Source organism: Burkholderia sp. GW821-FHT14F03 (genome assembly GCF_058803765.1).
In genome coordinates, this window is record NZ_JBXAPG010000016.1 from 1 (window position 1) to 55,750 (window position 55,750).

The following is a 55,750-nucleotide window of genomic DNA, read 5'->3' on the forward strand; positions in this document are numbered from 1 at the left end:
GACCTTCGACTGGAAATCCGCGATGAACCAGTTTGCTATTCTGTTCGGGGAGCGATTTACGCAAGCCCGCTGATCACTGGTTGTTCAACCGCCTCGCCCACAAAAATGCGGACAGGTCCCTCCCGGATTCCAGTCAAATAATTCGCATATCGACGCGATGACTGATTCAATCGAGCGAGTGGGGCCGCATAAGGACATGGAAGATCCGTAAGAATTCTGTTTTACTAGGTGCAATCAGATAAAAATCAACGAGGGCGTAAGTGGAGACGATACGGTCGACGGATCTAAAAACCATCCTGCATTCAAAACGCGCGAACCTCTACTACCTGGAACATTGCCGCGTACTCGTGAATGGCGGGCGCGTCGAATATGTGACGGATGCGGGCAAGAAGAATCTGTACTGGAATATTCCCATCGCCAACACCACCAGTATCCTGCTCGGTACCGGTACATCGATTACGCAGGCGGCGATGCGCGAGCTGGCCAAAGCAGGTGTGCTGGTGGGTTTTTGCGGCGGGGGCGGCACGCCGCTGTTCAGTGCCAACGAGGTCGATGTCGAGGTGGCTTGGATGTCTCCGCAAAGCGAATATCGACCAACAGAGTATTTGCAGGCATGGGTGCGTTTTTGGTTCGATGACACATTGCGCCTACATGCTGCCCGGCAACTACAGATAAGCCGCCTGAAACGATTGCAGCAGGTATGGGGCGCGCGAACGTTGCGTGAGGCGGGTTTTGCAGTTGACGTCGAGCGTGTGCAGAAGCTGGTGCAACAATTCAGCGGCCAGATAGCCGATGCGCAGGACGTGACGACGCTGCTGACCGACGAGGCGCGTCTGACCAAGGCGCTGTTCAAACTTGCCGTGGATGCGGTGGGTTACGGCGAATTCACTCGGGCGAAGCGTGGCGGCGGGACCGATGCTGCCAACCGATTTCTCGATCACGGCAACTATCTCGGCTACGGCCTGGGTGCCACGGCTACCTGGGTGCTGGGTTTGCCTCATGGATTGGCCGTCTTGCACGGCAAGACGCGACGCGGAGGTTTGGTATTCGACGCGGCTGATTTGGTCAAGGATGCGGTTATCTTGCCGCAGGCATTTCTATCAGCCATGCGCGGTGACGACGAGCAGCAATTCCGTCGCCAGTGCATCGAGGCTCTGACGCGCGACGAATCATTGGACTTCATTATCGACACGCTAAAGTCTATTGCGATGGACACGGCGCGCCTGGCTCACGCACCGGAGGCACAGCCGTGAACGTGTTGTTCGTCTCACAATGCACCAAGCGTGCCCTTACTGAAACCAGGCGTATTCTCGACCAATTTGCCGAACGGCGCGGCGAACGTACTTGGCAAACCCCGATTACTCAGGCGGGGCTCGATACGGTGCGCAAGCTGTTGCGGCAGAGTGCGCGAAAAAATACCGCGGTGGCGTGCCATTGGATCCGCGGCCGCGATCATAGCGAGTTGTTGTGGGTCGTCGGCGACGCCCGTCAATTCAACACCGAGGGGGCCGTGCCGACCAATACAACGGCAAGCGACGTGTTGCGTGTCGGAGATGAAAGCACGTGGCACCATCTTCCGTTGATGACGGCGATGACTGCATTGGCGGCGCTGTTGCACGATCTTGGCAAGGCCACGGCAGCATTTCAGGGCAGGTTGCGCAGGCCGGATCTGCGGGAGCGCAACCATTACCGTCACGAGTGGGTATCCGTGCGCTTGTTCCAGGCGTTTGTCGGCGATGCGCAGGATGATGCCGAGTGGCTTGATCGCCTGGCAGCCTGCTCGGATCCGGACGTGGATCGACAGGCTTTCGAAGCGCAATGGCTTGACCACCATGCAGGCCGCCTTTTGCGCGATGGGTTGGACGAACCGGCCGCGAGTCGGTTGCCGTTCGCAACGCTGCCCCCGTTGGCGCAGGCCGTGGCATGGTTGGTGTTGACGCATCACCGAATGCCTTGCAAGCCAGTCCGGAACAACGACGGCAGCACGGACGACGATATCGATCAGCAGGATTATCGTTGGCGGCGTTTCGGCGCCCACGTCGGCAGCGTCAACGCGCATGAACTGCTGGATCTGTTTCAGAACATCAATGCGGACTGGAACGAACCTCGTGAGAACGTGACGGGTTCCGTCTTGGCCGCCCATTGGCATTTCCCAGCCGGCCTGCCGGTTGTCACCGACCCTTGGCGCAAGCAAGCGGCGCGATACGCGCGCAAGCTGCGGGAACTGGCCCGACTCTCGGCTATTTCTTCGCCGCTGGACGATCCATTTGTGGCGCATGTGTCGCGACTCTGCCTGATGCTGGCTGATCACCATTACTCCAGTATCGAAGACGAGACTCGCCGCAAGCCTTATCGGAATCCAGGCTATCCGCTATACGCCAATACGCTGGGCAAACGGAGCATCGACCGGTTGCAACTGACGGGCGAAGGACCATTTTTCAATCAAACGCTCGACGAACACCTGCTTGGCGTACAGGCTCATTCTTCGCTGGTAGCGCGTTCGCTGCCGACGCTGGCGCGTAGTCTACCGACGCTACTGAATCACCGTGGCCTCAAGAAACGCAATACGAACGCGCGCTTCCAATGGCAGGACAAGGCTGCGGACCTGGCCGCGGGCGTGCGGGCGCGTGCGGCTGAGCAGGGCGCTTTTATCGTCAATATGGCGTCCACCGGCTGCGGCAAGACATTGGGCAACGCCCGCATCATGAATGCACTTGCGGATCCGCAGCACGGTATGCGCTGCGCGTTTGCGATCGGGTTGCGCACACTCACACTGCAAACCGGGCGTAGTTTTCAGCGCGATCTGGGACTGAACGACGATCAACTCGCAATCAAGGTAGGCGGCGCGGCCAGCCGTGCACTGTTCGAATACTGGGAAACCCAGGCTGAAGCTAGCGGTTCCGCATCGACGCAAGCATTGCTCGATGAAGGGGGGCAGGTATTGTTCGAAGGCAACGACCAACATCCTCTTCTGCAGCGATTGACTGACGATGCGCAGGTGCGTTCGTTGATCGCTGCGCCGCTACTGGTCTGCACGGTTGATCATCTGACACCGGCTACCGAAAGTTTGCGTGGCGGGCGCCAGATTGCACCCATGCTGAGGTTGATGACCAGCGATTTGGTTCTGGACGAACCCGACGACTTTGATATGGCCGATCTACCCGCCCTGACGCGGCTGGTGCATTGGGCCGGATTGCTGGGCTCGCGCGTGTTGCTGTCCTCCGCCACGCTGCCGCCGGCGCTCGTGGAAGGCCTGTATCGAGCCTATCTGGATGGTCGGCGTTACTACCAACGCAATCGCGGCGAGCGGCCGGAGGCATTGCCGTGTGTGGCGTGTCTGTGGGTAGACGAATTCGCGCAATTGCATGCGGATTGTGCCGATGGCAAACACTTTGCCGACATGCACGAGCGCTTCGTGCAAAAGCGTTGTGTGCAGCTGGCCGCGGCAGAGGTCCGGCGACGAGCGGAGTTGATGCCGTTTCCTGACGAGTGGGTGTCGATGGGGAAGGAGGCGCGCCGTCAGGCGTTCGCCGAAGCCGCATTGCAGCGGGCATGGACCCTGCATCAGGATGCGCAGAATCACAGCATTGATGTTGCGACCGGCAAGCGCGTGAGCTTTGGGTTGATTCGCATGGCCAATATCGACCCGCTGTTCGATGTTGCGCTGGCAATGTATCGGCACGGTGCGCCGGTGTCCAATGTCCGCGTTCATTTATGCGTGTATCACGCGCAGTTCCCGCTGCTGGCGCGCTCGCATATTGAAAAGCAGCTGGATGCCGCATTCGATCGCCGCAAGGAGAAGGGGGGCGATGATCAGGCCTTGTTGCGTCCTGAGGTGCGAGCGCTGCTCGATACGCATCCCGAACCTCACCAAATGTTCGTCGTGCTGGCGTCGCCGGTTTGCGAGGTCGGTCGGGATTGGGACGCCGACTGGGCGATTGCCGAACCTTCGTCGATACGCTCGCTAATTCAACTCGCCGGGCGGGTGCGGCGTCATAGGCCGGGATCCGTGGCTCGGACGAACATGGCGGTATTCGAGACGAACCTGCGATATTTCGAGCGAGGCGAAGCAGCCCAGCCGGTGTTCTGCAAACCTGGATTCGAAATGGCTCGCGTTCCTCCTCTTCCTCCGAATCGGGATAAATCGGAAAGACAGGATGCGTCGATTCATTTTTATCTGCGCTCGCATCGCTTGGCCGATTTGTTGAAACTGCCTGAGGGGGAAAAGACGTGGCCCGTCGATGCCCAGCCGCGTATCCATCAAGCGGCAAAGCTGCAGCCTAAGTCCAGCCTGATCGATTTGGAGCATGGCCGGATGCGCGACACGATGCTGCCGCGCGACGAGACCCATCCGCTCTATACGCCCGTGGCGCGTGACGCTACTCGACATTGGTACCAGCGTGACGCCGGTCGCGGCGGGCGGGTTTGGCTGACCGGCCTGTTGCCGCAGATCCAGCGCTTTCGTCATGACCGGCAAAGACGAGAGGAAGTCGTGCTGTTGCCTACGGAGGATGAGGACGCGTTGCGTTTGCACCGGGTTATCGGTCGGCGTGAGAGCGGGGGAACACCCTACGCGGATATTCGCGAATTGCTGGTGCCTGTACCTGATCGCAATTTGGACGGCCCGGGCATCGGACCTTGGTGCCACGTCGATCTGATGGATTTGCTGCATCAGTGGGCCGACGCGCAAGGGCAGAGCGTATATGCCAGCGCGGAAAGCGTTGCCACTGCCAGCTTGCCTGAACCGAGGGTGATGTCAGGCTGGGTGTTTCACTCGGTGTTGGGGTTCAACAAAGAATGAATGAGCCCTCTGCTCCTGGACACGCTTAAATCGTGGGCGGCCAGTCATTGAACTTGTCCAATCGGATTGTTTGGTCAAGCGGACTGGTGATGGCGCATGCTCGTAATTGAAGTCGAATTTCAAATTGAGAAATTAAAAATTAATTTCTAATTGGCAGAGACAATGATGAATTTATGAATAAAATGAACCGTTCCGTGTGAAATTGCTCGTTCTGTAATTAATTGAGTGGATATATTTATAAATTAAAACAATCGCGACTTCCGTGGCGAGACGTGTGGCAGTGAGCCTTTGTGTCCGGAAGCGTGTAGGACTGAGAAGTCGGTCAGTGTTATCCCGTTGGCGGGTATGCATTGACGGGGGGATTTTTCATTATCTTCGTTTCGAAGGAGACCGGATGTCCGATTCACTTGTAACGAGTGGCCGCTCCAGCTTCCGTGCGGCTATCGACGCATTCCTGCATGACCGCCTCCAAGCCAAGCTCGACAAACTCCAACCTGATGACCCGAAGCGATCGGAACTGATCGCAGAACATCAACGCGACCTGTGGCTGGAAAGTGCGGCCAAGCGCGTCAGGCAGATTCAGGCTGTCACGCATTCACTTAAGCCTATTCACCCGGACGCACGTGGCACCAATCTCTACGTCGCGCCCACTGATTTGCCCGCGCTCAACGAATTGGGCAGTCATGCGCTTGATCAGCGTTTTGTCACGGATGTGGTGGGCAACGCGGCAGCGCTCGACGTGTACAAACTGCTGAAACTCAACGTCGACGGCCGAAGCCTCTTGCAGGCTCTCCATGCCAACGATGCGGACGCTTTGCACGCACTCAGCGATGATCCGGCCGAAGCACGTACCTTGCGCGATGCACTGGTCAGTCTGACTGCGGAGCGGCAAGACCGCGTCAGTTCGCATGTGCGTGCCAAGCAGGTGTACTGGCTGGTCGGCGACGATGCCGACGATGATGCGCAGTACCACCTGCTTGCGCCGCTGTATGCCACTTCCTTGGCCCAGGCCGTTTTCGAGGACGTGCAGGACGTGCGCTTTGGCGAAGCCAATAAGTTGGCTCGCCAGGCGCGTCGAGAAGGCTTGCCGTACGACGGGGTCTATCGCGAATACCGCGACCTCGCGGTACAGAAGATGGGCGGCACGAAACCCCAGAATATTTCGCAGCTCAACAGCGAACGTGGCGGGAACAACTACTTGCTGGCTTCCCTGCCGCCGGTCTGGCAGGGGCAACGCAGCTATTTTCCGGTCAATGCGAGATCCATCTTCGAGCGCAGCTTTGGGGCGCGCGCTTCGGTGCGTGTCGCCGTACGCGAGTTTCAGGCGTTTCTGCTGAGCGATCCACCGGCAAACCTCCATACCAGAAATCGAGTCGAGGATCTGACGGAGAGGCTCGTCGACGAGTTGGTGATCTATGCCGGCGAGTTGTCGCATCGTCCCGCCGGCTGGACTCGCGACTCATCCTTTGACGAACTCGCCGACGAAGAGAAACTCTGGCTCGATCCATTGCGCGCGGAATTGCCGGAAGAGGGGGAGTTCGCTGCACGTTGGCTGTCGATGGACTGGCCTGTCCGGATAGGCGAACGCTTCGGCAAATGGCTGAATACGCAATTGCGGGACAAATTTCCAGACGTCGGCTATGCCCACTCCCGAGAGTGGAGCAAGGTATTGCTCGACGACGACAGCGCCTGGATGAACCAGCTGCGACAGATACGCGAGCGGGTCGATATGCCGGAGCGCACCCCATCACGCGACGGACAGGAAGAGTCGACGGCGCGACAGGAGGGGCGATGAATCACTCGACGCTGACTACCGTTGCCAAAGCGCTGCTTGTCCTGCCGCATCTTCGTGTGCAAAACGCCAATGCGATCTCAAGTCCGCTCACGCATGGCTTTCCATCCATCACTGCGTTAACGGGTTTGATGTGGGCATTGCAACGCCAGCTCGCAGCAGTTGGAATTCCGCTGAAGTTGCAACAAGTGGGCGTGATCTGTCATCAGCATGAGGAGCAGGTGGCCGACGGTTACGTCAAGACTTTCCGGCTGACACGCAATCCCGTGGACAAGGACGGCGGCACCGCCGCGATCGTCGAAGAGGGCCGGATTCATCTCGATGTCACCGTGGTGTTTCAGGTAACGCACGTGGTCGGGCAGGATGCCGGCTCTGCCCTGACGCCGGGCCATGACGTTCAACTGGACGAATGGGCCGCGCAGATCGGCGAGATTGTCGGGCGCATGCGGTTTGCCGGCGGGACGTTGCTGCCCGGGTCTCCGAGGCCGGGGCGGCGCACTCGCCCGTGGATGGCCGTGCTGCCGGAGGAGCATGGGGAGCAGGCGCGGGTCTTCGTTCGTTGGCGCCGCCAGTGGTTACCTGGCTACGTGCTGGTCGGCCGTGACGATTTGCTGGAGGCGCGACTCCGTGCTCTGCGCGTCGAATATCCGGACTCCACGTTGCTGGATGCGTGGCTTCATGCGGCGCGATTCAATCACCAGCCGGTGGGGGACGAGATGCCCGAGGGCGAGGCACGGCCTGGTTCCGCCAAGAGGCAGCGTTGGGCGGATCCCGCTAGGCAAAAGGGCGGTGGCTGGACCGTACCGATACCCGTGGGCTACGCGGCACTGACTAAACCGCTGCCCGCCGGCACTGTTGCCAATACGCGCGATGCATCCACGCCTTGTGTGTTTGTGGAGTCGGTCTACTCGTTCGGCCAATGGATCAGCCCGCATCGGCTGAATGACGTGCATGAACTGTTGTGGCGCCCTGAGTTCGATACCGCCACCGGCCTGTACCGCTGTCGTAGCGGCTACGTGCATACCAGTTCGGATTCCGCATGGGCCGATGACGATATACCCGATTTTGATTGAGCTGGCTGAGCCAACGCAGGCGACCCGTTCGAGGCTGCGCTGTTTGCCTTCATTCCATTTTTTTGCAGGATATTTACCATGCCCGAGAAACTGACTACTGCTTCCGTCCTCGCTTTCGAACGCAAATTGGATCCGTCTGACGCGGTTTTTCATTCAGGTCGATGGGACGAACGTACCGATCGTTCGACCTGGAATCCGATCCGTATTCGAGAGAAATCGGTACGAGGAACGATCTCCAACCGCCTAAAGACCAAGGATCAGGATCCGGCAAAACTGGATGCAGGTATCGTGAATCCCAACCTTCAGACCGTCGATGTCGCTACGTTGCCGGCCGATGCCGATACGCTCAGGGTGCAGTTTACGTTGCGCGTGCTGGCAGGCGCTGGGACGCCGTCAGCCTGCAACAGCGCAGGATATCGAGCCAGGCTGCAGGATGTGGTGAGTGACTATGTCGCGCGACAAGGCTTTAATGGATTGGCCAACCGATACGCGGCCAATCTGGCCAATGGACGCTTCCTGTGGCGTAACCGGATGGGTGCGGAGGACGTTCGGGTGGAGGTGGCGCAACTGAAGAACGGTCGACCTTCGCAGACCTGGTCATTCGACGCGTTGTCGTTGAACCTGCGTGCCCTGGACGAATGCGATTCGGAAGTCGCGGCGTTGGGTGGATTGATTGCTGAGGGTCTGGCTGGACGTGCGCATGTGCTGCTGCGGGTAACGGCTTATGTGCGCCTTGGAAATGGACAAGAAGTGTTTCCTTCCCAGGAGCTGATTCTCGACAAGGGGAGCAGTCGGAAGAGCAAGACGCTGTATCACGTGCAGGACGTGGCCGCAATCCATTCGCAGAAGATCGGCAATGCGGTGCGGACCATCGATACCTGGTACGAAGACGCGATGGAGTTGGGGCCGATCGCGGTGGAGCCCTATGGATCGGTTACCACGCAGGGTAAGGCTTATCGTCAGCCCAGGCTCGGGCAGGATTTCTACTCCCTGCTGGACGGCTGGCTGCTCAAGGACAAGGCGCCACCGGTGGAGCAACAGCACTTTGTCATGGCCGTGTTGATCCGCGGCGGGGTGTTCGGCGACGCGAGCTGACGGCCATGACGACCCACTACATCGATATCACGCTGCTGCCCGATCCGGAATTTAGTCACGCTCACTTGCTGGGTGCGCTGGTGGCCAAATTGCATCGGGCTCTGGTGCAGCTTCGGGCCGACAACGTTGGGATCAGTTTTCCGGGATATAGCCTGCGTCCGCGTTCGTTGGGGCCGGTGCTGCGTTTGCATGGCGGGCAGGCCGCTTTGCAGAGTCTGATGGCGCAACCTTGGTTGCACGGCATGCGGGATCACGTGACGCTGACGGAGGTCGCGGTCGTGCCGTCGGGTGCGACGCATCGTGTTGTGCGACGGCGTCAGTTCAAGACCAATGTCGAGCGTTTGCGCCGCCGTCGGATACGGCGCAAGGGGGAGAGCGCCGAGCAGGCGGCGGCCGCAATTCCGGATGGGGTCGAGCGCCGGCCCGATTTGCCTTATGTACAGCTGCGTAGTGCTAGTACGGGACAGCCGTTTTGCCTGTTCATCGAGCAGGATGTAGAGCCTGGCGGGGCGGTGCCGGGAGCGTTCAATAGCTATGGCCTGGGGCAAGGGGCGACGGTGCCGTGGTTTTAACCCTTTTCTTGGGGGTGTTTGGGTTTTTATAAGAATCAATGGGTTAGAGGTGGGGTGGAAATTTGGGGTAGTCAGGTCTTAGGGGGGGAGTTCTTTAAAAATCAAGGTGTTGGGATTTTGGGGCTCTAGTGTGCTGCCGCGTAGGCAGCTTAGAAATGGGATCCGGACCAGAGTCCGACGACCACTGTGGTGTGCTGCCGCGTAGGCAGCTTAGAAATGCGTGAGATTGAGGCTCGTCGAGAGCGTGCCGTGTGCTGCCGCGTAGGCAGCTTAGAAAGCAGGAAAACCAGCAGACGATGCGCTGATCGGTGTGTGCTGCCGCGTAGGCAGCTTAGAAACTAGCGTCGCCTCCCATTCCGGGAGTAGTTCAGTGTGCTGCCGCGTAGGCAGCTTAGAAAATCCTTCGTGTACGCCGACGCCCACTCAGCCGGTGTGCTGCCGCGTAGGCAGCTTAGAAAATGAGACGAACGCCGATTTGAGCGCACCGTACGTGTGCTGCCGCGTAGGCAGCTTAGAAATTCGCGAACAGCGCACTACGCAGCGCTGCCTCGTGTGCTGCCGCGTAGGCAGCTTAGAAATTGCGACGGAGCGGGATCAGGACTGGGAGTCCGTGTGCTGCCGCGTAGGCAGCTTAGAAAAGCTCGAGTCGTCGGGCAAGGCCAGGGCGACGGTGTGCTGCCGCGTAGGCAGCTTAGAAATTAGCGGCGGCCAGTTCTTCGGCGCTGAGCTTGTGTGCTGCCGCGTAGGCAGCTTAGAAAGAACGCATGCGCGATGAACTCAGTGATGATGAGTGTGCTGCCGCGTAGGCAGCTTAGAAATCGAGACGATCTCAGCCGAGACGGCAATAGACGTGTGCTGCCGCGTAGGCAGCTTAGAAAACCCCAGTTAGAACCGCAGAGGCCTTTGTAGAGTGTGCTGCCGCGTAGGCAGCTTAGAAAAATTTGCTGCCTTGGCTTTCGTGGGCGCTGCGGTGTGCTGCCGCGTAGGCAGCTTAGAAATGCAACAAAGCGAGCTTGCCCTCGAAACCACGGTGTGCTGCCGCGTAGGCAGCTTAGAAATTCGTCACTTCGAACTCGCGGTCTGCATACCAGTGTGCTGCCGCGTAGGCAGCTTAGAAATTCCGCACTGGCGCAATCCATACCACGTCGTCGTGTGCTGCCGCGTAGGCAGCTTAGAAAACCTCGATGATCGGGATCCAGCGGCCCGGCCAGTGGTGCTGCCGCGTAGGCAGCTTAGAAAGTCGGGTGATGATTTCCATTGCGCGCAGGCCAGTGTGCTGCCGAGTAGGCAGCTTAGAAAAGCCTGTTGATACGTATCAACGCACTTGACGTGCGTGCTGCCGCGTAGGCGGCTTAGAAAATTCAAATTCGAGGGAGCCGTTGCGCTCGTCAGTCAGCTGCCGCGTAGGCAGTTTAGAAAATCCACAGGTCCGACGACGTTGCGCCGGCCGCGTGTGCTGCCGCACAGGCAGCTTAGAAATTCATGAAATGGACATTGGCCTGCGAATTTCAAGCAATTGACCGCTTTTAGCGATTCATTGACCGAAGAAAGCAATAGCGATTCTCATTCTCAAAATAAGATGACGAGCCACGGCGGCATCCGCTCGCGATAGCCCGGAGGGCCCGAGAATCGATCCGGGGTTCAGCCACCGAGGCATCGAGCGTGTCAACCGCGAAGCGACCACCGCCGCCCAACTTTCCAGGAGCCCAGCATGACCCTCGACTCATCCCAGTTCCGTCTCCACGACCTCAGTCAATTCCCCATGTGCCTGTTCCGCTCGGCCGAGGCCACGGAAGGCTACGCGTCCACCTGGATCGCGGAAATGGAGGCGCTCGTCGCGGCGGGCAAACCCTTCACGGTGGTCTATCAAGCCCTGGGCGACGAAGCCCACGAAGACCGCAAGCAGCGCGGCCTCTGGCTGAAGCGGAACAAGGTCGAACTGGGCGCGGTCTGCCAGGCCACGATTACCGTCGAACCCGACGCGAAGCGTCGCGCCGAACTCGAAGCCTGGGCGGAGGGCGCGGTCAAGGCATTCGGCATCCCGCACAAGGCGGTTCCCACGCTGGCCGACGCGGCCGCCGTCACATTGGAACTCTGTGTCAACGACACACGCGGCCACGCACCCGCCGACGCCTGACAGCAAGCCCCGGCCGACTCGCGGCATTCACTCATCCCGCCCCTGGGCAATCGACGCAAAATACTTCGCCGGCGGTTTGCCCAGCGCCTTCCTGAACATCGTGATGAACGCGGTAACCGAGTCATAACCGAGCATATCGGCCACGCGCTGCACGGTCTGCCCGGCCGCAAGCTGATGCAGCGCGACCATCAGATGCAGCTGCTGCCGCCAGCGCCCGAACGTGAGCCCCGTCTCATCGCGCACGAGGCGGGCGAGCGACCGTTCGCTCATCGCGACGAACTTCCCCCATTCCGCGAGCGTGCGCCGATCGGCCGGGTCGTCGGACAGCGCTTTGGCGATCCTCTTCATCCTCGGCTCGTCCGACGTCGGCAGATGCAGATGCTCGACAGGCATCCGAGCCAGTTCCTCCAGCAAGACCCCGACGAGCCGCCCGGTCGGCCCCTCGGCCGCATAGTCGGGCGGCTGCGCGGCCATATGCAGCACCAGTTCGCGCACGAGCGGGGTGATCGCGAGCGTGCAGCAGCGCTCGGGCAGCGGCGCAGCGCCGGATTGCACGAACAGGTGGCACATGCGCGCGTTCGCGGTGGCGCGGATGCTGTGCGGCGTGTTGCCGGGCACCCAGACCGCACAGGTCGGCGGCACCATCCAGATGCCGCTCGGCACTTCGCAGGTCACGCCGCCCTTGAGCGCGAGCACCAATTGCCCGTGCCTATGCTGATGCACGGGGAATTCGCGCTTGTGATCGACGGCCTCGACATGCATGCCGACGGCGGGCCCGGGCACGGACGTGAGGTCGAACGACGGACGGGAGAGGTCGAGTGGACGGGCGGCCATGACGGCAGGATTCAGCGATTTCCAGCCATTCTATTGGGATTCGCCTCGCGCGCCTATGCTCGCCGGCCGCGAACAAGCACCGCGTCACCCGACGCACCCGCCTGCGGGCGCCACGCCGCCCGCCCGACGGCAAGGCACCCGAAAGCCAGCCCGAACCCGCCACCCGCCCGCCGTCCCGCGTCAAGCAGCCCATCCCGATCCGCACTATCCTACGGGGCGGCGCGGTACCCACCGCGCCCCCAGTCATTCAAACAACAGGAGAGGTTCCCATGTCGCTCTCGATGTATGAAGTCTCGGTTCCCGTGCTCAAACGCGGGTTGTCCAGTCTGTCGGGCTTGCTCGACAAGGCCGATGCGCACGTGCGGGAACGTGCGATCGACGCATCCGCGCTGCTCGACGCGCGTCTCGCCGACGACATGTTTCCGTTCGTGCGCCAGGTGCAGATCGCGAGCGACGCGGCGAAGGGCACGGGCGCGCGGCTCGCGGGTCTCACGCCGCCCTCGTTCGAGGACACCGAAGCGAGCCTCGCCGATCTGAAGGCGCGCATCGCGAAGACGATCGCCTTCCTCGACACCCTCACGCCGGCGCAATTCGAAGGCAGCGAGTCGCGCACGATCGAACTACCGATGAAGCAGGGCACGCTGACGTTCGACGGCAAATCCTATCTGCTGGGCTTCGCGCTGCCGAACTTCTATTTCCACGTGACGACGGCCTACGACATCCTGCGTCAACAAGGCGTCGCGATCGGCAAGCGCGACTATCTGGGCGGCCTGTAACGCGGGCCGTCGACATCCACCTACGTATCAAGGAGCGCACCGTGCTGGGCAAACGCAAGCTGGGCCGCCAGGGCCTGGAAGTCTCGACGATCGGACTCGGCTGCATGGGCATGAGTCACGCCTACGGCACGCCGGACGATACGGAGTCGATCGCGACGCTGCATCGCGCGATCGATCTCGGCTGCACTTTTCTCGATACGGCCGAGATCTACGGGCCGTTCGCGAACGAGGAACTGCTCGGCCGTGCGCTGGCCGGCCGGCGCGACGAGGTCACGCTCGCGACCAAGTTCGGTTTCCTGATCGATGACGGCAAGGCGGCCGGCACCGACAGCCGTCCCGCGCATATCCGCGAGGTGGTCGATGCGTCGCTCAAGCGCTTGCGCACGGATCGGATCGACCTGCTGTATCAACATCGCGTCGATCCGGCCGTCCCGATCGAGGACGTCGCGGGCACGGTGAAAGACTTGATCGCGGCCGGCAAGGTGCTGCACTTCGGCCTGTCGGAAGCGGGCGAGGACGTGATCCGCCGCGCGCATGCGGTGCAGCCGGTGTCGGCGCTGCAAAGCGAATACTCGATCTGGGAACGCAACCTGGAAGTGCGCATCCTGCCGGTGCTGCGCGAGCTGGGCATCGGGCTCGTGCCGTTCAGTCCGCTGGGGCGCGGCTTCCTGACGGGGCTCGCGAAGCGCGCCGACGAATACGGCGAGCGCGATTTCCGCGCGAGCCAGGATCCGCGTTTCCAGCCGGAGAACTTCGATGCGAACCAGCGGATCGCGGCGCGGGTGGCCGAGATCGCCGCCGCGCGCGGCGCGACGGCCGCGCAGGTGGCGCTCGCATGGGTGCTGCACGCGGGCGGCGATGTCGTGCCGATTCCGGGCACGAAGCGTCGCACCTATCTCGAAGCCAATCTCGCGGCCGCCGATCTCGCGCTGACGCCCGATGAACTGGCGCGTCTCGACGCGGTGCTCGACGAAATCGGCGTGTCGGGCGCGCGCTACACCGCGCGCGGCCTGTCGATGGTCAACCGCTGAACGGCGCGGCGCGCCGGCTCACCGGGGCAGTTCGAGGCGCGCGAGCGCCGCGAAGTAGCGCGCGCCCGTCGTCAGCACATCGTCGTTGAAGTCGTAGGTTGCGTTGTGCAGCGGCGTGCCGCCCGGCTGGTCGGGCGCGCCGTTGCCGATCAGCACGAACGCGCCCGGCACCACCTGCAGGAAGGCGCCGAAATCCTCGGAAATCATCAAGGGCGCGAGGTCGCCGTCCACCCGTTCCGGGCCGACCACCTCGCGCGCCGCGGCGAGCGCGATCGGCACGCACGCGGGCCAGTTCACGGTCGGCGCGAATTCATGTGTGTAGTCGACTTCGCACTGCGCGCCGTGCAGCGCGCACATCCCCGTCGCGATCTCGCGGATCCGCCGCTCCAGCAGCGCCTGCACGTCGGGCGCGTAGCTGCGCGTGTCGCCCTTGATCACGACATGCGTGGGCGTCGCGTTGCGAATCCCGTCGGTGATGAATTCGGTGCAGGACACCACGGCGCTCATGCCCGGATCCAGGTTGCGCGCCACGATCGTCTGCAGCGCCAGCACGACCTGTGCGCCGATCACGAGCGGATCGACGCCCGTGTGCGGCCGTGCCGCATGCGCGCCGCGGCCGCGGATGCGGATCGTGAAGTTGTCCTCGCTCGCCATGATGCCGCCCGCGCGCGTCGCGATGTGGCCGGCGGGCAGGCCGGGCAGGTTGTGCGCGCCATACAGCGCCTCGATGGGGAAGCGCTCGAACAATCCGTCCGCGATCATGGCTTTCGCGCCGCGTCCATGTTCCTCCGCCGGCTGGAAGATGAAATGCACGGTGCCGTCGAAGTCGCGGCGCTCGGCGAGCAGGCGCGCCGCGCCGAGGATCATCGCCATGTGGCCGTCGTGGCCGCACGCGTGCATGGCGCCCGGGAACGTCGAGGCGTACGCGCGGCCCGGCGCGTCCTCGGTGATGGCGAGCGCGTCCATTTCGGCGCGCAGGCCGATCGCGCGCGGGCCGTCGCCGGCCCGCAGCGTCGCGACGAAGCCGGTGCCGCCGATGCCGCGCTCGACCTCCAGTCCGAGCGCGGCGAGGATGTCGGCCGCATAGGCGGCGGTGCGCTGTTCCGCGAAGCCGGTCTCGGGATGGCGGTGCAGGTGATGGCGCCATTCGACCAGTTGCGCGCGCAGGTTCGTGTCCTCGTGATACATGCGACCTCCTTCCTGGGTGAGGGAACGTCAGGCCGCGGCGCGCACGCGCCAGGCTTGTTGACGGCGCAATACCGATTCGGCGGCCTCGCCGGTCAGTTCACGATACACGCTCGGCGCGGTGGCGCCCTCGGTGTTGACGAGCAGTACGCGCGAGGCGGCGTCGAGTTCGAGCTGCGCGGCGGCGGCCGGGTCCGCGCACAGCGCGATCAGGCCCGCGAGTCCTGCCGCGCCCGATTCGCCGGAGACGATCGGGATGTCGAGCGTGTTGCCGGCGGCGAGCATGCGCATCGCGATGCCGGCGTCCTGATCGTCGATGGTCAGGAAGGCGTCGATGCTGTGTTCGAGGAAATCCCAGGCCAGCGGCGACGCCGCGCCGCACGCGAGGCCGGCCATCACTGAATCGACGCTGCCGAGCGTGTGCGCGGCGCGGCGCACGCGCGCGCTTTGCAACAGGCAGTCGGCCTGCTGCGGTTCGACCACGATGAAGCGCGGGCGCTGCGCGCCGTGGTATTCCCACAGATAGCTCGCGATCCCGGCCGCGAGACCGCCCACGCCGCCCTGGATGAGCACGTGCGTGTGGGACGGCGCGTCGGCGCGCGCGCCGGTCTGCTCGACCAGTTCGGCGGCGATCGTGCCGTAGCCCTGCATCACGTCGCGCGGCACGGCTTCGTAGCCGTCGTACGAGGTGTCGGACACCACCTCCCAGCCGTTGCGCGCGGCGAGCCGCGCGGCTTCGGCGACGGACTCGTCGTAGTTGCCGGCGATCCGCACGATGCGCGCGCCGAACGCGGCGATCGCACGCTCGCGTTCGGCGTCGACGCGCGCATGCAGCACGATCACGCAGCGACAGCCGACGCTCTGCGCGGCGGCGGCGAGCGCGCGACCGTGGTTGCCGTCGGTCGCGCTGATCACGGTGAACGCGCTCAGCGATTCGCGGTGGCGGCCGGTGATCAGGTCGACCGGGGTGTAGCCCGCGCGCGGAAAGCGGCGCATGACGAGCCGCAACAGCGCGATCGGCGCGCCGAGCGCCTTGAAACTGCCGAGCGGCGAGCGCACGGATTCGTCCTTGAGGTCGAGCGCCGCGAGGCCCAGCGTATGCGCGAGGCCCGTCAGCGGGTAGAGCGGGGTGGCCTCGGGCAGCAGGCGATCCCAGTGCGCGAGCCACGCGCGGCTCTCATGCGCGCGGGCGATGTTCAGGATGGCGGCGAGGGCGGCGGGATAGGGCGCGCGATGCGCGGCGGGGTTGACGATCAGCATGCGGGACTCCGAAAGAACGGGCGCAGCAGGGATCTCGCTGCCGCCCGGTTGAACCGATTAGGAATAATATTGCGCAAGTGATTCGTTTTTTTCGCGTTGTAGCCGATCGATTTGCAACGTTTTTGCAATTTTGGCCGGCTATCCACGATTCGATTGTTCCTGCCGAGACTTTCCCGATGCCGACCGACCTCGACGCGTACGACCGCAAGCTGCTCGCGGAGCTGCAACAGGATGCCCGCCTGCCGCAGGGCGAGCTGGGCGAGCGTGTGAATCTCTCGGCCGCGGCCGTCAATCGGCGGCTGAAACGTTTGCGCGACGAGGGCGCGATCGAGAAGTACACGGCCGTGATCGCGCCCGACGCGCTCGGTTATCCGTTGACCGTGATCGTGGAGGTGGAAGTCGAGAACGAGCGGATCGACCTGCTCGATGCGATGAAGCAAACGTTTTCGGCCTGTCCGCAGGTGCAGCAGTGCTACTACGTCGCGGGAGAGTGGGATTTCGTGCTGGTGCTCGCGGTGCGCAGCATGGAGCAGTACACCGAGCTGACGCGCGCGTTGTTTTTCGGCAGCAACAACGTGAAGCGCTTCAAGACGCTCGTCGCGATGAGCCGCGTGAAGACGGGCTACGGCGTGCCGATCGATATCGATGCCCCGCCCGACGGGGCTTGAGCGTCAGAAGCTCATGCGGGTGCCGCATCCGCCGGCATAGCCGCCGTTGGTGCCGGCGCCGCCGCAGAATACGCCGCAGCCGGACAGGACGAAGGCCAGCGCGAGGGCCGCGGCGGCGAGGCGAAGGCGGTATTTCATCGCGAAAAAGGTTCGTTTACCTGAGCAAGCGGAGGGTTTGCCGGCAAGGATACCGTCTTTCGCCATCGCGAGTCCGAATCTGGAGCATTTGCTCGACAGGGGGTGGAGTTCGGCGGATCCCCTGCTAGAATCCGCATGCCGCATTGTTTTGAATTGCCGATGAGACTGCTTGACGCCTTGGTCGAACAACGTATTGCCGCCGCCGCCGCGCGGGGCGAGTTCGACGCTTTGCCGGGAACCCCCGCACCGACGACGCTGGACGACGATCTGCTCGTCCCCGAAGAGGTGCGCGCCGCGAACCGGATCCTGAAGAACGCGGGCTTCGTGCCGCCCGCGGTCGAGCAGCTGCGGGCGCTCCGCAATCTGCGGGACGAATTGCGCGCGGTCGACGACCGCGCGACCCGCTGCCGGCTGCAAGCGAAGATGCTGGCTCTCGATATGGCCCTGGAATCCTTGCGCGGCGGCCCGCTGGTCGTGCCGCGCGAATACTGCCGCCGCATCGCCGAGCGTCTGTCCGAGCGCGTGCTCGTCGACGGCCCGGGTGAAGCGGGGCCGATGTGAAGCCGGACGACACTGTTACGCCGCCGTCCGAACCGGGCGACGCTCGCGACCGCTATTTCATGCAGCTCGCGCAAGCCGCGGCCGACGAGGCCCGCGCGGCGGGCGAGGTGCCGGTCGGGGCGGTGCTGGTGCGCGGCGACGAGGTGATCGCGCGCGGCTTCAATCATCCGATCGGCGGCCATGATCCGTCCGCCCACGCCGAAATGGCCGCCTTGCGCGAGGCGGCGCAGATTCTCCAGAACTACCGGATGCCCGGCTGCGAGCTGTACGTGACGCTCGAGCCTTGCCTGATGTGCGCGGGCGCGATCATGCACGCGCGCATCGCGCGCGTGGTGTTCGGCGCGCACGATCCGAAGACGGGCGCGTGCGGCAGCGTCGTCGACGCATTCGCCGATCCGCGCCTCAATCACCACACCCGCGTGACGGGCGGCGTGCTCGCGGACGAATGCGGCGCGGCGCTGAAGTCGTTCTTCGCCGACCGCCGGCGCGCGCTGCGCGAAGCGCGTCGCGCCGACACGACCCCGCCCGCCGAGGCGTGAACCCGGCGGCGCGGGGCGCCTCTAACACGTCCGATCCCTTTTATCGAGCCCTGTTCATGTCCGTCCCGCCGATCGCTCCCCGCACCATCCGTCTCCTTGGCCCGTCCGGCTACCCGCACGATCCCGATGCGATCGCGCGGGCGCTCGCGCGTCTCGGTGACGCGCAGCATCGGGTCGAGAACCTGGAGGCGACGCAGCGCCGCTACCAGCGCTTCGCGGGCACCGACAGCGAGCGCGCGGGCGACCTGAACCGGCTGGCCGACGCCTCGCAGCCGCTGCCCGACATCGGCCTCGCGGTGCGCGGCGGCTACGGCGCGACGCGGATCCTGCATGGTCTCGACTATCGCGGTCTCGAAAGCCGGCTGCGCGACCAGCCGATCGCGCTTGTCGGCCACAGCGATTTCACGGCGATCCAGCTTGCGCTGTACGCGAAGGCGCGCATCAAGACTTTCGGCGGCCCGATGCTGTCCGCCGATTTCGGCGCCGAGACGCCGAACGATTTCACGATGCAGCAGTTCTGGAGCACGCTGACACAGCCGAGCGCGACCTTCGTCGCGGAGGTGCCGCAGGCCCAGTCGGTGAATGTGTCGGGCACGCTGTGGGGCGGCAACCTGGCGATTCTCGCGTCGCTGGCCGGCACGCCGTACATGCCGCGCATCGACGGCGGGATCCTGTTCATCGAGGACGTCAACGAGCAGCCGTTCCGCATCGAACGGATGATCTACCAACTGCATCTCGCGGGCCTGCTGGCCGGCCAGCAGGCGCTCGTGCTCGGGCAGTTCACCGGCGCGCGGTCGTTCGACTACGACAACGGCTACGATATGCAGACGATGATCGACCAGCTGCGCGACGTGATCCGCATTCCGGTGATCACCGGGCTGCAGTTCGGCCACGTGCCGGATCTGTTGACGCTGCCGTTCGGCGCGCATGCGCAATTGGTGGCCAACAGCCACGGCTTCCGGCTCACGGTGTCCGACTATCCGCATCTCGCGTGAAGCGGGGTGGACAAGGCGGACAAGAAGGCGGGCAACCGCCTTTTTGTTTGTCCGGAGTTGCAACTAACGGGCAAATTAAGCCAGCTGCCGCGACACGAGGCATGCACAAAATCGGCGCTGGATTGTCAACAAAAGAGCGCGACAGGGCGACTCTGATTAATTGAAATCACGCTGCCTGTCGTGACGTGATGGGCGTTTCCGGCGCATACGCACCGTAATCGAGCGTCTTCGTGCATCGCGATTGTGCAAAATCTATCCAAAGAATTGTTGACAATATTTATGTCCAACCTAGGATGCTGAACATAACGAGATGCGAATCATGACGAAGAACGATCCCGCACAGGCGGGTGCGACGAGTCCGGAGGCGATCGCCGAGCGCATCCGGACCGCGATCCTCGAGCATCGCCTCGCGCCGGGCGCGAAGCTGACCGAGGCGCAGTTGTGCGAGGTGTTCGGCGTGAAGCGCGGGCCGATCCGCCAGGCGCTCGCGCTGCTCGCGACGGACCGGCTCGTGGATCTCGAGCCGAACCGCGGCGCGTTCGTCGCGAGTCCGACCTTGCAGGACGTGCACGAGGTGTTCGAGATGCGGCGGATCATCGAGCTGGCGGTGATGGAGCGGCTCGCGGGCGGCCCGGGCGCGAAGCGCCTGAAGGGCGTCGCGACGATGATCGAGCGCGAGCGCCGCGCGTTCGAGCGGCGCGATTTCCCCGCGTGGATCCGCCTGTCGGGCGAATTCCACACGGCGCTCGCCGCGCTGACCGGCAACACCGTGCTGTGCGGCTGTCTCGACGGCCTCGTCGCGCGCTCGACGCTGATGTCGGCGCTCTACGAGTCGCACCGCAGCCCGTGCTCGTTCGACGAGCACGCCGAGATCCTCGCCGCGCTGGAGGCGGGCGATGCGGCCGACGCCGCGCGGCGGATGGCGCATCACCTGCAGCACGTCGAGCTGAGGATGCTCGACCGTCCCGCGCCCGGCGCGGTCGATTTGCGCGACGTCTTCGGCGGCGTGGGATAACGCGCCCCGGCCGCACCGCGCCCTGAACTGCGAATGTCGGGCGGCAGCGCACGCTGCCGCCGGCCGGTGCGGTACCGGACCTCGACGCCCGGGCCGCGATTTGAAGCGACGATCGCGCGGCCCAGCCGCGGGCAAGGAGAGGTCATGGCTCAGTTCAGTGCGGCGCCGGGCAGCGCGCCGTATCACGTGCAACAGACGAGCGCCGACACGGCGCTGCCGGACGGCTACAGCGCGCGGCTCTACAACGCGGATCTCGCGCCGCTCGAACCGCAGACCTGGGGCGCCTACAACATCTTCGCGTTCTGGATGTCCGACGTGCACAGCGTCGGCGGCTATGTGTTCGCCGGCAGCCTGTTCGCGCTGGGGCTCACGAGCTGGCAGGTGCTGGTCGCGCTGCTGATCGGGATCGGCCTCGTCAACGTGTTGTGCAACCTGATCGCGAAACCGAGCCAGCAGCTCGGCGTGCCGTACCCGGTCGCGTGCCGCGCGACCTTCGGCGTGCTCGGCGCGAACGTGCCGGCGGTGATCCGCGGCCTGATCGCGATCGCGTGGTACGGCATTCAGACCTATCTGGCCTCGAGCGCGCTCGTGATCGTGGTGCTCAAGTTCGTCCCGCAATGGATGCCTTACGCGCAGGTCCACCAGTACGGCTGGCTCGGGCTGTCGGCGCTCGGCTGGGCCGGCTTCATGTTGTTGTGGGTGCTGCAGGCGCTGGTGTTCTGGAACGGGATGGAGACGATCAAGAAGTTCATCGACTTCGCCGGGCCCGCCGTCTATGTCGTGATGTTCGCGCTGGCGGGCTACATGGTGTGGCGCGCCGGCTGGCGCAACATCGGCCTGAATCTCGGCGGCGTGCGCTACCACGGCGCGCAGGTGATTCCGGTGATGGTGACGGCGGTGTCGCTCGTGGTGTCGTATTTCTCCGGGCCGATGCTCAACTTCGGCGACTTCTCCCGTTACGGCAAGAGCTTTCGCAGCGTGAAGCGCGGCAATTTCTGGGGCCTGCCGGTCAACTTCCTCGCGTTCTCGCTGGTCACCGTGATCACCACCGCCGCGACGCTGCCGGTGTTCGGAGAACTGATCACCGATCCCGTCGAGACGGTCGGGCGCATCGACCATCCGACCGCCGTGATCCTCGGCGCGCTGACGTTCACGATCGCGACGATCGGCATCAACATCGTCGCGAACTTCGTGTCGCCGGCGTTCGATTTCTCGAACGTCGCGCCGCGCCTCATCAGCTGGCGCGCGGGCGGCATGCTCGCGGCCGTCGCCTCGGTGTTCATCACGCCGTGGAACCTGTTCAACAACCCCGCCGTGATCCACTACACGCTCGACGTGCTCGGCAGTTTCATCGGGCCGCTGTACGGCGTGCTGGTCGTCGACTTCTACCTGATCAAGCGCGGCGCGTTGCGGCGCGACGATCTGTACACGATGTCGCCGCAGGGCGCGTACTGGTATCGCGGCGGGGTGAACCGGCGCGCGGTGCTCGCGTTGCTGCCTGCGGCAGCGATCGCGGTCGCGTGCGTGATGGCGCCCGCGCTGAACGGGCTCGCGAACTTTTCATGGTTCGTCGGCGCGGCGCTCGGCGCGTTGTTCTACCGCGCGCTCGCGCGCGCCTGACGGAGCATCCGATGAAGATCAAGCTGATCAACCCGAACACGACGATGCGCATGACCGAGGCGATGGGTCGCTGCGCGCGCGAGGTGGCGGCGGCCGGCACCACGGTGATCGCGGCCAGCCCGTCGATGGGGCCGCCGTCGATCGAAGGCTATTACGACGAGGCGCTCGCGACGCCGGGCCTGCTCGCCGAGATCGCGGCAGGGGAGCGCGAAGGCTGCGACGGCTATGTGATCGCCTGTTTCGGCGACCCCGGTCTCTATGCGGCGCGCGAGCTGGCGCGCGGCCCCGTGGTCGGCATCGCGGAGGCGGCGATGCATGCGGCGAGCGTGCTTGCGCCCGGCTTCTCGGTCGTGACCACGCTGGCGCGCACCTGCGGGATGGCCTGGCACCTCGCCGAGCGCTATGGCATGCGGCGCTTCTGCCGCAACGTGCGCGCCACCGAGGTCGCGGTGCTCGATCTCGACCGGCCCGGCTCGGCCGCGCGGCGGATCATCGTCGACGAATGCCGGCGCGCGCTCGACGAGGACGGCGCGGAGGCGATCGTGCTCGGCTGCGCCGGCATGGCCGAATTCTCGCGCGAGATCGAGCACGCGATCGGCGCGCCGGTGGTGGAGGGCGTGACGGCGGCCGTCAAGTGGGCCGAGGCGCTCGTCGCGCTGCGGCTGTCGACCGCGAAGCGCGGCGAGTATGCGCGGCCGCTCGCGAAACGCTACGACGGCGAATTCGCGCGCTTCAGCCCGGCGGCGGGCCCTGACGCGCGCGGCGCCGACGGCTTTTTGCCGCAGGCGCACATACATCCGGTCTGACCCGCACTATCTGCGCCGCTGTATGGGCGCTGGTGCGCGTTTTCGCTACACTGGGCCATCCCTCGCATCGGCGCGCCGGGCCCGCCAGTCAACGCCGGGCCGTCGATGCGAACCCCATTCAACGGGCCTTTATCCGCTCCAACCATGCCACTCGATCCCCATTACCCGCGCGATCTCGCCGGCTACGGCCGGCATCCGGTTCAGGCGAACTGGCCGGGCCGCGCCCGCGTCGCGGTGCAGTTCGTCCTCAATTACGAAGAAGGCGGCGAGAACTGCGTGCTGCACGGCGATCCGGGCTCGGAGCAGTTCCTGTCGGAAATCGTCGGGGCCGCCGCGTATCCGGCGCGCCACATGAGCATGGAGTCGATCTACGAATACGGCTCGCGGGCCGGCGTGTGGCGGATCCTGCGCGAGTTCGAGAAGCGCGGGCTGCCGCTCACGGTGTTCGGCGTCGGCATGGCGCTCGAACGCACGCCGGAGGTGGCGCGCGCCTTCGTCGAGCTGGGCCACGAGATCGCCTGCCACGGCTGGCGCTGGATCCACTACCAGGACATGACGCCCGAGCGCGAGGCCGAGCACATGCGGCTCGGCATGGACGCGATCGAACGGGTCGCCGGGGTGCGGCCGCTGGGCTGGTATACGGGACGCGACAGCCCGAACACGCGTCGCCTCGTCGCCGAACACGGCGGGTTCCTGTACGACTCCGACTACTACGGCGACGACCTGCCGTTCTGGACCGACGTCGCGGTGTCGAGCGGCGCGACGGTGCCGCAGCTGATCGTGCCGTACACGCTCGACACGAACGACATGCGCTTCGCGACGCCGCAGGGCTTCAATACCGCGGATCATTTCTTCCAGTATCTGCGCGATGCGTTCGACGTGCTGTACGAGGAGGGCGACGAAGCGCCGAAGATGCTGTCGATCGGCATGCATTGCCGGCTGCTCGGGCGCCCGGGCCGGTTCCGCGCGCTGCAGCGCTTCCTCGATCACATCGAACGGCACGAGCGCGTGTGGGTGACGCGCCGCGTCGACATCGCGCGGCACTGGCGCGAGCATCATCCCCATCCGCTCTCCACTCAACGCGAACCTCAAGCATGAAGGCGATGCGCTATACCCTGGACCAACTGAACACGATGTCGTCGGACGCGTTCGTCGCGGCGTTGTCGGGCATCTTCGAACATTCGCCGTGGGTCGCCGAGGCCGCGGCGCCGGCGCGGCCGTTCGCCGACGTCGAGGCGCTGCACGCGACCATGTCGCGGGCCGTCGAGACGGCGGGCGAGGCGCGGCAGCTCGTGCTGATCAACGCCCACCCGGAGCTGGCCGGCAAGGCCGCGGTGCGCGGCGAGCTGACCGCCGAGTCGACCCGCGAGCAGAGCGGCGCGGGCCTCGACCAGTGCACGCAGGACGAGTTCGACGCCTTGCAGCGGCTCAACCGCACTTATCGCGACAGGTTCGGCTTCCCGTTCATCCTCGCGGTGCGCGGCTACGACCGGCACGGCATCATCGCGAACTTCGAGGCGCGCGTCGCCCATACCCGCGCGGAGGAATTGCGCGCGAGTCTCGACCAGATCTACCGGATCGCCCGGTTCCGGCTCGACGACCTGATCGACGCGTGACGCTCGCCCGCCGCGCCGGCCTTGCGCCCGCGCGGTCCGCGCGACGCCCGGCGCCCGCAGCCCGCAGCCCGGCGCGTCGCGCTTCATCCCGGCTGCCCGTCGGCAGCATCTTTTCACGATAACCATATCAAGGACGACATCATGGCTGTTCCGCTTCTCGATCCCAATGCTCCCGACTTCACGCGCCGCTACGTGAATCTCGCCGATCCGCGCCTGGGCGCGCAGGCGCTCGAGGCGAGCGACGACTTCTTCGCGCCGAAGGAGCGGATGCTGAACCCGGAGCCGGCCGTGTTCATCCCGGGCAAGTACGACGACCACGGCAAGTGGATGGACGGCTGGGAAACCCGCCGCAAGCGCACGACGGGCTACGACTGGTGCGTCGTCAAGCTCGCGCGCCCGGGCGTGCTGAAGGGCCTCGATCTCGACACGAGCCACTTCACCGGCAACTTCCCGCCCGCCGCGTCGGTCGAGGCCGCGTACGTCGCCGACGGCGCGCCGAACCAGTCGACGCAATGGGTCGAGGTGGTGCCGTCGACGACGCTGCAGGGCAACAGCCACCACTATGTCGAGGTGGCCGACGCGCGGCCGTTCACGCACCTGCGCGTGAACATCTACCCGGACGGCGGGATCGCGCGGCTGCGCGTGTACGGCCAGCCGCAGCTCGACTGGGCGGGCGCGAGCGCGGCGGAGGTGTTCGATCTCGCGGCGATGGAGAACGGCGGCTACGTGGTGGCGGCGAACAACCAGCATTTCGGCCCGGCCTCGCAGATGCTGCTGCCGGGGCGCGGCGTGAACATGGGCGACGGCTGGGAAACCCGCCGCCGCCGCGAGCCGGGCAACGACTGGGCCATCATCGCGCTCGCGCAGCCGGGCGTGATCCGCAAGATCGAAGTCGACACCGCGCACTTCAAGGGCAACTATCCGGACCGCTGCTCGATCCAGGCGGCCTACGTGTCGGGCGGCACCGACAGCTCGCTCGTGACCCAGGCGATGTTCTGGCCGGTGCTGCTCGGCGAGCAGAAGCTGCAGATGGACAAGCAGCACTATTTCGAGGCCGAGCTGGCCGCGCTCGGCCCGGTCACGCACATCCGCTTCAACATCATTCCCGACGGCGGCGTGTCGCGCGTGCGCGTGTGGGGGACGCTCGACAAATGAAGACGCTGGCGATCGAAGCCCTGACCCCCGAGGCGTTCGCGCCGTTCGGCGACGTGATCCAGACGGAGGGCGCGAAGCAGATTCCGATCAACCTCGGCACGACGATCCGCTTTCACGATCTCGCGAAGGTCGATGCGGCGGATGCCGGCGGGCGCACGCTCGTGAACCTGTTTCGCGGCCAGCCGCGCGCGCTGCCGTTCGAGGTCAGGATGCTCGAACGCCATCCGCTCGGCAGTCAGGCGTTCGTGCCGCTCAACGACAAGCCGTATCTCGTCGTGGTGGCGCCCGCCGGCGATCTCGATCCCGCGCGGATCCGCGCGTTCGTGACGCAGGGCTGGCAGGGCGTGAACTACGCGAAGGGCGTGTGGCATCACCCGCTGATCGCGCTCGGCGAGGTCAGCGACTTCATCGTCGTCGATCGCGGCGGCGAGGGGCTGAATCTCAACGAAGAGGATCTGGCCGAGTCGCTGTGGCTCACCGAGGAGGCGCTGCACGCGCTGTCGGCCTGACGCCCCGGCCGTGTCGGCCCGAGGAGGCCCGCGCCCGTGGCGCGGGTTTTTTATTGCGCAGCCGGGATCAGGATGTCGCGCGCCCGGGGTGGGCGCGGCGTCGCCGGTCCGCGACGGGCGCATGCTGCGCCATCAGTTCGGCGATCCAGTCGATGAACACGCGCAGCTTGGCGCTCACGTGCCGGTTGGGCGGGTAGGCCACGTACATCGGCATCGGCTCGAACCGCCACGACGTGAAGAGCGGCACCAGCGCGCCGCGCGCGCGATGCGCGGCGGCCATGTAGTCCGGCAGCCACACGATGCCCAGGCCCGCGAGGCCGGCCTCGAGATAGGCATTGCCGTCGTCGACCGACAGCACGTAGCGCCCCCGCACGTCGACGCGCTCGCCGTCATGCTCCATCGCGTAAGGCAGCGCGCGGCCGCTGCGCGCCCACCGGAAGCCCACGATACGGTGCCGCGTGTCCTCCAGTTCGCGCGGATGCGTTGGCGTGCCGGCGCGCGCCAGGTAGTCCGGCGTCGCATACACGCCGAGCTGCAGGTCGCCGACGCGGCGCGCGGTCAGCGCGTGGTCCGTCAGTTCGCCGCCGCGCACGACGCAGTCCACGTTGTCGCCGATCACGTCCACCACGCGGTCGCTGACGCCCATGTCGAGCTGGATGTCCGGGTAGCGCGCGTGGAACGCGGGTAGCGCCGGGATCAGGATCAGGCGCGCGAACGGGCTGGGCACGTCGACGCGGAGCGTGCCCTGCGGCGAGGCCGATGCGCCGGACAGGCTGGTCTCGGCGTCGTCCAGGTCGGCGAGCAGCCGCACCACGCGCGCGTAGTACGCGGCGCCGTCGGCGGTGACCGCGACCTTGCGCGTGGTGCGGTTGAACAGCTTCACGCGCAGCCGCGCTTCGAGCTGCTGCACCAGCTGCGTGACGGTGGTCCGGCTCATGTGCAGCGTCTCGGCGGCCTTCGTGAAGCTGCCGGCTTCCACCACGCGGGCGAATGCCTGCATTGCATCGAATCGATCCATCGGGTCGGGGCTCCGCGCCGCGCGCAAATTGTTTGCGGCGTGCAAACAGTGTTGGACAGGGTGGCCGGTTTATCCGCCGGGCCGCGGTCCGTAAAGTGCCTTCATCGTGGATGCAGGGGCGGCTTCGCCCCACTGACTGATGGAGGTGTTGGATGGTGAAGCGTAGCGTAGTTTTCCCGCCGGGTCGCCAGGCGCTGTATGACCGCAACCGCTATTCGCCGGCGCTGCGCTCGAACGGCTTCCTGTTCGTGTCCGGGCAGGTCGGCAGCCGCGAGGACGGCTCGCCCGAGCCGGAGCTGGGTGCGCAGGTCCGCCGTGCGTTCGACAATCTGAATGCGGTGCTGCGCGCGGCCGGCTGCGCGTTCGACGACGTCGTCGACGTGACGGTCTTCCTCGTCGATCCCGAAGCGACGTTCGAGCGGATCTGGGCGATCGTCCCCGAATACTGGGGAGATGCGCCGCATCCGACGCTGACCGCCGTCGGCGTGACCTGGCTGTACGGCTTCCAGTTCGAGATCAAGGTGATCGCGCGGCTGCCGGAGACCGTCGACGGGTGAGGCCGCGCCCGCGTCGCGCGTCGGTGCGTTTCACGGCGCGACGCGCGGCTCCCGTTCATGCGCGCGATGCAGCAACGCGGCAAGCGGCCGGGAAGCGGGCAGCGTCGCTGCGCCGCGGCGGCGCGCGGCGATGCCGCGCGTCCACGCATTCATCACGACGGCGTCGGCCATCGACGGAAGGTCGGCCGGCGTCAGCGCGCGTGCGTGCTGCGCCACGCCAAGACGCGCCAAGACGCGCCAGTTGCCGGCGCGCGATTGGCATCGCGCCGCCGCCGTCGCGCGTGCTATCGTGCCGGCTTTGCCACTGCACGACGTCCGGTTACGGGCGCGCCCCGCCGATGAGTCAGCCTGAAAACAACCTCGCCACCCTGTTGCGCACGATGCAGCCCGAACTGCATCAGGGTGCGTACGCCTTCGTGTCGTTGCCGCCCGAGACGGAAGTGTCGTTATCCGAAGCGATCGCGACGTTCCGCGAAACGGAAGGGCTGACGGTCGTCCTCGACGAAGAGGCGGCCGCGCGTCGCGGCTGGCCCGTGCTGTTCCGCGCCGCATGGATCACGCTGACCGTGCATTCGGACCTGCAGGCCGTCGGACTCACGGCTGCGTTCGCGCATGCGCTCGGCGCGGCCGGCATCAGTTGCAACGTGATCGCGGCCGCGTATCACGACCACATCTTCGTGCCGTTCGACGAGCGCGCCCGCGCGATGGATGCGCTGACGGCGCTCCAGCGCGATGCGCAGGGCGGCTGACGGAGCGCCTTGCCCGATCGTCGGCGCGCAGGTGCGGCGCATCTGACACAGGCAAGAAAACGGGCCCGTCGCCGGGCCCGTCCATGCGCCGATGCGCGCCGACCATCGGCGCCCGCCGACTTATTTCGTCGCGCCGCCCTCGAACCACGCGGCGAGCTTCATGCGTTCGTCGTCGGTCATGTGCGTGACGTTGCCGATCGGCATCGCCTTCAGCCGCACGGCCTGCTCGTAGATGCGCTGCGCGTTCTTCGACACTTCATCGGGCGTATCGAACATCACGCCCGCGGGCGCGCTGCCCATCAGCGTCGGCTTGGCCGAGTGGCACTCGATGCAGCGCTGCTGCAGGATCGGCATGATGTCGTTGAGCGCGAGCTTCGGCGCGTTCGCGGCCTGCGCCTGCGGCGCGACCGGGCGCGGCGCCGTCCACACGAGGGCGACGAACATCAGCGCGATGCCGCCGAGCGGCAGATACCACAGTTGCTGGCCGCGATGGCGCATCACGAAGAACTGGCGAATCAGCGCGCCCGCCAGCATGATCAGCAGCAGCACGATCCAGTTGTACTGGTTCGTGTACGTCATCGCGTAGTGGTTCGACAGCATCGCGAACACGACAGGCAGCGTGAAGTAGGTGTTGTGCACCGAGCGCTGCTTGCCGCGCTTGCCGTAGATCGGGTTCGGCTCCTCGCCCTTGAGCATCTTGTCGACCATCTTGCGCTGGCCGGGAATGATCACGAAGAACACGTTCGCCGACATGATCGTCGCGAGCATCGCGCCGACGATCAGGTACGCGGCGCGGCCGGCGAAGATATGGCACGCGAGGTACGCGGCGGCGACCACGTAGAGGCCCACGCAGATCCCGAGCAGGCGGTCCTTGGTGCCGAGCAGCCGGCACAGCGAGTCGTAGACGATCCAGCCCGCCATCAGGAAGCCGAGCGCCGACGCGACGGCGACCACGGGCCCCATGTCGAGCACGTTCTTGTCGATCAGATAGGTGTTCGGCGCGAGCAGGTACAGCACGAAGAACAGCGAGAAGCCCGACATCCAGGTCGTATACGACGGCCATTTCGACCAGTGCAGGTCTTCCGGCATCTCGGGCGGCGCGACCGTGTACTTCTGCATGTTGTAGAACCCGCCGCCGTGGACGTGCCACAGCTCGCCGAACACGCCGCGCTTGCGCTGGTTCGGGTCGGTCGGCGGTTTCAGGCTGTTGTCGAGCGCGACGAAATAGAAGGACTCGCCGATCCACGCGATCGCGGTGATGACGTGCAGCCATCGCAGCGCGAGGTTCAGCCAGTCGGTGATGAAGCCTTCCATGAAACTCCTCCGGACTCAGATCGTTGTCTTGGTATGGGCAGCCGATGCGATGTCAGCTGCCGCGATAGGTGCTGTACGCCCACGGCGACACGAGCAGCGGGACGTGGTAGTGGGCGCCGGCGTCGGCGATGCCGAAGCGCAGCACGACGCGGTCGACGAAGCGGGGTTCGGGCACCGTCACGCCGAGCGACGCGAAATAGTCGCCCGCGTGGAATACGAGTTCGTATTCGCCGGCGGCGAACGCGTCGCCTTCGAGCAGGGGCGCGTCGCAGCGGCCGTCGTCGTTGGTCAGCACGGTCTTGAGCGCGCGGCGGGCCTCGCCGTCCAGCGCGTAGAGTTCCACCTTGAGCGCGGCGCCGGGGCGGCCGTGCGCCGTATCGAGTACGTGGGTAGTGAGCTTGCCCATTCGCAATTGTCCTTGTGTGAATGCGAGGTTCGGCGGCGGCTCGATCCCATGACTGTGCGGCGGATCGAGGCTCCACGTCACGTGGCTACATACCCGTCGGCGAAGATGAAACGAGCGCCGTGCGGGCATTGTAAAAAGGTTCTCCGCACCGAGACGGGTGCGATAGCAAAGATAATGCGCCGCGCATGAATGGCTGTCGACGCCGCGCCCGGCGCGGCGCGCGCCGGGTGGCGGGCGCGCATCGGCCGGTCGGCGCGGCGTACCATATCGAATCCGTGAAGCGCGGTATTCGGGCGCGCGTATTGTGCGCCGCGCGAGCTTGGGCGATGCTCCCGCCGTGCGCGTCGGCCCAGGGCCGACGTGCATCCCGAAGACGGCGAGCACGCCGGGTAACCGGGCCAGGGCGTTCGAACGGACGCGGGCGCCGGAGCGTGCCGCGACGCTGCGTTCGAACGGCTGTACGACCCTTCCCGGGAGCAACGCCCGGGGCAGACCGACGCGGAGAACGCATGAACCCAGAACAACCGGCCGGCGCATCTGAGCGCGCGCCGCGCCTTTCCCCATCCCGCCCGAAAACCCTGCTGGTCCGGCATGCCGACGTGCTCGTGACCATGGACGACGCGCGCCGCGAACTGCGCGACGCCGGGCTCTACATCGAGGACAACCGGATCGTCGCGGTCGGTCCGAGCGCCGAGCTGCCCGACACGGCCGACGAGGTGCTCGATCTGCGCGGGCATCTCGTGATCCCGGGGCTCGTGAACACGCACCACCACATGTACCAGAGCCTCACGCGCGCCGTTCCGGCCGCGCAGGACGCCGAGCTGTTCGGTTGGCTCACCAGCCTGTACCGGATCTGGGCGCACCTGACGCCCGAGATGATCGAGGTGTCGACGCTGACCGCGATGGCCGAGCTGCTGCAATCGGGCTGCACCACCTCGAGCGATCATCTGTACATCTACCCCAACGGCAGCCGGCTCGACGACAGCATCGGCGCCGCGCGGCGCATCGGCATGCGCTTTCACGCGAGCCGCGGCGCGATGAGCGTGGGCCGGCGCGACGGCGGCCTGCCGCCCGATTCGGTGGTCGAGCGCGAACCCGAGATCCTGCGCGACACGCAGCGCCTGATCGAGACCTATCACGATGCGGGCCGCTACGCGATGCTGCGCGTGGTGGTCGCGCCGTGCTCGCCGTTCTCGGTGAGCCGCGAGCTGATGCGCGACGCGGCGATGCTCGCGCGCGAATACGGCGTGTCGCTGCACACCCACCTCGCGGAGAACGTCAACGACATCGCGTACAGCCGGGAGAAGTTCGGGATGACGCCCGCCGAATACGCGGAGGATCTCGGCTGGGTCGGTCGCGATGTCTGGCACGCGCACTGCGTGCAGCTCGACGAGGCGGGGATCGACCTGTTCGCGCGCACGGGCACCGGGGTCGCGCACTGCCCGTGCTCGAACATGCGGCTCGCATCGGGCATCGCGCCGGTGCGCAAGATGCGGCTCGCGGGCGTGCCGGTCGGACTCGGCGTCGATGGTTCGGCGTCGAACGACGGCGCGCAGATGGTCGCGGAAGTGCGGCAGGCGCTGCTGTTGCAGCGGGTCGGCTTCGGTCCCGATGCGATGACCGCGCGCGAGGCGCTCGAAATCGCGACGCTCGGCGGCGCGAAGGTGCTGAACCGCGACGACATCGGCGCGCTGAAGCCGGGCATGGCGGCCGATTTCGCCGCGTTCGACCTGCGCCAGCCGCTGTTCGCGGGCGCGCTGCACGATCCGGTCGCGGCGCTCGTGTTCTGCGCGCCGTCGCAGGCGGCGTACACCGTGGTGAACGGGAGCGTGGTGGTGCGCGACGGGCGGCTCGCGACGCTCGATCTGCCGCCCGTCATCGAGCGGCACAACGCGCTCGCGCGCGCGCTGGTCGAGGCGTCGCGCTGATGCGTTGATGCGCTGCCGCGGCGGCTCCCGGCGCCGCCGCGGTCCACGCGCCGCGCGGCCGTTACGGCTCGATCAGCGTGCGGGTGGCCTCGGCCACGAGGCCGCGCAGCCAGCGTACTTCGTCGGAGTAGTGGCAGCGTTCGTGCCACAGCTGGTAGTACTGCATCGGCGGGAAGTCGAGCGGCGCGGGCACGACCGACAGCGGCAGGAATTTCGCGTAGTGGTCGGCGAACAGGCGCGTCGTCGTGAAGATCAGGTCGGACTTGACCAACACGTAGGGCGCGAGGTTGAAGTACGGCAGCGTGACGACCACGTGACGCTTCAGGCGTTCGCGCGCGAGATGCACGTCGATCGCGCCGCGCTGGCCGACGGAGTACGGCGTCGGCGCGAGATGCGGCGCGTTCAGGTACTGGTCGAGGGTCAGCCCGCCGCGCTTGGCGAACGGATGCGTGTTGCTCATCAGGCAGACGATCTGGTCGACGAACAGGTTCGACAGGTGCAACTGCTCGGGCGGCTCGGGCCAGTTGCCGACCACGATGTCGAGCTTGCCGTCCTCGAGCGCCAGCTCGTAGTCGAAGGCGGGGCCGAGCGAATGGAATTCGAGCGTCGCGTTCGGCGCGGCCTGGCGGAAGCGTTCGACCACGGTCGGCACGAACAGCACGTTCAGGTAGTCGGGACAACCGATCCGATAGCAGCGGATCGAGGTGGCCGGATCGAAATTGTGCTGCTGGAACTTGATGCGTTCGATCTCGCGCAGCGCGTTCTGCACCGGCTCGAGGAGCCGCAGCCCGTATTCGGTCGGCACCATGCCGGACTTGCCGCGCACCAGCAGCGGATCGCCCGTGATGTCGCGCAGGCGGCGCAGCGCGGCGCTGATCGCCGGCTGCGACTGATTCAGTTTGACGGCCGCGCGCGTGACGCTGCGCTCCATCAACAAGGTGTGCAAGACGCGCAAAAGATACGTGTCGATCGCCTCGCGTTGCTGACTCATGATTGCTCCATTTATATGTCCAGGCTGATCGAGGAGGGGGTGGGGTATATCGTTTTTAATATGGTCAGAAAAGAGCGTCAAGGGCGGCTTACCCTCGACGGGGTCGCGCGCGGGCGCGCCGGGCGGTGGCGCGGTGGCGTGGATGGGGCGTGACGGCGAACGGACGGGGCGCGCTCGCGCGCCGCGCTAGTCGTCGAGGCGCAGGCCGACCTTCAGCGTGACCTGCCAGTGCACGACGTCGCCGTTCTCGATGTGGCCGCGCGTGTCGGTCACTTCGAACCAGTGCAGGTTGTGCAGGGTCTTCGCGGCTTTGGTGATGGCGTTGCGGATCGCGTCGTCGCTCGACTGCCGCGACGAGCCGGTGAGTTCGATCAGCTTGTAGACGTGGTCGCTCATGATGCCTCCCGTTCGTTCCGGACGGCCCGATATCCGGTGGTGGCCGGGCGGGCCCTGTTTCAGTGATAGGTATGATGGGCGGCAAGTTCAACCAGGATTCGACATGGACGACATGGACGTGGGATTTTGCGGCCCGGGCCTGATGGGCGCGCCGATGATCCGCCATCTGCTGCGGGCGGGGCATCGGGTGTGGGTGTGGAACCGCACGCGGGAGAAGGCGGACGCGCTCGCGGCCGAGGGCGCGCGCGTGGTCGACACGCCGGCCGAGCTGGCCGGGTGCGCGCGGACCGTGCTGCTGTGCGTGCTCGACGCGCGTGCGGTCGGCGCCGTGACGTTCGGCCCGCAGGGTCTGCTGGCCGGCGATCCGGCTGCCCGGCAGTTGCGGCGGATCGTCGATCATTCGAGCATCGCGCCGGCCGCGACGCGCGACTACGCGGCGCGCGCGGCGGCGCTCGGCGTGGACTGGATCGACGCGCCGGTGTCGGGCGGCGTGCCGGGGGCGCAGGCGGGCACGCTGGCGGTGATGGCGGGCGGCGCGGCGGCCGAGGTCGACGCGGTGCGGCCGCTGCTCGGCGCCTACGCGGCGCGCGTCACGCACCTCGGCGAGGCGGGCGCGGGCCAGACCGCGAAGCTGTGCAACCAGGCGATCGTGACGGCGACCGTCACTGCGATCGCGGAAGCGGTCGGCCTCGCGCAGGCGAGCGGGATCGACGCAGCGCGGCTCGCGGAGGCGCTCGCGGGCGGCTGGGCGGACTCGGTGCTGCTGCAGACCTTCGTGCCGCGCATGACGGGCGCCGCCGCGCCGCCGCTGGGCGCGCTCAGCACGTTCCAGAAGGACGTCGAGGCGATCGCCGATGCGGCGCGCGAGACGGGGGCGGTGATGCCGGTGGCGGGCGCGGTGCAGCAGGTGCTGCGGCTCGGCGCGGCGCTCGGGCTGGCCGACGCGGACTTCGCTGCGCTGGCGCGGATCGTGCGGCCGCGGCCCTGACACGGGCGTGGGCGCGGGATGTGCGGGGCGGTGCCGGGCGTCGTGCGGCGAGGAGCGTGGCGCGGCGCTCGGGCTGGCCGTGACGGACTTCGCTGCGCGGGCCGAATCGTGCGGCTGCAGTCTTGATACGGGCGCGGGATGTGCGGGCGGTGCCGGGCGTCGTGCGGCGAGGATAGCGGCGCGGTGCTCCGGCTCGCCGATGCGGACTTCGCTGTGCTGAGGTGGATCGTGCGGCCGGAACCCTGACACGAATGGCGTACGTGCGGTTGGAGGTGGGCGTCGCGCAGCAAGCAAGGAGCGTGGCGCGGCGCTCGGGCTGGCCGATGCGGTTTCCGCCACACTGGCGCGGATCATGCGGCCGCTGTCCCGGGCGCTGGCGCGCGGCACATGCGATATGACACGGGCCGCTTGCGCGGCCCGTCAGGGGAAGGAGGTCAGCCCAGCGAACGAGGCGTGGTATCGCCGGCGTTCTGTCGGCCGATGCCGCTGCGCAGGCTCGCCTTCACGCCCGCACCAAATTCGGGCAGGATGCGCGCGCGGGCGCGGCTCGCGAACACCAGGAACCCGAAGCCGTTGGCCTCGTACCAGTAGCCGCCGTTCTCCAGGCCATCGATCGGCTGTTCGAGCGCATTCGCGATCGAGTCGATGCAGCGCTTGCGCAGCTCGGCGATCGCCGGGTACGGCGGCTGCGCGCCGCGCACGCTGCACAGCAGGACGTCAAGCCCCGGCAGCACGTGCGCGTACAGCACCGGCTCGTCCTGCGCGCGGGCGCGCGCGATTTTCGTGTCGAGTTGCGCGAACGGCTTCGCATGGCGCAGCACGGCGAGAAACGATTCCTGGCCGTCCGGCTGCGCCCGTCTGCGTTTTTTCGGGAAGGACATAAACACTCGCCTCAAAAACATTTGCAAGAAATGCGGCTTCCTCATGCGACCCACTCCCGGCTATGCGCGCCGCATGTCGATCTTTTATAGCATACGAAAATGCCGGCTTCACGAAGCCCGATGGCATCGGACCGCGCCACGCCCAGGAGATCGCCACAGCCAGCGCTATTGCGCCTGCACTGTCGTTTAGTCTCAATAATAGACCTGCTCGTGCCGCGCGTGCGACCGGTGTGCGCAAAAAAATGGGGCGTTACGTCATGCCGGCGGGCGGCGCGCCAAAAAACAAAGCCCGCGCGAGGCGGGCTTCGGAACGGAGCGGGGCGGGGCCGCGTCTCAGCGCTTGTTGAGCGCGTCGCGGATCTCGCGCAACAGCACCACGTCCTCGGGCGTCGCGGCGGGCGCGGCGTCGTCCGGCTTGCGCAGCTTGTTGATGAACTTGACCATCAGGAAAATGATGAAGGCCAGGATGATGAAGTTGATCAGCACCGTGATGAACGAGCCGTAGCCGAACGCCGCGACGCCGGCTGCCTGCAGGTCCTTGAACGAATCGGGATTACCCTTGAAGGTCGCCGGGATCTGGCCGAGCAGGATGAATTTGTTCGAGAAATCGAGGCCGCCGGTCAGCACGCCGATCACCGGCATGATCAGATCCTTCACGATGGAATCGACGATCTTCGAGAATGCGGCGCCGATGATCACGCCGATGGCGAGATCCATCACATTGCCCTTGACGGCAAATTCCTTGAATTCCTTGATGATGCTCATGTGCGGCGTTCTCCTGAGTGAGCAGAAAGAGGGAGCGCGGCCGTGATTCGTGACTGCGCGTCAATGGACGCCATCATAACGAACCCGATCCTTTATCGGTAGTCATCTTAAGAAGCTTGACAATACGGCGTCCCGGAACGAATCAAAAGAAAAATGGGCCATTGCTGGCCCATTTCGTCGTTCTAAGCGTCCGTTCAGCTGTTGCTGCTCCAGTCGTCGCTGCTGCCGAGGTCGACATCCCCGCCGCCGCCGCCGCCCGAATCCCAGTTGCCGCCTTGGCCCATGTCGAAGCCGGGGTCGTCCGCGCGCCGGCCGGGCTCGTTGTTGACGATCACGTCCCGCTCGATCACGCGCTCGCGGCCGCCGGACATGGCCTCGCCGAGCAGCACGCCGGTCAGCAGGCCGCCCATGCCGCCGCCGAACCCGCCGCCCTGCTGCACCACCACGGGCGGCTGTTGCGGCGGCGGGTACGGCGCTTGCTGCGGCGCGCCCGCGAGCCGGTCGGCTTCCTGCGCGTAGACCGAGCCCGCGCCGCCGGCCGCCGGCGCGGCGGTCGCGGTCGGATCGGGTCGACCCTCGACGCGGGCCTTCAGGCTCGCGAACTGGCGTTCGAGTTCGTCGAGCTGGTAGGGCGGCACCGCGTTCTTGCCGTTCGACAGCGCCTCGACCAGCGTGCGCGCCTGGGTCTCGACGTTTTCGATCTCGCCGTTGAACGCCGCGGCGCCGGGCGCCGTCGACAGCCGCGCGTCGAGCTTGAGCGGCCGCACCTCGTTGAGCAGGTCGGTCGCGCGCTTGAGCTGCGCGCGGCGTTCGTCGTCGCCGCGCTGGTTGTCGGACGAGCGCGCGCGGCGCAGCGTCCAGCGCAGCACCAGCGCGACCGCGCCGATCAGCACCGCGAAGCCGATCCACATGCCGGTCGAGGGTTCATGCCTGGGCGCGGGGGCGGGCGCGAGCTGTTGCTGGCCGACCTGCGGCGGCAGCACCTGGCCGCCCGAGGTGGCCGAGCGGCGGGCCTGCGAGCCCAGGCGCTCGGCATCGGCGCGCACCTTGGCCTCGGTCCGCGCGAACTTCGCGGGATCGGTGAAGCGGATCTGCGGATCGAGCGATTTCGCGCGCTCGATCTGGACGAGCGCATCGGCCGGGCGACCCTCGTGATCGAGCACCTGGCCGTACAGGTAGCGTGCGCGCGCATTGTCCGGGTAGGCCGCGATGACCTGCGACAACTGCCCGTCGGCCTGCTGCCAGTTGCCCTGCGAGATGGATTGCTGGATCTGCTGCAGCGACGGCACGGCGGCGAACGCCGAGCCTGACGCGACGAGGAGGGCGAGACTCGCGGCTGCGAGAAGCTTTTTCATGATCGAACCGGGCCGGGGCCCGTCTCCTTGCAAGCGGCGCCGGGCGCGGCGCGCCGGCCATTGGGACAATGCGTTACTGGGCCGGCGTGTTCAGTTGCTTCTTCAGCGCCTCGAGGCGATCGTCGACCGACGGCCCCTTGCTGAGGGCCGCGAGCTTGTCGTCGAGCCCCTTGCCGCTCGCGGTGTCGGCCGAATTGAGGCGGGCGTCGGAACGGGCGTTCGACAGCGTGACCTTGTCCTCGAGCTTCTGGAAATCGCCCGACAGATCCTTGCCGCCGATGCCGCCGAGCGCGGTGGCCGCGACGTCCTTGGCCTGCGCGATCTCCTGCTTGGCCTGCAGGATGTTCGAGCGGGCGTTCAGGTCGTTGCGGCGCTGGCGCATGTCGGCGATCTGCGCCTTCAGCTTGTCGACCGACGGTTCGAGCGTCACGAGTTCGGCGCCGAGCGCATTGCGCTCCGCCTCGGCGTTCGCCTGCGCGCCGAGCGCCTCGCGCGCGAGCGCTTCGTCGCCGGATTGCAGCGCGCGCTTCGCGCCTTCCTCGTACTTGCGCGCCTTGTCGTCGGCCGCGTCGCGCTTGCTGCGCTGGGTGGCGACCTGCGCCTCGATCTCGATCAGCGAGTTTTCCGCGCGGCCGATGCTGTCGTCGAGCTCCCGCACGATCTGGCGTGCGTCGCGCGACGGATCCTGCACCGAATCGGCCGCATCGTTGAGCAGGCCTTTGAGCGTGCGCGAAATAGAGTCGAAGAGCGACATGAATACCTCCGTGGATGAATGGCAATGCGCGCGTCGGCATGGGCCGACGTCGGCGGATATTACACCACCGGTTCGCTTAAAACCCGCTTAAAAACGGGCCGGAAGAAGCGGGCCGGTGAGCGCCAGATAAGGACGGTTGCGTGAATTTCCAGTGGCGTGCCGCAGGCTTTTTTCACGGCGCGTTGCTTTCAATTCGAAAGCATTGCCCGCGCATCGCGCATTCCGCTTCCATCATAGGCGCGCGGCGCGCCGGGCGCGGCCGCGCGGCGTCGGGGCTAAGGATTTTTTACAAAAAATCGAGGAGGGGGCGGGGCGATTTCATTAAAATGCGCTGTTACGTCGCGGGAACGGATCACCGCATGCCGGGGTCTGTCGACGTGATACGCTTCACGGCGCTACGTTCAACGATCCACGCGCGGCTTTCTGCCCGCGCCCGAGGCGCGCGCCACGCGCCCGCCATTCCGACATGCCTATCATTAAACGACCGTCCTCTTCTCGCCCCACGAACGAACACCATTACTCGCTGCGACGGGCGCCGTCGGGCGCCTACTACACCGACGAAGATGACGACGATGCGCACGACGACCGGCGCGGGCGCGGCGGCCGTTCGTTCGGCTCGCGCGTCGCGCTGTGGTTCGCGGGCCTGTTCGCGATCGCCGCGGTGGTCGGCGCGCTGATCGTCGGCTACGCGCTGGTGGTGATGGCGCCGCAGCTGCCGTCGCTCGACGCGCTGACCAACTACCAGCCGAAGGTGCCGTTGCGCGTGTATACGGCGGACCACGTGCTGATCGGCGAATTCGGCGAGGAGCGGCGCAGCCTCGTGCGCTTCCAGGACATTCCCGACGTGATGAAGAAGGCGGTGCTCGCGATCGAGGACTACCGTTTCTACGATCACGGCGGCGTCGATTTCCTCGGCATCCTGCGCGCGGGCGTGGCCGACCTGATGCACGGCGGCGCGCGCCAGGGCGCGAGCACGATCACGATGCAGGTCGCGCGCAACTTCTTCCTGTCGAGCGAGAAGACCTACACGCGCAAGATCTACGAAATGCTGCTCGCGTACAAGATCGAGAAGGCGCTGACGAAGGACCAGATCCTCGAGCTGTACATGAATCAGATCTACCTCGGCCAGCGCGCGTACGGCTTCGCGGCCGCCGCGCGCGTGTACTTCGGCAAGGACTTGAAGGACATCACGCTGGCCGAGGCGGCGATGCTCGCCGGGCTGCCGAAGGCGCCGTCCGCGTACAACCCGGTGGTCAATCCGAAGCGCGCGAAGGTGCGCCAGGAATACATCCTGAAGCGCATGCTCGAGATCGGCTACATCACGCAGCCGCAGTACGACGCGGCGCTCAAGGAGGAGCTTCATACGCGCACGCCGGGCAACCAGTACGCGGTGCACGGCGAGTACATCTCGGAGATGGTGCGCCAGATGATGTACGCGCAGTACAAGGACGAGACCTATACGCGCGGGCTGACCGTGACGACGACGGTCAACGCGGCCGACCAGGAAGCGGCCTACCAGGCGGTGCGGCGCGGCATCATGGATTACGAGCGCCGGCACGGCTATCGCGGGCCGGAAGGCTTCGTCGCGCTGGCGCAGCCGGGCGACGACCGCGACGAGGCGATCGACGATGCGCTCGCCGATCACCCGGACAACGGCGACCTGCAATCGGCCGTGGTGCTGAGCGCCGCGCCGAACGCGGTGCAGGTGCAGTTCGTCGGCGGCGCGACCACGGCGATCGGCGGCGCGGGCCTGCGCTTCGTCGCGGCGGGGCTGAGCCCGCGCGCGTCGGATGCGCTGCGCATCAAGCCCGGTTCGATCGTGCGCGTGATGAAGGACGCGAAGGACGCATGGCAGATCGTGCAGCTGCCGCAGGTCGAGGGCGCGCTTGTCGCGATCGCGCCGCAGGACGGCGCGATCCGCTCGCTGGTGGGCGGCTTCGACTTCAACAAGAACAAGTTCAACCACGTCACGCAGGCGTGGCGGCAGCCGGGTTCGTCGTTCAAGCCGTTCATCTACTCGGCGTCGCTCGAAAAGGGCCTCGGGCCGGCCACGATCATCAACGACGCGCCGCTGTACTTCCCGCCGAGCGTGCCGGGCGGCACCGCGTGGGAGCCGAAGGACGACGACCAGCCGGACGGCCCGATGCCGATGCGCACCGCGCTGCAACGTTCGAAGAACCTCGTGTCGATCCGGATTCTCGCGTCGATCGGCACGCAGTACGCGCAGGACTACGTGACGCAGCGCTTCGGCTTCGATCCGGCGAAGACGCCGCCGTACCTGCCGATGGCGCTCGGCGCGGGGCTCGTCACGCCGCTGCAGCTGGCGACGGGCTACGCGGTGTTCGCGAACGGCGGCTACAAGGTCGATCCGTACCTGATCGCGGAAGTCGACGACGCGCGCGGCCAGGCGCTGCAGAAGGCGCAGCCGCTGGTGGCGGGCAGCAACGCGCAGCGCACCGTCGAGGCGCGCAACGCATACGTGATGAACAGCCTGCTGCACACGGTCGCGACGGCCGGCACTGGGGCGGGCACGAACGCGCTCGGCCGCGGCGACCTGCAAGGCAAGACCGGTACCACCAACGACGCGAAAGACGGCTGGTTCGCCGGCTATCAGTCGTCGCTCGTCGCGGTCGCGTGGATGGGCTTCGACCAGCCGAAGAGCCTCGGCAGCCGTGAATTCGGCGCGCAGCTGGCGCTGCCGATCTGGGTCAACTACATGCGCACGGCGCTCAAGGGCGTGCCCGAGCAGCAGATGCCGATGCCCGACGGCCTGACGACGCTCGACGGCGAGCTTTACTACGCCGATCGCACGCCGGGCAACGGCTTCGTCGCGAGCGTGGACATCAATCCGGCGGCGAACCCGATGAGTGCGAACGACGCGCTCGGCGCGGCGGGTGCGGCGGGCCTCACGCCGCCGCCCGTGACGCAGCAGGAGAAGCAGCAGATCATGGATATGTTCGAGAGCAACAAGCCATGATGGGTTGAGCGCGCGCCTCGCCGGGCGCGCGTCGCGACTTCGAAGGGCGCCCGTGGGCGCCCTTCGTCGTTTGCGGCCGGCTTGCGGGCGGCGGGGTCGTTGAGGAAATGCTGAGGAACCTTGGGGCGCGCGTCGCCGCGCAGGACACTGGGCGCTTTTTTGCACGGGGCGGCGCGCGCCGTCTCCGTCCGAGGAGCCTTGAACCATGTCAGCTGTCATGCCGCCCGTCCGCATGCCGCCCGCGCCGCGCCACCGGTACGACGCGCTGTCGCGCGCCTTGCACTGGATTTTCGCCGCCGTGATCTTCTACACGATGGCGGCCGGATTCTCATTGCACGTCATCGAGCATCCCGCGCTCTGGAAGTTCGTGTCGACGCTCAACATGTCGCTTGCGTCGTGCCTGATCGCGCTGTTTCCGATCCGCTTCCTCTGGTCTTTCTTCCGCGAGGCGCCGGCCGAGCTCGACGCGATCCCGGCTCCGCAGCGCGCGATCGCGCACGTGGTGCATGCGTTGATCTATGCGCTCGTCGCCTTCGTGCTGTTCAGCGGCTTCGTGATGGTGCCCGACGGCTACTGGCTGTTCGGGCTGCTGTATATCCGCACGCCGTATGCGGCGGGCCCCATCACCGAGCACTGGTTCGTATTGCACAAGACATCTCACGCAACGGCGTGCTGAAACGCATGCTGTGAGACCGTGCGCGGTCAGAACGACGCGCAGGTCGGCGCGAGCAGCAGGCCGACCGACTCCTGCTTGAATTGCACGATGTACGCGCGGCGGATCTCGGCGAGACGCGTGTGCGTGGCAGCCGTGTCGGGTGCGATCACGCGGATCACGAAGCTGTCCTCGCGCGTGATGCCGCCGCTCGCGCGGTCGCGCCACTGGCCATGCGTATCCCAGTAGGTGAGCCCGTCCGGAAAGCGCGGCGTGACGACGTCCGCGAGGAACGCCGCGCGTTCGGCGTCACTGACGGGGCCGCGCCCGGCGATGTCGCGGCCGAACAGCAGTTCGGCTTGCAGCGCCTGGCTGCCGCCGGCCTGCGCGCAGGCCGTGGACGAGGTCATGCCCGGGGCGGGTTGGCCGAAGCGGGCCGCGCAGCCGGAGAGCAGGAAGATGCAGAGCACGAGGCCGGGCAGTCGGGTGGACATGATGGCGATCCGAGGCGGGAGGAAGCCGGCGGCGCGCGTTGCGCGACGCGGTTCGTGAGTGTGGCATCGATGGCGAGGCCTTCCAAGCATGCTGTATTGCCGGGCAGTGCGCCGTCGCGGTGGCAGTTGCGTAAAACGTCGCGCGTTCAATGACTTGGGCGCTTGTTCCTTGGCTTATCAACAAGGCTGTCAACACAATCTGTGCATAACTGCGCAGGCGTTCCGGCAGCTCCCGCGCATCGCGGCATGCATGATCGTCCTCCTCGCGGCCGTCGAGACGCGCCTGGGGTGCGGCGAAGAGAAACGTTTTCACGCGCCTCGATGCGCTCGACGTTCGCCTCGCTTCGCCGCGCGTCGCGATCGCGACGGATCTCATGCGCCGGCGGGTCGCCCGCCATGCGGTCGGCCCCGGGTCCGATATATCGGTGTGCTTGATTTCGAGCGCAAGGCAATCCCGCATGCGCGCCGTCTTTGCACGCATGCCGAGGCAATGAAGCAAAACGTTGCGCATTCAAGCGCTTGCGCGTTTCTCCGGGCGGTTATCAACAGGGCTGTCAACACAAAGTGTGCATAACTCGGGTTGCCGGGCGGAGCCGTCGTCACCTGGCCGTTGTTTCTCCGAACCCGCGAACGACACGCTGTTTGGCATCGGCGGACGCGCGCTGAAGCCGTCGAACCCGGCGCAATCGTTGCGGAGACGCGGCGCGCGCGCGGTCGCGCCACCCTGCGCACCAGGCGGCATGAAGCGAGGCGGATCAAGGACTTGGCGCGGCTGCCCCAGGCTTATCAACAGGACTTTCAACAGAAACTGGGGATAACCGACGTGCTTCGCGTCATGCCGCCACGCGCCGGACCGATACCGCGTCGTGCCGGCCGAAGCCGACGCCGAGCAGCACGAGCAAGGCGAGGAGTCCGATCCACAGTGCGCCGAGCGGCACGCCGACTTCGGCCTGCTGCTCGATCACGATGCGCTGATAGCCGAGCCCGTTGGCCCAGATCAGCAGCGCGCCGCACAGCAGCGACAGCATCAGCCGCCGGGCCGTTCCGCCGCGCGTGAAGCGCGCGTAGGCGCGGCCGAACTCCGAGCCGATGAAGAAGGCGAAGACGAGGGTGAGCGCGATGTAGCTCCACGGATGGTCGAGCCATTCGCGCCCGGGCGGGGTGTGGCGCAGGTTCCAGAACGCGGCGCCCAGCGTGCCGGCTTGCAGCGCCCAGATCGTGACGGACAGCCATCGAGTCATGCGAGCTCCATTCGGGCGCGGCGCCGGACGGGCCGGGACCGCTTTTGCGGCGCGATGGAAAAGGGGCGGTGGTTCAACAGCTTAGCGAGCTTGTCAGGCGCTTGTCCACATGCTCTTCAACAGAATCCGGGGATAAGCGCCGGGGTTCAGCGTTGCAGGCGCGCATGTTCGAGATGCGTCGCGAGCGTGACGGGATCGGTGTTGGTGCCCGACAGCAGCACGCCGACCCGCTTGCCCTGCAGCGTCTCGCGCAGCGGGCCGAGCAGCGCGGCCGTGGCCGCCGCGCAGGCCGGCTCGACGGCGACCTTCAGATAGGTGAACAGGAACAGCATCGCCGCGCGCAGCGCATCGTCCGAGACCGTGACGAGCCGGTCGATGTGCCGCCGGCACAGCTCGTAGCTGTATTCCTCGGTGTGCGGCGCGGTCAGCGAATCGGCGATGGTCCGCATCGGGCCGATCTTCACGGTGTGGTTCGCCGCGAAGCTGCGGCTCATCACGTCCGCGCCCTCGGGCTCGACGCCGTACACATGGACGCGCGGATTCGCGAGGCGCAGCGCGGTCGACACGCCGGCCGCGAGGCCGCCGCCGCCGATCGGGAGGATCACCGCATCGAGATCGGGCGTTTGCGTCGCCCATTCGTAGCCGAGCGTCGCGGTACCGAGGATCGTGTGATAGCCGCTGAACGGATGCACGAAGAAGCGGCCTTCCTCGGCCTCGATGCGGCGCACCGCGTCGAAGGCCTCGTCGGGCGCGCCCGCCATCACGACGTCCGCGCCGTACTGGCGGCACAGCGCGATGCGGGCGGGATTCGAGCCGTAGAACATCACCACCTTCGCGCTGCAGCCGAGCCGCATCGCGGCGTAGGCGACCGCGGCCGCATGATTGCCGGCCGACACGCAGGTCACGCCGGCGCTGCGCCGGCTCTCGTCGAGCGCGAGCAGGTTGGTGAACGCGCCGCGCGCCTTGAAGCTGCCGCTCGCCTGCAGCAGCTCGAACTTGAAGTTCACGTGGGTGTTGTCGAGCGCCGGCAGGCCGGTGCGCTCGAATACCGGCGTGCGCGTCACCCACGGCGTGAGCGCGAAGTGCTGCGCGGCAATTTCGTCGAGCGTCGGGATCGGCTCGCCGTTGATCGTCAAATGAGCGTTGCTCTGTTGTGAAGTCGGCATGGCCTTGCGCGGTGGGTGACGAGAGCGCCGGTCGCCCGGCGCGGCAGTGCGTCCGTCGTCGCGGAATCAGACGAGCGTCATGCTGTGGATGAACTTGCGCAGAAAGCGCTCGCATGCGTCGAGCTGATCAAGCGATACGTATTCATTCGGCTTGTGCGCCTGCTCGATGTCGCCGGGCCCGCACACGACGCTCGGAATGCCCGCGAGCGCGAACAGCCCGGCCTCGGTGCCGTAGGCGACCTTGCGCTTGTCCTGGTCGCCCGTCAGCGCGCGCACCAGTTCGGTGATCGCGGCCTGCTCGGTCGCATCGAGCCCCGGCGCGGCGGCGATCTTCGTGAACTCGATCGCGGCGTTCGGGTGTTCCTGCTGCATCCGCGGCAGCAGCGTCTCGCGCGCATAAGCGTCGATGCGCGCGAAGATCCGGTCCGGGTCGAGCGTCGGCAGATTGCGGAACTCGAACGAGAACCGGCATTCGGCCGGCACGGTGTTGATCGCGTTGCCGCCCTGGATCAGGCTCGTCTGCGCGGTCGTGAACGGCACGTCGTACAGCGCGTCGAACGGGCCCTCGGCGCGGAACTGGTCGGCGATGTCGCGGATGTGGCAGATGAGCCGCGCCGCGTACTCGATCGCGTTCAGGCCCTTCGGCGTCAGCGACGAGTGCGCCGCGTGGCCGCGCACGCAGCAGCGGTAGGCGTTGATGCCCTTGTGCGCGATGATCGGCCGCATGCTGCTCGGCTCGCCGACGATGCAGCCGCTCGGCTTGAGACCGCGCTTTTGCAGGTCGGCGATCAGGAGCGGGGCGCCCACGCAGCCGACCTCCTCGTCGTAGGACAGCGCGAAATGGATCGGCTTCGCGAGCCGCGCCGACTGCATCTCCGGCAGCAGCGCGAGCGCCGTGCCGATGAAGCCTTTCATGTCGCAGGTGCCGCGGCCGTACAGCTTGCCGTCGCGGATCTCCGGGCGGAACGGGTCGCTGTCCCACGACTGGCCGTCGACCGGCACCACGTCGGTGTGGCCGGACAGCACGATGCCGCCGTCGGTCGAGCCGTCATGCGCGGGCACGGTCGCGAACAGGTTGGCCCAGCCTTCGCGCGCATCGTGGGTGAGCGTCGAGGCGATGCCGCGCGCGGCGAGCGCATCGCGCACCATCTCGATCAGGCCGAGGTTCGGCACGCGGCTCGTCGTGTCGATCGACACGAGGCGTTCGACCCAGGGCAGGCTGATGCGCGAGGAAGGGGAGGTGGGCGGAGCAGCGGACGGGGCCGTTGCGTCGAGGGTGGACATGGCGAGACTCCGGCTGATCAATCCAAAAATCATACTCAAAAACACCGCGGCCCGCTTCAGCGGGCCGCGGTGCAGCGCAACATTTTTGGTGCGCCGATGTGCCGATGCGCCGATGCGCCGATGCGCCGATGCGCCGGCCGTCGGGCTAGCGGCTCGCCGCCGCGCGCTGCGCGACCGGCTGGCCGAGCGCGCGCAGCGTTTCCTTGACGGTCGACACGCGGATCGCGAGGTCGGGCGTGCGCGTCTCGATGCGCAGCCGGTCCTGGCCGGCGAGCTTCACGTGGCGGTGCTTCTGGACCATGTCGATGATGCGCATCGGGTCGATCGGCGGATTCGGGATGAACTGCAGCCCGATCGCGGCCTCGCTCGCATCGATCTTGACGATCCCGAGCGGCTTCGCGGCGAGCCGCAGGCGGTGCGTCTCGACGAGCGCGTGCGCGGGCGGCGGCAGCTTGCCGAAGCGGTCGATCAGTTCCTCCTGGATGCCGTCGATCGCATCGCCGTGCTCGCAGTTCGCGAGCCGCTTGTACAGCGACAGGCGTTCCTGCACGTCGCCGCAATAGTCGGCGGGCAGGATCGCGGGCGCGTGCAGGTTGATCTCGGTGGTCGCGGCGAGCGGCGCGTTGAGGTCGGGCTCCTTGCCGTTCTTGAGCGCCTTCACCGCGTCGTTGAGCATCTCCGTGTACAGCTGGAAGCCGATCTCGTGGATCTCGCCCGACTGCTTGTCGCCGAGCACCTCGCCCGTGCCGCGGATCTCGAGGTCGTGCATCGCGAGATAGAAGCCGGAGCCCAGCTCCTCCATCTGCTGGATCGCTTCGAGCCGGCGCTGCGCCTGCTTGGTCAGCGCCTGCGGATCGTGCACCAGCAGGTACGCGTAGGCCTGGTGGTGCGAGCGGCCGACCCGGCCGCGCAACTGGTGCAGCTGCGCGAGGCCGAACTTGTCCGCGCGGTGCATCAGGATGGTGTTGGCGCTCGGCACGTCGATGCCGGTCTCGATGATGGTGGTGCACAGCAGCACGTTGGCGCGCTGCGCGACGAAGTCGCGCATCACGCGCTCCAGCTCGCGCTCGTGCATCTGGCCGTGCGCGATCACGATGCGCGCCTCGGGCACCAGCGCCTCGAGCATCGACTTGCGGTTCTCGATCGTCTCGACCTCGTTGTGCAGGAAGTACACCTGGCCGCCGCGCTTCAGCTCGCGCAGCATCGCCTCGCGGATCACGCTGTCCTCCTCGCGGCGCACGAAGGTCTTGATCGCGAGCCGCTTCTGCGGCGCGGTGGCGATCACCGAGAAGTCGCGCAGGCCCTCGAGCGCCATCCCGAGCGTGCGCGGGATCGGCGTCGCGGTCAGCGTGAGCACGTCGACCTCCGCGCGCAGCGCCTTGAGCGCTTCCTTCTGGCGCACGCCGAAACGGTGTTCCTCGTCGATGATCACGAGGCCGAGCCGCTTGAACTGCACGTCGGACGACAGCAGCTTGTGCGTGCCGATCACGATGTCGACGCTGCCCTCGTTGATCTGCGCGATCGCCGCGTTCACTTCCTTGGTGGACTTGAAGCGCGACAGCTCGGCGATCCGCACGGGCCAGTCCGCGAAGCGGTCGATGAAGGTCTGCGTGTGCTGCTCGGCGAGCAGGGTGGTCGGCGACAGCAGCGCGACCTGCTTGCCGCCCATCACCGCGATGAAGGCCGCGCGCAGCGCGACCTCGGTCTTGCCGAAGCCGACGTCGCCGCACACGAGCCGGTCCATCGGCTTGCCGCTCGTCATGTCGCCGATCACCGCGGCGATCGCGGCGGCCTGATCGGGCGTTTCCTCGAAACCGAAGCTTTCCGCGAACTTCACGTAGTCGCGCGGCTCGAGCGCGAACGCGTGGCCCTCGCGCGCCGCGCGCCGCGCGTACAGGTTCAGCAGCTCGGCCGCGGTGTCGCGGATCTGCTGGGCGGCACGGCGCTTGGCGCGCTCCCACTGGCCGGAGCCGAGCGCGTGCAGCGGCGCGCTGTCGGGATCCGCGCCGCTGTAGCGCGAGATCACGTGCAATTGCGCGACGGGGACGTAGAGCTTGCTGTCGCCCGAGTATTCGAGGTGCAGGAACTCGGTCTCGCCTTCGCCGAGATCCATCGACACGAGCCCCATGTAGCGGCCGATGCCGTGCTGCGCGTGCACGACCGGATCGCCGATCTTGAGTTCGGACAGGTCGCGCACCATCGCGTCGACGTTGCTCGCCTGTTCCTGGCGCCGCCGTCCGGCGCGCCGGCCGAGCGCGCCGTACAGCTCGGTCTCGGTGATGATCGCGTAGCCTTCGCCGGGAATCGCGAAGCCGTTCGCGAGCGGGGCGACGCCGAGCGCGAAGCGCGCGTCGCTCGCGAGCCACGCGGCGAAGCTGTCGGTCGAGCCCGCGCGCAGATGATGCTCGGCGAGCAGTTGCGCGATGGTCTCGCGACGGCCGGCCGACTCGACGGTGAACAGCACGCGGTTCGGCGTCGTGTCGAGGTAGCTGCGCAGCGTCGCGAGCGGATCGTCCGCATGGCGGTCGAGCGCGAGCGGCGGCAGCGGCGTCGCCCAGCCGCCCGCCGGCTGGGCGGTCAGCACCACGCGCGCGAACGGCTTGGCCAGCGTGTAGAAGTCGTCGTCGCTGAGGAACAGCCGGCGCGGCTCCAGGATCGGCCGCTCGCGATCGTGCGACAGGAAGTTGTAGCGCTGCTTCGTCTCGGCGGTGAAGCGCTTGATCGCGACGTCGAGATCGCCGCAGAACACGAGCTGCGCATGTTCCGGCAGGTAGTGGAACAGCGTGGCCGTGTCCTCGAAGAACAGCGGCAGGTAGTATTCGATGCCCGCCGACGGCACGCCGTTGCCGATGTCCTTGTAGGTCGGCGCGCGGCTCGGGTCGCCCTCGAAGGTCTCGCGCCAGCGGCTGCGGAACGCGGTGCGCGCGGCCTCGTCGAACGGGAACTCGCGCCCCGGCAGCAGCCGCACGTCGCGGACCGGATACAGGCTGCGCTGGGTGTCCGGATCGAACGCGCGGATCGAGTCGACCTGATCGTCGAACAGGTCGATCCGGTACGGCAGCGGCGAGCCCATCGGATACAGGTCGATCAGCGAGCCGCGCACGCAATACTCGCCGGGTCGCATCACCTGGCTCACGTGCTCGTAGCCGGCCAGCGTCAGCTGAGCCTTCAGGCGCGCCTCGTCGAGCCGCTCGCCCTGCGCGAACGCGAACGTGTAGGCGGCCATGAACGAAGCGGGCGCCATCCGGTACAGCGCGGTGGTGGCGGGCGCGAGCAGGATGTCGCAGCGCCCCTCGCCGAGGTCGTGCAGCGTCGCGAGCCGCTCCGACACCAGGTCCTGGTGCGGCGAGAAGGTGTCGTAGGGCAGGGTTTCCCAGTCGGGCAGCAGCCGCACGCGCGCGTCGGGCGCGAAATAGCGCAATTCGTGCGCGAGCCGCTGCGCGTCGACGGCGCTCGCGCAGATCACCGCGAGCAGCGGAACCTGCTCGCGGTGGGCGGCGTGGTAGCGGGCGATCGCGAGCGCGTCGGCGGAGCCGTGCGCGCCGTCGAACACGAAACGCTGGCCCGGCTTGACGAGGGCGACGGGAGACGGCTGGGGAGAGGCGTTGTCTGGCATAGAAGGCGGCTGGGTTGCGGGGCCCGGGGGGCGGCGGTCGTGCGGCGGGCCGGCCAGGGCGAAAGACCTATTATAAAATCCGTCCTTCAATTTAATCTTATCGGCGTTCGCTTCCGTGACTCCCCGACTTTTCGCCCTGATTCCCTGCGCCGGCACCGGCAGCCGCTCCGGCTCGGCGCTGCCGAAGCAGTACCGCACGCTCGCGGGCCGCGCGCTGCTGCATTACACGCTCGCCGCGTTCGACGCGTGCAGCGAGTTCGCGCAGACGCTCGTCGTGATTTCGCCCGACGACACCCATTTCGACGCGCGCCGCTTCGCCGGCCTGCGCTTCGCGGTGCGCCGCTGCGGCGGCGCGTCGCGCCAGGCGTCGGTGCTGAACGGCCTGCTGGAGCTGGCCGACTACGGCGCGACCGATGCCGACTGGGTGCTCGTGCACGACGCCGCGCGCCCCGGCATCACGCCGGCGCTGATCCGCGCGCTGATCGGCGCGCTCAAGACCGACCCGGTGGGCGGAATTCTCGCGCTGCCGGTCGCGGACACGCTCAAGCGCGTGCCGGCGGCCAGCGACGCGATCGCGCGCACCGAGTCGCGCGACGGCCTGTGGCAGGCGCAGACGCCGCAGATGTTCCGGATCGGCATGCTCCGCGACGCGATCCTGGCCGCGCAGCGCGACGGCCATGACCTGACCGACGAGGCCAGCGCGATCGAATGGGCGGGCCGCACGCCGCGCGTCGTGCAGGGCAGCCTGCGCAACTTCAAAGTCACCTACCCGGAAGATTTCGCGCTCGCCGAGGCCATCCTCGCCGCGCCCGCCAACGCTTCCTGACTCACGCTTTCCTCACACGCATATCGGATTACGCATGGATTTCAGAATCGGACAAGGCTACGACGTTCACCAACTGGTGCCCGGGCGGCCGCTGATCATCGGCGGCGTGACGATCCCGTACGAGCGCGGCCTGCTCGGTCACTCGGACGCCGACGTGCTGCTGCACGCGATCACCGACGCGCTGTTCGGCGCCGCGGCGCTCGGCGACATCGGCCGGCACTTCTCGGACACGGACGCCGCCTTCAAGGGCGCGGACAGCCGCGTGCTGCTGCGCGCCTGCGCCGAGCGCATCGCGCAGGCGGGTTTCACGATCCAGAACGTCGACAGCACGGTGATCGCGCAGGCGCCGAAGCTCGCCCCGCATATCGAGGGCATGCGCGCGAACATCGCGGCGGACCTCGGGCTGCCGCTCGAACGGGTCAACGTGAAGGCGAAGACCAACGAGAAGCTCGGCTACCTCGGCCGGGGCGAGGGCATCGAGGCGCAGGCGGCCGCGCTGCTCGTGCGCCGCGCGCACTGAGGCGCCGACGCGGATCGGGCCGGTCGCGTCCCGACGAAAAAACGCCACGCATCGCGCGTGGCGTTTCTCATGGCGCTAGGGCGACGCGCTTACTTGCCTTCGGCGGCGAGCACCTGCGCGGCGGCGTTGATCACCGACGCGATGCGGCCGACGTCGCGCAGCTGCGTGACGGTCATGCCTTGTTCGTTCTTCAGCAGCGCGTAGTGTGACTTCACGCAGAAGTGGCACTTGCCGACGATCGATGCGGCGAGCGCATACATCTCGAACTTGCGCTTGTCGACGCCGCCGTGCGAAGCGTACGCGCCCATCCGCAATTCGGCGCGCTGGGTCTTCAGGTCCGCGTCGTCGGCCATTTCCACGTACGGATACCAGGCGTTGTTCATCCCCATCAGCGCCGCGGCGGTGAGCGCCGCGTTGGTTTCCTCGGGCGACAGCACGCCGGCCGAACGGATCGCGTTGACGAGCGTCGTGCTCTTCGCGGCGAACGCGGCGGCGAGCGCCACGCCGACCGAGTCGGCGCCTTCGAGTGACGAACGGGAAATCGTGCCGTCGAGGTTCAGGCGGATGTCCTTCGCGTAGTCGGGGATAAGCGACTTAATCGAATCGATGAATTCCATTGATATCTCCTATGGGTGGGCCGTTAAAAAAGCCCGCGGGCGTCACGTTCGCCGCGGGCTTCACGCATCGGGCGCTTACAGCGTTGCGCCGCCGACGGTGCGGTTGCACGGGCACAGTTCGTCCGTTTGCAGGCCGTCGAGGATACGCAGGATTTCGTCCGGGTTACGGCCGACGTTCAGGTTGTTGACCGAGACGTGCTGGATCGTGTTGTCCGGGTCGACGATGAAGGTCGCGCGCAGTGCAACGCCGGCTTCCTGGTCGCGCACGCCGAGCTGGTCGATCAGCTCGCCCTTGACGTCGCCGAACGCGTAGTGGTTCAGCTTGTCGAGGTCCTTGTGCTCACGGCGCCATGCGAGCTTCACGAATTCGTTGTCCGAGCTGCCGCCGAGCAGGATGGCGTCGCGCTCTTCGAATTGCTTCGTCAGCTTCGCGAATTCGACGATTTCGGTCGGGCACACGAACGTGAAATCCTTCGGGTAGAAGTAAATGATCTTCCACTTGCCCGGGAACGAGGCTTCGGTGATCGTTTCGAAGGCCGATTGACCGTTTTCTTCGTGGTGGTTGAAGCCCGGCTTCGCGGCCACAACGGTAAATGCTTCGAGTTTATCGCCGACGGTTTTCATGCGGATGCTCCTGTTATGAGGTAGGAAGAACTGCTGGGTCAAAGCTACTTCGTTGCTGCAACATTTCAATGACAGCGTCGGGACCCACTATAACTCTATTAAATAATTCTTTCAATAGATTTTAACTAACAAAGCCGATAGTCATTTTCAACCGCGTCGATAGCCCAGGCCGGGTGGGGCCGGGCGGTCGGTTGCGTCATGCGGTCGCACGGCCGCCGCGGCCGCCGGGGAATTCGAGCGTGACGTCGAGGCCGGCGTCCGGCGTGCGGTTACGCAGCCGCAGCGTGCCGCGATAGCGGCCGACGAGCCGCAGCACGATCGCCATGCCGAGCCCGGTGCCGTCCGCCTTGCTGCGCGAGGTGTCGACGCGATAGAAGGGCCGCATCACGAGCGCCAGCTGGTCCTCGGGAATGCCGGCGCCCTCGTCGCGCACCGCGAGTTCGACCCGCGCGTGCGTGACGCGGGTTTCGAGCGTGATGTGCGCGATGCCGTCCGCGCGGCTCTGGCCGTACTTGCGCGCGTTCTCGACGAGGTTGCCGAGCACGCGGCGCATGTCGGTCTCGTCCGCCTCGATCACGGCGGCGGGCGCGAGATGAGTGGTGATGCGCACGCCGTCCTCGTTCGCGAGCCGCGCGGCGACCTCGTAGGCGATCAGCGACAGGTCGACGGGTTCCGGCGTGCGTTGCGCGGGGCGCGCGTAATCGATGAAGGCCGCGATGATCCGGTCCATCTGCTCGATGTCGTCGACCATCGCGTCCTTGGTCGCCTGGTCGGACGGACTCATTTCGGTTTCGAGCCGCAGGCGCGCGAGCGGCGTGCGCAGATCGTGCGAGATGCCGGCCAGCATCAGCGCGCGATCGGCTTCCAGCTGTTCGAGATCGCGCACCATCTGGTTGAAGCTGCGGTTGGTCTCGGCCGCGACCCCCATCCCGCGCTCGGGCAGCGCCTCCGGGATCTGCCCCGAGCCGAGCTTGCGCGCGGCGCTCGCGAGCCGGGCGAACGGCTGGTTCACGATGCTCGTGATGAACGCTGCGCCGAACAGCGACAGCGCGAGCGCGAACAGGCCCCAGCCCGCCCATTGCAGGCCGGTGACGGTATCGAGCTGATCGCGGTCGAGCGCGACCCAATAATCGTCATCGTCGATCTTGAAGCTGATCCACACGCCGGGGATGTCGTTGACCGATTGCGCGATCACGGTATCGTCGCCGAGGCGGCTGCGGATGTCGTGCTCGATCAGGCGGTTCAGCGATTCGTCGGGCTGCAGCTTGAACTTGTCGGTTTTTTCGCGCGGATAGACGCGCACCCCTTCGTTGCTCTCCAGGTCCTGCAGGAGCGCGCGGCGCAGATCGGGATCGGAGTAGAGCAGCGCGGTGCGCGTGAGCTTGACGACCGCGACGAGCTGCAGCGCGACGCGCTGCGCGCGCGGTTCGCGCTCGATCACGCGGAAGCTCTGGAACCACGCGGCGAGGCTGACCGCGATCAGCAGCGCGATCAGGAAGAAGGTGCGCCAGAACAGCCCGCCGAACACGAGCGTCAGAAGGCGCCGGACAATACGCATGGGTCGGGCGGGCGAACAGGGCGGGCGTATGCGCGGATCAGGCCGCGCCGTCGGGGATGAACACGTAGCCGAGGCCCCACACCGTCTGGATGAAGCGCGGGCTGCCCGGATCCGGCTCGATGAGCTTGCGCAGACGCGAGATCTGCACGTCGAGGCTGCGGTCGAACACTTCGTATTCGCGGCCGCGCGCCAGTTCCATCAGCTTCTCGCGCGACAGCGGCTGGCGCGGATGACGCGCGAACACCTTCAGCACCGAGAACTCGCCCGTGGTCAGCGGAATCTCCTGACCCGATTTGGTCAGCGTGCGCGTGGCGAGGTTCAGCGAGAACTCGCCGAACTCGAACACCTCGGTGGTTTCCGACGGCGCGCCCGGCAGTTCGGCGGGCGCCTGGCGGCGCAGCACCGCATGGATGCGCGCGACCAGCTCGCGCGGATTGAAAGGTTTCGGCAGGTAATCGTCAGCGCCCATCTCGAGGCCGACGATGCGATCGACGTCCTCGCCCTTCGCGGTGAGCATGATGATCGGCGTGCGGTCGTTGCTGCCGCGCAGGCGGCGGCAGATCGACAGGCCATCCTCGCCCGGCAGCATGAGGTCGAGTACGAGCAGGTCGAAGCGTTCACGCACCCAGAGCTTGTTCATCGCCGTCGCGTTCTCGGCGACATAGACGTTGAAACCCTGCTCGCCGAGATAGCGGCGCAGCAGGTCACGCAGACGCGGATCGTCGTCGACGACCAGAATTTTCGAGGGGTTTTTTGTTTCCATGAGCGGCATCTTATCGCGATTAGGAAAAAGCGCGCGGCTGCGATTTTTCAGGGGTTACAGTCAGTTACAAAATTTACCCGTGCAACGATGCGGAGTAAAGACAGTCGGCACAGACTCCTTTACTCCTACTGGAGATTCAGTAGATACTCCCCCACTCAACTTTTCCATTATCTGCACACCCGATTTCCGCCGGGTTTCTCCAAGTGCCAGAGGTAAGCCGGTTGCCGCGTGACGAAGGGAACAAAACGACGAAGGAAGCGAGAACAGTGATGCGGTCGACGAAGATTGCATTCGTGCTGACGCTCGTGTTCACCGGCGTCTTCGCCTCGAACCTCGCTTGTGCACAGCGGCAGGAGCGCGGCGCGCAATCTTACAAGGCGCCGCGTGGAAAAGGCGCGCCGCCGCATCAGTTGCAGGCGGACCGCGGCGGCGACGGCGCGCGTTCCGCCGTGCCGCCCGATCTCGAGCAGCGCCGTCGCGACGGCCACATGACCCCCGAGGAGCGGCACTTGCTGCGCCAGCACATCGAAGACGCCGTGCGCGAGTTGTACAAGCGCTGATTGCCGTCGCGCAGGAAAGAAGCGGTTGCAACTTCCCCGTCAACTGCGCGCATGCGCGTCGCGTTGAATCGCCAGGACGAAGCGTCGCTTCGACCGCTTTCCGGGGGCGCTCCACGATGAGTCATTCGAATTCCACCGCACGCGTCGCGACGCATCCGGGCGATGCGCGCGCCGACGCCGTCGATGCCGACGACGTGCGCCATCTGCTGAATCGCACCGGCTTTTCGCCGCCGTCCGTCGAGGTCGCGCGCTACGTGGGGTTGTCGCGCGCGCAGGCGGTGGCGACGCTGCTCGACGGCGCGCGCACCGAGGCCGTCACGCCGCCGCCCGACTGGGCCGACGAACTGCCGCCGCCGCGCGCGCTGCGGCAGACGTGGACGCCCGAGCAGCAGCGCGCGGAACAGCAGACGCGCAACCAGCGCTACGAGGCGCTGCGCGCCGGATGGGTGCACGAGATGCTCGTCACGCCGTCGCCGCTGACCGAGCGCATGACGCTGTTCTGGCACAACCACTTCACCTCGGGACAGGACAAGGTTCCGTATCCTCAGACGATGGCGGCGCAGCACCGGCTG

The 55,750-nt window shown here is 66.5% G+C and carries 53 protein-coding genes and 1 CRISPR repeat array (1 of these 54 cut by a window edge); of the genes, 30 read left to right on the forward strand and 23 right to left on the reverse strand.

Annotation, left to right across the window (positions count from 1 at the left end):
* The first annotated feature begins 260 nt into the window (after positions 1-260).
* The 7 genes from cas1f (at position 261) to AC1RQF_RS12930 (ending at position 11,470) form a co-directional block, all read left to right on the forward strand.
* Complete coding sequence (gene cas1f, locus AC1RQF_RS12900; protein WP_492872182.1) at positions 261-1,253, forward strand: type I-F CRISPR-associated endonuclease Cas1f; 993 nt, start codon at positions 261-263, stop codon at positions 1,251-1,253.
* Positions 1,250-4,801: a type I-F CRISPR-associated helicase Cas3f gene (cas3f, locus tag AC1RQF_RS12905; RefSeq protein WP_492872183.1), complete on the forward strand. Its 3,552-nt coding sequence runs from the start codon at positions 1,250-1,252 to the stop codon at positions 4,799-4,801. Before cas1f ends, cas3f begins: the two co-directional genes overlap by 4 nt.
* A 394-nt stretch (positions 4,802-5,195) precedes the next feature.
* On the forward strand, positions 5,196-6,596 hold the full coding sequence (csy1, locus tag AC1RQF_RS12910; protein WP_492872184.1) for a type I-F CRISPR-associated protein Csy1: 1,401 nt from the start codon (positions 5,196-5,198) through the stop codon (positions 6,594-6,596).
* Positions 6,593-7,666, forward strand: a complete 1,074-nt coding sequence (csy2, locus tag AC1RQF_RS12915) for a type I-F CRISPR-associated protein Csy2 (RefSeq protein ID WP_492872185.1) — start codon at positions 6,593-6,595, stop codon at positions 7,664-7,666. The genes csy1 and csy2 overlap by 4 nt, the downstream gene beginning before the upstream one ends.
* A gap of 78 nt (positions 7,667-7,744) precedes the next feature.
* Positions 7,745-8,761 carry a type I-F CRISPR-associated protein Csy3 gene (csy3, locus tag AC1RQF_RS12920; protein WP_492872186.1) on the forward strand — a complete coding sequence of 339 codons (1,017 nt, stop codon included), beginning with the start codon at positions 7,745-7,747 and terminating at the stop codon, positions 8,759-8,761.
* A 5-nt stretch (positions 8,762-8,766) separates the two neighbouring features.
* Positions 8,767-9,333 carry a type I-F CRISPR-associated endoribonuclease Cas6/Csy4 gene (gene cas6f / locus AC1RQF_RS12925; RefSeq protein ID WP_492872187.1) on the forward strand — a complete coding sequence of 189 codons (567 nt, stop codon included), beginning with the start codon at positions 8,767-8,769 and terminating at the stop codon, positions 9,331-9,333.
* Positions 9,334-9,461: 128 nt separating this feature from the next.
* Positions 9,462-10,812: a CRISPR direct-repeat array (repeat unit 28 nt; unit sequence GTGTGCTGCCGCGTAGGCAGCTTAGAAA).
* Between the two features lie 232 nt (positions 10,813-11,044).
* A complete protein-coding gene (locus AC1RQF_RS12930) occupies positions 11,045-11,470 on the forward strand; it encodes a hypothetical protein (protein ID WP_492872188.1) in 426 nt (141 codons plus the stop codon).
* A 27-nt stretch (positions 11,471-11,497) separates the two neighbouring features.
* On the opposite strand, the gene AC1RQF_RS12935 is transcribed toward AC1RQF_RS12930, so the two are convergent.
* Positions 11,498-12,304, reverse strand: a complete 807-nt coding sequence (locus AC1RQF_RS12935; protein ID WP_492872189.1) for an AraC family transcriptional regulator — start codon at positions 12,302-12,304, stop codon at positions 11,498-11,500.
* Positions 12,305-12,573: 269 nt separating this feature from the next.
* On the opposite strand from AC1RQF_RS12935, the gene AC1RQF_RS12940 reads away from it, so the two are divergent.
* Together AC1RQF_RS12940 and AC1RQF_RS12945 are read left to right on the forward strand one after the other, a co-directional pair.
* Positions 12,574-13,080, forward strand: a complete 507-nt coding sequence (locus AC1RQF_RS12940) for a DUF1993 domain-containing protein (protein WP_492872190.1) — start codon at positions 12,574-12,576, stop codon at positions 13,078-13,080.
* A gap of 44 nt (positions 13,081-13,124) precedes the next feature.
* Entirely contained in the window at positions 13,125-14,111 is a 987-nt protein-coding gene (locus AC1RQF_RS12945) for an aldo/keto reductase (RefSeq protein WP_274004281.1), read from the forward strand.
* An 18-nt stretch (positions 14,112-14,129) separates the two neighbouring features.
* Here the strand turns inward: AC1RQF_RS12945 and AC1RQF_RS12950 are convergent, their stop codons facing one another.
* Positions 14,130-15,299, reverse strand: coding sequence for a M20 aminoacylase family protein (locus AC1RQF_RS12950; RefSeq protein ID WP_274002538.1), 1,170 nt, complete (start codon positions 15,297-15,299; stop codon positions 14,130-14,132).
* A gap of 27 nt (positions 15,300-15,326) precedes the next feature.
* Positions 15,327-16,556: a diaminopropionate ammonia-lyase gene (locus AC1RQF_RS12955; protein WP_492872191.1), complete on the reverse strand. Its 1,230-nt coding sequence runs from the start codon at positions 16,554-16,556 to the stop codon at positions 15,327-15,329.
* 176 nt (positions 16,557-16,732) lie between these two features.
* Between AC1RQF_RS12955 and AC1RQF_RS12960 the strand changes: the two genes are divergently transcribed.
* Positions 16,733-17,224, forward strand: coding sequence for an Lrp/AsnC family transcriptional regulator (locus tag AC1RQF_RS12960; protein ID WP_274002541.1), 492 nt, complete (start codon positions 16,733-16,735; stop codon positions 17,222-17,224).
* A gap of 3 nt (positions 17,225-17,227) precedes the next feature.
* On the opposite strand, the gene AC1RQF_RS12965 is transcribed toward AC1RQF_RS12960, so the two are convergent.
* Positions 17,228-17,428: a hypothetical protein gene (locus AC1RQF_RS12965; protein ID WP_274002542.1), complete on the reverse strand. Its 201-nt coding sequence runs from the start codon at positions 17,426-17,428 to the stop codon at positions 17,228-17,230.
* Positions 17,429-17,521: 93 nt separating this feature from the next.
* Here AC1RQF_RS12965 and AC1RQF_RS12970 point away from each other — a divergent pair, with 93 nt between their 5' ends.
* The 10 genes from AC1RQF_RS12970 (at position 17,522) to AC1RQF_RS13015 (ending at position 26,178) form a co-directional block, all read left to right on the forward strand.
* Positions 17,522-17,923, forward strand: coding sequence for a DnaJ family domain-containing protein (locus tag AC1RQF_RS12970; RefSeq protein WP_274004282.1), 402 nt, complete (start codon positions 17,522-17,524; stop codon positions 17,921-17,923).
* Positions 17,920-18,462: a tRNA adenosine(34) deaminase TadA gene (gene tadA, locus AC1RQF_RS12975; protein ID WP_492872192.1), complete on the forward strand. Its 543-nt coding sequence runs from the start codon at positions 17,920-17,922 to the stop codon at positions 18,460-18,462. Before AC1RQF_RS12970 ends, tadA begins: the two co-directional genes overlap by 4 nt.
* 56 nt (positions 18,463-18,518) lie before the next feature.
* Positions 18,519-19,457, forward strand: a complete 939-nt coding sequence (gene ldcA / locus AC1RQF_RS12980; RefSeq protein WP_274002546.1) for a muramoyltetrapeptide carboxypeptidase — start codon at positions 18,519-18,521, stop codon at positions 19,455-19,457.
* A gap of 319 nt (positions 19,458-19,776) precedes the next feature.
* Entirely contained in the window at positions 19,777-20,472 is a 696-nt protein-coding gene (locus AC1RQF_RS12985) for a GntR family transcriptional regulator (RefSeq protein WP_274002548.1), read from the forward strand.
* A 144-nt stretch (positions 20,473-20,616) separates the two neighbouring features.
* Positions 20,617-22,092, forward strand: coding sequence for an NCS1 family nucleobase:cation symporter-1 (locus AC1RQF_RS12990; RefSeq protein WP_492872193.1), 1,476 nt, complete (start codon positions 20,617-20,619; stop codon positions 22,090-22,092).
* An 11-nt stretch (positions 22,093-22,103) separates the two neighbouring features.
* The gene (locus tag AC1RQF_RS12995) at positions 22,104-22,898 is read left to right on the forward strand and encodes an aspartate/glutamate racemase family protein (RefSeq protein ID WP_492872194.1); all 795 of its coding nucleotides are present in this window, start codon (positions 22,104-22,106) and stop codon (positions 22,896-22,898) included.
* A 144-nt stretch (positions 22,899-23,042) separates the two neighbouring features.
* Positions 23,043-23,996, forward strand: a complete 954-nt coding sequence (puuE, locus tag AC1RQF_RS13000) for an allantoinase PuuE (protein ID WP_274002551.1) — start codon at positions 23,043-23,045, stop codon at positions 23,994-23,996.
* The gene (gene uraD / locus AC1RQF_RS13005) at positions 23,993-24,514 is read left to right on the forward strand and encodes a 2-oxo-4-hydroxy-4-carboxy-5-ureidoimidazoline decarboxylase (protein ID WP_274002552.1); all 522 of its coding nucleotides are present in this window, start codon (positions 23,993-23,995) and stop codon (positions 24,512-24,514) included. Before puuE ends, uraD begins: the two co-directional genes overlap by 4 nt.
* 141 nt (positions 24,515-24,655) lie before the next feature.
* On the forward strand, positions 24,656-25,669 hold the full coding sequence (gene alc / locus AC1RQF_RS13010; RefSeq protein ID WP_492872195.1) for an allantoicase: 1,014 nt from the start codon (positions 24,656-24,658) through the stop codon (positions 25,667-25,669).
* Positions 25,666-26,178: an ureidoglycolate lyase gene (locus AC1RQF_RS13015; protein ID WP_274002555.1), complete on the forward strand. Its 513-nt coding sequence runs from the start codon at positions 25,666-25,668 to the stop codon at positions 26,176-26,178. Before alc ends, AC1RQF_RS13015 begins: the two co-directional genes overlap by 4 nt.
* A gap of 67 nt (positions 26,179-26,245) precedes the next feature.
* On the opposite strand, the gene AC1RQF_RS13020 is transcribed toward AC1RQF_RS13015, so the two are convergent.
* Positions 26,246-27,196, reverse strand: a complete 951-nt coding sequence (locus AC1RQF_RS13020; RefSeq protein ID WP_492872196.1) for a LysR family transcriptional regulator — start codon at positions 27,194-27,196, stop codon at positions 26,246-26,248.
* Between the two features lie 152 nt (positions 27,197-27,348).
* Here AC1RQF_RS13020 and AC1RQF_RS13025 point away from each other — a divergent pair, with 152 nt between their 5' ends.
* Positions 27,349-27,753 carry a RidA family protein gene (locus tag AC1RQF_RS13025; protein WP_492872197.1) on the forward strand — a complete coding sequence of 135 codons (405 nt, stop codon included), beginning with the start codon at positions 27,349-27,351 and terminating at the stop codon, positions 27,751-27,753.
* Positions 27,754-27,783: 30 nt separating this feature from the next.
* On the opposite strand, the gene AC1RQF_RS13030 is transcribed toward AC1RQF_RS13025, so the two are convergent.
* Positions 27,784-27,969 (reverse strand): hypothetical protein, encoded by a 186-nt coding sequence (locus AC1RQF_RS13030; RefSeq protein WP_492872198.1) that lies wholly within the window; start codon positions 27,967-27,969, stop codon positions 27,784-27,786.
* A gap of 122 nt (positions 27,970-28,091) precedes the next feature.
* Here AC1RQF_RS13030 and AC1RQF_RS13035 point away from each other — a divergent pair, with 122 nt between their 5' ends.
* Positions 28,092-28,502, forward strand: a complete 411-nt coding sequence (locus tag AC1RQF_RS13035; RefSeq protein ID WP_492872199.1) for an ACT domain-containing protein — start codon at positions 28,092-28,094, stop codon at positions 28,500-28,502.
* A gap of 120 nt (positions 28,503-28,622) precedes the next feature.
* Here the strand turns inward: AC1RQF_RS13035 and AC1RQF_RS13040 are convergent, their stop codons facing one another.
* Together AC1RQF_RS13040 and uraH are read right to left on the reverse strand one after the other, a co-directional pair.
* Complete coding sequence (locus AC1RQF_RS13040; protein WP_274002564.1) at positions 28,623-29,816, reverse strand: urate hydroxylase PuuD; 1,194 nt, start codon at positions 29,814-29,816, stop codon at positions 28,623-28,625.
* A gap of 52 nt (positions 29,817-29,868) precedes the next feature.
* Positions 29,869-30,222, reverse strand: a complete 354-nt coding sequence (gene uraH, locus AC1RQF_RS13045; RefSeq protein ID WP_274002565.1) for a hydroxyisourate hydrolase — start codon at positions 30,220-30,222, stop codon at positions 29,869-29,871.
* A gap of 509 nt (positions 30,223-30,731) precedes the next feature.
* Here uraH and AC1RQF_RS13050 point away from each other — a divergent pair.
* Positions 30,732-32,150 (forward strand): 8-oxoguanine deaminase, encoded by a 1,419-nt coding sequence (locus tag AC1RQF_RS13050; protein WP_274002567.1) that lies wholly within the window; start codon positions 30,732-30,734, stop codon positions 32,148-32,150.
* Positions 32,151-32,211: 61 nt separating this feature from the next.
* On the opposite strand, the gene AC1RQF_RS13055 is transcribed toward AC1RQF_RS13050, so the two are convergent.
* Both AC1RQF_RS13055 and AC1RQF_RS13060 read right to left on the reverse strand, forming a co-directional pair.
* Positions 32,212-33,141, reverse strand: coding sequence for a LysR substrate-binding domain-containing protein (locus AC1RQF_RS13055; RefSeq protein ID WP_057925376.1), 930 nt, complete (start codon positions 33,139-33,141; stop codon positions 32,212-32,214).
* 186 nt (positions 33,142-33,327) lie between these two features.
* Positions 33,328-33,537, reverse strand: coding sequence for a dodecin (locus AC1RQF_RS13060; RefSeq protein ID WP_274002569.1), 210 nt, complete (start codon positions 33,535-33,537; stop codon positions 33,328-33,330).
* Between the two features lie 112 nt (positions 33,538-33,649).
* On the opposite strand from AC1RQF_RS13060, the gene AC1RQF_RS13065 reads away from it, so the two are divergent.
* Complete coding sequence (locus AC1RQF_RS13065; RefSeq protein WP_492872243.1) at positions 33,650-34,525, forward strand: NAD(P)-dependent oxidoreductase; 876 nt, start codon at positions 33,650-33,652, stop codon at positions 34,523-34,525.
* A 434-nt stretch (positions 34,526-34,959) separates the two neighbouring features.
* Here AC1RQF_RS13065 and AC1RQF_RS13070 read toward each other — a convergent pair whose 3' ends face one another.
* The 4 genes from AC1RQF_RS13070 to AC1RQF_RS13085 form a co-directional block, all read right to left on the reverse strand.
* Entirely contained in the window at positions 34,960-35,406 is a 447-nt protein-coding gene (locus tag AC1RQF_RS13070; protein WP_274002573.1) for a hypothetical protein, read from the reverse strand.
* Positions 35,407-35,739: 333 nt separating this feature from the next.
* A complete protein-coding gene (gene mscL / locus AC1RQF_RS13075; protein ID WP_274002574.1) occupies positions 35,740-36,171 on the reverse strand; it encodes a large conductance mechanosensitive channel protein MscL in 432 nt (143 codons plus the stop codon).
* 194 nt (positions 36,172-36,365) lie between these two features.
* Positions 36,366-37,526 (reverse strand): tetratricopeptide repeat protein, encoded by a 1,161-nt coding sequence (locus AC1RQF_RS13080; RefSeq protein ID WP_492872200.1) that lies wholly within the window; start codon positions 37,524-37,526, stop codon positions 36,366-36,368.
* Between the two features lie 73 nt (positions 37,527-37,599).
* On the reverse strand, positions 37,600-38,280 hold the full coding sequence (locus AC1RQF_RS13085; RefSeq protein WP_274002576.1) for a PspA/IM30 family protein: 681 nt from the start codon (positions 38,278-38,280) through the stop codon (positions 37,600-37,602).
* A 466-nt stretch (positions 38,281-38,746) separates the two neighbouring features.
* Here AC1RQF_RS13085 and AC1RQF_RS13090 point away from each other — a divergent pair, with 466 nt between their 5' ends.
* Positions 38,747-41,257, forward strand: coding sequence for a penicillin-binding protein 1A (locus AC1RQF_RS13090; RefSeq protein ID WP_274002577.1), 2,511 nt, complete (start codon positions 38,747-38,749; stop codon positions 41,255-41,257).
* A gap of 205 nt (positions 41,258-41,462) precedes the next feature.
* A complete protein-coding gene (locus AC1RQF_RS13095; RefSeq protein ID WP_492872201.1) occupies positions 41,463-41,933 on the forward strand; it encodes a cytochrome b/b6 domain-containing protein in 471 nt (156 codons plus the stop codon).
* Positions 41,934-41,959: 26 nt separating this feature from the next.
* Here the strand turns inward: AC1RQF_RS13095 and AC1RQF_RS13100 are convergent, their stop codons facing one another.
* From AC1RQF_RS13100 to mfd, 5 genes are all read right to left on the reverse strand, one after another.
* On the reverse strand, positions 41,960-42,403 hold the full coding sequence (locus tag AC1RQF_RS13100) for a DUF3574 domain-containing protein (protein WP_274002581.1): 444 nt from the start codon (positions 42,401-42,403) through the stop codon (positions 41,960-41,962).
* A gap of 833 nt (positions 42,404-43,236) precedes the next feature.
* Positions 43,237-43,644, reverse strand: coding sequence for a hypothetical protein (locus tag AC1RQF_RS13105; protein WP_274002582.1), 408 nt, complete (start codon positions 43,642-43,644; stop codon positions 43,237-43,239).
* Positions 43,645-43,790: 146 nt separating this feature from the next.
* Positions 43,791-44,810 (reverse strand): threonine/serine dehydratase family protein, encoded by a 1,020-nt coding sequence (locus AC1RQF_RS13110; protein ID WP_274002584.1) that lies wholly within the window; start codon positions 44,808-44,810, stop codon positions 43,791-43,793.
* Between the two features lie 66 nt (positions 44,811-44,876).
* On the reverse strand, positions 44,877-46,094 hold the full coding sequence (argE, locus tag AC1RQF_RS13115; RefSeq protein WP_492872202.1) for an acetylornithine deacetylase: 1,218 nt from the start codon (positions 46,092-46,094) through the stop codon (positions 44,877-44,879).
* Positions 46,095-46,239: 145 nt separating this feature from the next.
* A complete protein-coding gene (gene mfd / locus AC1RQF_RS13120) occupies positions 46,240-49,806 on the reverse strand; it encodes a transcription-repair coupling factor (protein ID WP_274004284.1) in 3,567 nt (1,188 codons plus the stop codon).
* Between the two features lie 19 nt (positions 49,807-49,825).
* Between mfd and ispD the strand changes: the two genes are divergently transcribed.
* Entirely contained in the window at positions 49,826-50,536 is a 711-nt protein-coding gene (gene ispD / locus AC1RQF_RS13125) for a 2-C-methyl-D-erythritol 4-phosphate cytidylyltransferase (RefSeq protein ID WP_492872203.1), read from the forward strand.
* A 34-nt stretch (positions 50,537-50,570) separates the two neighbouring features.
* Positions 50,571-51,056 carry a 2-C-methyl-D-erythritol 2,4-cyclodiphosphate synthase gene (gene ispF / locus AC1RQF_RS13130; protein ID WP_274002587.1) on the forward strand — a complete coding sequence of 162 codons (486 nt, stop codon included), beginning with the start codon at positions 50,571-50,573 and terminating at the stop codon, positions 51,054-51,056.
* Positions 51,057-51,145: 89 nt separating this feature from the next.
* On the opposite strand, the gene AC1RQF_RS13135 is transcribed toward ispF, so the two are convergent.
* The 4 genes from AC1RQF_RS13135 to ompR form a co-directional block, all read right to left on the reverse strand.
* Positions 51,146-51,673, reverse strand: a complete 528-nt coding sequence (locus AC1RQF_RS13135) for a carboxymuconolactone decarboxylase family protein (protein ID WP_274002589.1) — start codon at positions 51,671-51,673, stop codon at positions 51,146-51,148.
* 75 nt (positions 51,674-51,748) lie between these two features.
* A complete protein-coding gene (locus AC1RQF_RS13140) occupies positions 51,749-52,297 on the reverse strand; it encodes a peroxiredoxin (RefSeq protein WP_252985064.1) in 549 nt (182 codons plus the stop codon).
* Positions 52,298-52,493: 196 nt separating this feature from the next.
* Positions 52,494-53,855, reverse strand: a complete 1,362-nt coding sequence (locus tag AC1RQF_RS13145; RefSeq protein ID WP_492872204.1) for an ATP-binding protein — start codon at positions 53,853-53,855, stop codon at positions 52,494-52,496.
* 37 nt (positions 53,856-53,892) lie between these two features.
* Complete coding sequence (gene ompR / locus AC1RQF_RS13150) at positions 53,893-54,627, reverse strand: osmolarity response regulator transcription factor OmpR (protein WP_004192636.1); 735 nt, start codon at positions 54,625-54,627, stop codon at positions 53,893-53,895.
* Positions 54,628-54,887: 260 nt separating this feature from the next.
* On the opposite strand from ompR, the gene AC1RQF_RS13155 reads away from it, so the two are divergent.
* Entirely contained in the window at positions 54,888-55,178 is a 291-nt protein-coding gene (locus AC1RQF_RS13155; RefSeq protein ID WP_274002593.1) for a hypothetical protein, read from the forward strand.
* A gap of 116 nt (positions 55,179-55,294) precedes the next feature.
* Positions 55,295-55,750: the start of a DUF1800 domain-containing protein gene (locus tag AC1RQF_RS13160; RefSeq protein WP_492872205.1), read on the forward strand. Its footprint extends 981 nt past the window's final position; only the first 456 of its 1,437 coding nucleotides appear in the window; the start codon lies at positions 55,295-55,297; its stop codon lies beyond the right edge, outside the window.

Excerpts from the sequence above, each read along its gene's own strand:
- uraD (WP_274002552.1), top strand. The coding sequence starts at position 23,993 with ATGAAGGCGATGCGCTATACCCTGGACCAACTGAACACGATGTCGTCG.
- AC1RQF_RS13095 (WP_492872201.1), top strand. The coding sequence starts at position 41,463 with ATGTCAGCTGTCATGCCGCCCGTCCGCATGCCGCCCGCGCCGCGCCAC.
- AC1RQF_RS13090 (WP_274002577.1), top strand. The coding sequence starts at position 38,747 with ATGCCTATCATTAAACGACCGTCCTCTTCTCGCCCCACGAACGAACAC.
- AC1RQF_RS12950 (WP_274002538.1), bottom strand. The coding sequence starts at position 15,299 with ATGTATCACGAGGACACGAACCTGCGCGCGCAACTGGTCGAATGGCGC.
- ompR (WP_004192636.1), bottom strand. The coding sequence starts at position 54,627 with ATGCCGCTCATGGAAACAAAAAACCCCTCGAAAATTCTGGTCGTCGAC.
- AC1RQF_RS12930 (WP_492872188.1), top strand. The coding sequence starts at position 11,045 with ATGACCCTCGACTCATCCCAGTTCCGTCTCCACGACCTCAGTCAATTC.
- AC1RQF_RS13100 (WP_274002581.1), bottom strand. The coding sequence starts at position 42,403 with ATGTCCACCCGACTGCCCGGCCTCGTGCTCTGCATCTTCCTGCTCTCC.
- AC1RQF_RS13155 (WP_274002593.1), top strand. The coding sequence starts at position 54,888 with ATGCGGTCGACGAAGATTGCATTCGTGCTGACGCTCGTGTTCACCGGC.
- AC1RQF_RS13135 (WP_274002589.1), bottom strand. The coding sequence starts at position 51,673 with ATGGAATTCATCGATTCGATTAAGTCGCTTATCCCCGACTACGCGAAG.
- AC1RQF_RS12985 (WP_274002548.1), top strand. The coding sequence starts at position 19,777 with ATGACGAAGAACGATCCCGCACAGGCGGGTGCGACGAGTCCGGAGGCG.
- AC1RQF_RS13055 (WP_057925376.1), bottom strand. The coding sequence starts at position 33,141 with ATGAGTCAGCAACGCGAGGCGATCGACACGTATCTTTTGCGCGTCTTG.
- AC1RQF_RS12990 (WP_492872193.1), top strand. The coding sequence starts at position 20,617 with ATGGCTCAGTTCAGTGCGGCGCCGGGCAGCGCGCCGTATCACGTGCAA.
- AC1RQF_RS12970 (WP_274004282.1), top strand. The coding sequence starts at position 17,522 with ATGAGACTGCTTGACGCCTTGGTCGAACAACGTATTGCCGCCGCCGCC.
- AC1RQF_RS12960 (WP_274002541.1), top strand. The coding sequence starts at position 16,733 with ATGCCGACCGACCTCGACGCGTACGACCGCAAGCTGCTCGCGGAGCTG.
- ispF (WP_274002587.1), top strand. The coding sequence starts at position 50,571 with ATGGATTTCAGAATCGGACAAGGCTACGACGTTCACCAACTGGTGCCC.
- AC1RQF_RS13105 (WP_274002582.1), bottom strand. The coding sequence starts at position 43,644 with ATGACTCGATGGCTGTCCGTCACGATCTGGGCGCTGCAAGCCGGCACG.
- argE (WP_492872202.1), bottom strand. The coding sequence starts at position 46,094 with ATGTCCACCCTCGACGCAACGGCCCCGTCCGCTGCTCCGCCCACCTCC.
- AC1RQF_RS13050 (WP_274002567.1), top strand. The coding sequence starts at position 30,732 with ATGAACCCAGAACAACCGGCCGGCGCATCTGAGCGCGCGCCGCGCCTT.
- csy3 (WP_492872186.1), top strand. The coding sequence starts at position 7,745 with ATGCCCGAGAAACTGACTACTGCTTCCGTCCTCGCTTTCGAACGCAAA.
- AC1RQF_RS13080 (WP_492872200.1), bottom strand. The coding sequence starts at position 37,526 with ATGAAAAAGCTTCTCGCAGCCGCGAGTCTCGCCCTCCTCGTCGCGTCA.
- uraH (WP_274002565.1), bottom strand. The coding sequence starts at position 30,222 with ATGGGCAAGCTCACTACCCACGTACTCGATACGGCGCACGGCCGCCCC.
- AC1RQF_RS13085 (WP_274002576.1), bottom strand. The coding sequence starts at position 38,280 with ATGTCGCTCTTCGACTCTATTTCGCGCACGCTCAAAGGCCTGCTCAAC.
- mscL (WP_274002574.1), bottom strand. The coding sequence starts at position 36,171 with ATGAGCATCATCAAGGAATTCAAGGAATTTGCCGTCAAGGGCAATGTG.
- AC1RQF_RS12965 (WP_274002542.1), bottom strand. The coding sequence starts at position 17,428 with ATGGCGAAAGACGGTATCCTTGCCGGCAAACCCTCCGCTTGCTCAGGT.
- AC1RQF_RS13140 (WP_252985064.1), bottom strand. The coding sequence starts at position 52,297 with ATGAAAACCGTCGGCGATAAACTCGAAGCATTTACCGTTGTGGCCGCG.
- AC1RQF_RS13015 (WP_274002555.1), top strand. The coding sequence starts at position 25,666 with ATGAAGACGCTGGCGATCGAAGCCCTGACCCCCGAGGCGTTCGCGCCG.
- AC1RQF_RS12935 (WP_492872189.1), bottom strand. The coding sequence starts at position 12,304 with ATGGCCGCCCGTCCACTCGACCTCTCCCGTCCGTCGTTCGACCTCACG.
- puuE (WP_274002551.1), top strand. The coding sequence starts at position 23,043 with ATGCCACTCGATCCCCATTACCCGCGCGATCTCGCCGGCTACGGCCGG.
- AC1RQF_RS13110 (WP_274002584.1), bottom strand. The coding sequence starts at position 44,810 with ATGCCGACTTCACAACAGAGCAACGCTCATTTGACGATCAACGGCGAG.
- AC1RQF_RS13060 (WP_274002569.1), bottom strand. The coding sequence starts at position 33,537 with ATGAGCGACCACGTCTACAAGCTGATCGAACTCACCGGCTCGTCGCGG.
- AC1RQF_RS13025 (WP_492872197.1), top strand. The coding sequence starts at position 27,349 with ATGGTGAAGCGTAGCGTAGTTTTCCCGCCGGGTCGCCAGGCGCTGTAT.
- AC1RQF_RS13035 (WP_492872199.1), top strand. The coding sequence starts at position 28,092 with ATGAGTCAGCCTGAAAACAACCTCGCCACCCTGTTGCGCACGATGCAG.
- AC1RQF_RS13070 (WP_274002573.1), bottom strand. The coding sequence starts at position 35,406 with ATGTCCTTCCCGAAAAAACGCAGACGGGCGCAGCCGGACGGCCAGGAA.
- AC1RQF_RS13145 (WP_492872204.1), bottom strand. The coding sequence starts at position 53,855 with ATGCGTATTGTCCGGCGCCTTCTGACGCTCGTGTTCGGCGGGCTGTTC.
- AC1RQF_RS13020 (WP_492872196.1), bottom strand. The coding sequence starts at position 27,196 with ATGGATCGATTCGATGCAATGCAGGCATTCGCCCGCGTGGTGGAAGCC.
- alc (WP_492872195.1), top strand. The coding sequence starts at position 24,656 with ATGGCTGTTCCGCTTCTCGATCCCAATGCTCCCGACTTCACGCGCCGC.
- AC1RQF_RS12955 (WP_492872191.1), bottom strand. The coding sequence starts at position 16,556 with ATGCTGATCGTCAACCCCGCCGCGCATCGCGCGCCCTATCCCGCCGCC.
- csy1 (WP_492872184.1), top strand. The coding sequence starts at position 5,196 with ATGTCCGATTCACTTGTAACGAGTGGCCGCTCCAGCTTCCGTGCGGCT.
- ldcA (WP_274002546.1), top strand. The coding sequence starts at position 18,519 with ATGTCCGTCCCGCCGATCGCTCCCCGCACCATCCGTCTCCTTGGCCCG.
- AC1RQF_RS13065 (WP_492872243.1), top strand. The coding sequence starts at position 33,650 with ATGGACGTGGGATTTTGCGGCCCGGGCCTGATGGGCGCGCCGATGATC.
- csy2 (WP_492872185.1), top strand. The coding sequence starts at position 6,593 with ATGAATCACTCGACGCTGACTACCGTTGCCAAAGCGCTGCTTGTCCTG.
- AC1RQF_RS12940 (WP_492872190.1), top strand. The coding sequence starts at position 12,574 with ATGTCGCTCTCGATGTATGAAGTCTCGGTTCCCGTGCTCAAACGCGGG.
- AC1RQF_RS13040 (WP_274002564.1), bottom strand. The coding sequence starts at position 29,816 with ATGGAAGGCTTCATCACCGACTGGCTGAACCTCGCGCTGCGATGGCTG.
- cas6f (WP_492872187.1), top strand. The coding sequence starts at position 8,767 with ATGACGACCCACTACATCGATATCACGCTGCTGCCCGATCCGGAATTT.
- AC1RQF_RS12995 (WP_492872194.1), top strand. The coding sequence starts at position 22,104 with ATGAAGATCAAGCTGATCAACCCGAACACGACGATGCGCATGACCGAG.